At 62.8% G+C, this 56,063-nt stretch carries 56 protein-coding genes and 2 tRNA genes (2 of these 58 running past the window's edge); 19 read left to right on the top strand and 39 right to left on the bottom strand.

Annotated features, from left to right (window positions below; all coding sequences use genetic code 11):
- The 3 genes from WG900_RS02395 to WG900_RS02385 form a co-directional block, all read right to left on the bottom strand.
- Window positions 1–1,112, bottom strand: the start of a protein-coding gene (locus tag WG900_RS02395; protein WP_339964380.1) for a type IV secretion system DNA-binding domain-containing protein. Its footprint begins 1,297 nt before the window's first position; the window shows 1,112 of its 2,409 coding nt (coding positions 1–1,112); it begins with the start codon at window positions 1,110–1,112; its stop codon lies beyond the left edge, outside the window.
- On the bottom strand, window positions 1,109–1,435 hold the full coding sequence (locus WG900_RS02390) for a hypothetical protein (protein WP_339964379.1): 327 nt from the start codon (window positions 1,433–1,435) through the stop codon (window positions 1,109–1,111). The genes WG900_RS02395 and WG900_RS02390 overlap by 4 nt, the downstream gene beginning before the upstream one ends.
- Window positions 1,436–1,877: 442 nt before the next feature.
- A complete protein-coding gene (locus WG900_RS02385) occupies window positions 1,878–2,114 on the bottom strand; it encodes a hypothetical protein (RefSeq protein ID WP_339964377.1) in 237 nt (78 codons plus the stop codon).
- 326 nt (window positions 2,115–2,440) lie between these two features.
- On the opposite strand from WG900_RS02385, the gene WG900_RS02380 reads away from it, so the two are divergent.
- Entirely contained in the window at window positions 2,441–2,683 is a 243-nt protein-coding gene (locus WG900_RS02380; protein WP_339964376.1) for a DUF6437 family protein, read from the top strand.
- 108 nt (window positions 2,684–2,791) lie between these two features.
- Here the strand turns inward: WG900_RS02380 and WG900_RS02375 are convergent, their stop codons facing one another.
- Window positions 2,792–3,190, bottom strand: coding sequence for a single-stranded DNA-binding protein (locus WG900_RS02375; RefSeq protein WP_339964375.1), 399 nt, complete (start codon window positions 3,188–3,190; stop codon window positions 2,792–2,794).
- Between the two features lie 490 nt (window positions 3,191–3,680).
- On the opposite strand from WG900_RS02375, the gene WG900_RS02370 reads away from it, so the two are divergent.
- Entirely contained in the window at window positions 3,681–4,265 is a 585-nt protein-coding gene (locus WG900_RS02370) for a YdeI/OmpD-associated family protein (RefSeq protein WP_339964374.1), read from the top strand.
- A 14-nt stretch (window positions 4,266–4,279) separates the two neighbouring features.
- On the opposite strand, the gene WG900_RS02365 is transcribed toward WG900_RS02370, so the two are convergent.
- The 8 genes from WG900_RS02365 to WG900_RS02330 all read right to left on the bottom strand — a co-directional run bounded on the left by WG900_RS02365 (window position 4,280) and on the right by WG900_RS02330 (window position 15,738).
- Window positions 4,280–5,230: a DUF2493 domain-containing protein gene (locus WG900_RS02365; RefSeq protein ID WP_339964373.1), complete on the bottom strand. Its 951-nt coding sequence runs from the start codon at window positions 5,228–5,230 to the stop codon at window positions 4,280–4,282.
- Between the two features lie 301 nt (window positions 5,231–5,531).
- A complete protein-coding gene (locus tag WG900_RS02360; RefSeq protein ID WP_339964372.1) occupies window positions 5,532–6,254 on the bottom strand; it encodes an RES family NAD+ phosphorylase in 723 nt (240 codons plus the stop codon).
- Window positions 6,226–6,603 (bottom strand): antitoxin Xre/MbcA/ParS toxin-binding domain-containing protein, encoded by a 378-nt coding sequence (locus WG900_RS02355; RefSeq protein ID WP_339964371.1) that lies wholly within the window; start codon window positions 6,601–6,603, stop codon window positions 6,226–6,228. Before WG900_RS02355 ends, WG900_RS02360 begins: the two co-directional genes overlap by 29 nt.
- Before the next feature lie 59 nt (window positions 6,604–6,662).
- Window positions 6,663–7,088, bottom strand: coding sequence for a hypothetical protein (locus WG900_RS02350; protein WP_339964370.1), 426 nt, complete (start codon window positions 7,086–7,088; stop codon window positions 6,663–6,665).
- A gap of 11 nt (window positions 7,089–7,099) precedes the next feature.
- Window positions 7,100–8,038: an ArdC family protein gene (locus tag WG900_RS02345; RefSeq protein ID WP_339964369.1), complete on the bottom strand. Its 939-nt coding sequence runs from the start codon at window positions 8,036–8,038 to the stop codon at window positions 7,100–7,102.
- A gap of 155 nt (window positions 8,039–8,193) precedes the next feature.
- Window positions 8,194–10,203 carry a ParB/RepB/Spo0J family partition protein gene (locus tag WG900_RS02340; RefSeq protein ID WP_339964368.1) on the bottom strand — a complete coding sequence of 670 codons (2,010 nt, stop codon included), beginning with the start codon at window positions 10,201–10,203 and terminating at the stop codon, window positions 8,194–8,196.
- 330 nt (window positions 10,204–10,533) lie between these two features.
- Window positions 10,534–14,766, bottom strand: coding sequence for a bifunctional class I SAM-dependent methyltransferase/DEAD/DEAH box helicase (locus WG900_RS02335; protein ID WP_339964367.1), 4,233 nt, complete (start codon window positions 14,764–14,766; stop codon window positions 10,534–10,536).
- A 75-nt stretch (window positions 14,767–14,841) separates the two neighbouring features.
- Window positions 14,842–15,738 carry a DUF7146 domain-containing protein gene (locus WG900_RS02330; protein WP_339964366.1) on the bottom strand — a complete coding sequence of 299 codons (897 nt, stop codon included), beginning with the start codon at window positions 15,736–15,738 and terminating at the stop codon, window positions 14,842–14,844.
- Between the two features lie 125 nt (window positions 15,739–15,863).
- Between WG900_RS02330 and WG900_RS02325 the strand changes: the two genes are divergently transcribed.
- Together WG900_RS02325 and WG900_RS02320 are read left to right on the top strand one after the other, a co-directional pair.
- Window positions 15,864–16,526 carry a lytic transglycosylase domain-containing protein gene (locus WG900_RS02325; protein ID WP_339964365.1) on the top strand — a complete coding sequence of 221 codons (663 nt, stop codon included), beginning with the start codon at window positions 15,864–15,866 and terminating at the stop codon, window positions 16,524–16,526.
- Window positions 16,523–16,741, top strand: a complete 219-nt coding sequence (locus tag WG900_RS02320; RefSeq protein ID WP_339964364.1) for a DUF5818 domain-containing protein — start codon at window positions 16,523–16,525, stop codon at window positions 16,739–16,741. The genes WG900_RS02325 and WG900_RS02320 overlap by 4 nt, the downstream gene beginning before the upstream one ends.
- Before the next feature lie 3 nt (window positions 16,742–16,744).
- Here WG900_RS02320 and WG900_RS02315 read toward each other — a convergent pair whose 3' ends face one another.
- From WG900_RS02315 to aspS, 8 genes are all read right to left on the bottom strand, one after another.
- Window positions 16,745–17,998 carry a tyrosine-type recombinase/integrase gene (locus WG900_RS02315; protein ID WP_339964363.1) on the bottom strand — a complete coding sequence of 418 codons (1,254 nt, stop codon included), beginning with the start codon at window positions 17,996–17,998 and terminating at the stop codon, window positions 16,745–16,747.
- Window positions 17,999–18,177: 179 nt separating this feature from the next.
- Window positions 18,178–18,254: transfer RNA gene (locus tag WG900_RS02310), tRNA-Met, on the bottom strand.
- A gap of 89 nt (window positions 18,255–18,343) precedes the next feature.
- A complete protein-coding gene (locus WG900_RS02305; RefSeq protein WP_339964362.1) occupies window positions 18,344–18,853 on the bottom strand; it encodes a 2'-5' RNA ligase family protein in 510 nt (169 codons plus the stop codon).
- 82 nt (window positions 18,854–18,935) lie between these two features.
- Window positions 18,936–19,481: a peroxiredoxin gene (locus tag WG900_RS02300; protein ID WP_339964361.1), complete on the bottom strand. Its 546-nt coding sequence runs from the start codon at window positions 19,479–19,481 to the stop codon at window positions 18,936–18,938.
- Between the two features lie 95 nt (window positions 19,482–19,576).
- On the bottom strand, window positions 19,577–20,551 hold the full coding sequence (gene mltG, locus WG900_RS02295; protein WP_339964360.1) for an endolytic transglycosylase MltG: 975 nt from the start codon (window positions 20,549–20,551) through the stop codon (window positions 19,577–19,579).
- A gap of 4 nt (window positions 20,552–20,555) precedes the next feature.
- Window positions 20,556–21,815, bottom strand: a complete 1,260-nt coding sequence (gene fabF / locus WG900_RS02290; RefSeq protein WP_339964359.1) for a beta-ketoacyl-ACP synthase II — start codon at window positions 21,813–21,815, stop codon at window positions 20,556–20,558.
- Between the two features lie 124 nt (window positions 21,816–21,939).
- Entirely contained in the window at window positions 21,940–22,176 is a 237-nt protein-coding gene (locus tag WG900_RS02285; protein ID WP_264416307.1) for an acyl carrier protein, read from the bottom strand.
- Between the two features lie 93 nt (window positions 22,177–22,269).
- A complete protein-coding gene (aspS, locus tag WG900_RS02280) occupies window positions 22,270–24,051 on the bottom strand; it encodes an aspartate--tRNA ligase (RefSeq protein WP_339964358.1) in 1,782 nt (593 codons plus the stop codon).
- A gap of 116 nt (window positions 24,052–24,167) precedes the next feature.
- On the opposite strand from aspS, the gene rnd reads away from it, so the two are divergent.
- The 3 genes from rnd to WG900_RS02265 all read left to right on the top strand — a co-directional run bounded on the left by rnd (window position 24,168) and on the right by WG900_RS02265 (window position 27,482).
- Entirely contained in the window at window positions 24,168–25,466 is a 1,299-nt protein-coding gene (rnd, locus tag WG900_RS02275) for a ribonuclease D (RefSeq protein WP_339964356.1), read from the top strand.
- Window positions 25,467–25,722: 256 nt separating this feature from the next.
- The gene (locus tag WG900_RS02270) at window positions 25,723–26,619 is read left to right on the top strand and encodes a hydrogen peroxide-inducible genes activator (protein WP_339964355.1); all 897 of its coding nucleotides are present in this window, start codon (window positions 25,723–25,725) and stop codon (window positions 26,617–26,619) included.
- 35 nt (window positions 26,620–26,654) lie between these two features.
- Window positions 26,655–27,482 (top strand): hypothetical protein, encoded by an 828-nt coding sequence (locus WG900_RS02265; protein WP_339964354.1) that lies wholly within the window; start codon window positions 26,655–26,657, stop codon window positions 27,480–27,482.
- An 18-nt stretch (window positions 27,483–27,500) separates the two neighbouring features.
- Here the strand turns inward: WG900_RS02265 and pgsA are convergent, their stop codons facing one another.
- Window positions 27,501–28,073, bottom strand: coding sequence for a CDP-diacylglycerol--glycerol-3-phosphate 3-phosphatidyltransferase (pgsA, locus tag WG900_RS02260; RefSeq protein ID WP_339964353.1), 573 nt, complete (start codon window positions 28,071–28,073; stop codon window positions 27,501–27,503).
- Window positions 28,074–28,218: 145 nt separating this feature from the next.
- Between pgsA and WG900_RS02255 the strand changes: the two genes are divergently transcribed.
- The gene (locus WG900_RS02255) at window positions 28,219–29,526 is read left to right on the top strand and encodes an MFS transporter (RefSeq protein ID WP_339964352.1); all 1,308 of its coding nucleotides are present in this window, start codon (window positions 28,219–28,221) and stop codon (window positions 29,524–29,526) included.
- Window positions 29,527–29,533: 7 nt separating this feature from the next.
- Here WG900_RS02255 and WG900_RS02250 read toward each other — a convergent pair whose 3' ends face one another.
- Both WG900_RS02250 and WG900_RS02245 read right to left on the bottom strand, forming a co-directional pair.
- Entirely contained in the window at window positions 29,534–29,725 is a 192-nt protein-coding gene (locus WG900_RS02250; protein WP_339964351.1) for a hypothetical protein, read from the bottom strand.
- A 122-nt stretch (window positions 29,726–29,847) separates the two neighbouring features.
- A complete protein-coding gene (locus tag WG900_RS02245) occupies window positions 29,848–30,273 on the bottom strand; it encodes an EVE domain-containing protein (RefSeq protein ID WP_339964349.1) in 426 nt (141 codons plus the stop codon).
- 59 nt (window positions 30,274–30,332) lie between these two features.
- Here WG900_RS02245 and WG900_RS02240 point away from each other — a divergent pair, with 59 nt between their 5' ends.
- From WG900_RS02240 to WG900_RS02210, 7 genes are all read left to right on the top strand, one after another.
- Complete coding sequence (locus tag WG900_RS02240; RefSeq protein WP_339964348.1) at window positions 30,333–31,277, top strand: isopenicillin N synthase family dioxygenase; 945 nt, start codon at window positions 30,333–30,335, stop codon at window positions 31,275–31,277.
- An 84-nt stretch (window positions 31,278–31,361) separates the two neighbouring features.
- Window positions 31,362–33,017 carry a putative bifunctional diguanylate cyclase/phosphodiesterase gene (locus WG900_RS02235; RefSeq protein WP_339964347.1) on the top strand — a complete coding sequence of 552 codons (1,656 nt, stop codon included), beginning with the start codon at window positions 31,362–31,364 and terminating at the stop codon, window positions 33,015–33,017.
- Between the two features lie 39 nt (window positions 33,018–33,056).
- The gene (dapF, locus tag WG900_RS02230; RefSeq protein ID WP_339964346.1) at window positions 33,057–33,875 is read left to right on the top strand and encodes a diaminopimelate epimerase; all 819 of its coding nucleotides are present in this window, start codon (window positions 33,057–33,059) and stop codon (window positions 33,873–33,875) included.
- Entirely contained in the window at window positions 33,872–35,047 is a 1,176-nt protein-coding gene (locus WG900_RS02225) for a MiaB/RimO family radical SAM methylthiotransferase (protein ID WP_339964345.1), read from the top strand. Before dapF ends, WG900_RS02225 begins: the two co-directional genes overlap by 4 nt.
- Entirely contained in the window at window positions 35,044–35,967 is a 924-nt protein-coding gene (gene ftsY, locus WG900_RS02220; protein ID WP_339964344.1) for a signal recognition particle-docking protein FtsY, read from the top strand. The genes WG900_RS02225 and ftsY overlap by 4 nt, the downstream gene beginning before the upstream one ends.
- Window positions 35,967–36,647, top strand: a complete 681-nt coding sequence (locus tag WG900_RS02215) for an inner membrane-spanning protein YciB (RefSeq protein WP_339964343.1) — start codon at window positions 35,967–35,969, stop codon at window positions 36,645–36,647. The genes ftsY and WG900_RS02215 overlap by 1 nt, the downstream gene beginning before the upstream one ends.
- A gap of 132 nt (window positions 36,648–36,779) precedes the next feature.
- On the top strand, window positions 36,780–37,355 hold the full coding sequence (locus WG900_RS02210) for a urate hydroxylase PuuD (protein WP_339964342.1): 576 nt from the start codon (window positions 36,780–36,782) through the stop codon (window positions 37,353–37,355).
- 54 nt (window positions 37,356–37,409) lie between these two features.
- On the opposite strand, the gene WG900_RS02205 is transcribed toward WG900_RS02210, so the two are convergent.
- The 11 genes from WG900_RS02205 to WG900_RS02155 form a co-directional block, all read right to left on the bottom strand.
- Window positions 37,410–37,970, bottom strand: coding sequence for a hypothetical protein (locus WG900_RS02205; RefSeq protein WP_339964340.1), 561 nt, complete (start codon window positions 37,968–37,970; stop codon window positions 37,410–37,412).
- A 166-nt stretch (window positions 37,971–38,136) separates the two neighbouring features.
- Window positions 38,137–40,095: a potassium transporter Kup gene (locus WG900_RS02200; RefSeq protein ID WP_339964339.1), complete on the bottom strand. Its 1,959-nt coding sequence runs from the start codon at window positions 40,093–40,095 to the stop codon at window positions 38,137–38,139.
- Window positions 40,096–40,182: 87 nt separating this feature from the next.
- A complete protein-coding gene (locus WG900_RS02195; RefSeq protein WP_339964338.1) occupies window positions 40,183–40,827 on the bottom strand; it encodes a tetratricopeptide repeat protein in 645 nt (214 codons plus the stop codon).
- Window positions 40,827–41,171, bottom strand: coding sequence for a cytochrome c-type biogenesis protein (locus WG900_RS02190; RefSeq protein WP_339965306.1), 345 nt, complete (start codon window positions 41,169–41,171; stop codon window positions 40,827–40,829). Before WG900_RS02190 ends, WG900_RS02195 begins: the two co-directional genes overlap by 1 nt.
- Before the next feature lie 158 nt (window positions 41,172–41,329).
- Complete coding sequence (locus tag WG900_RS02185) at window positions 41,330–41,887, bottom strand: redoxin family protein (protein ID WP_339964337.1); 558 nt, start codon at window positions 41,885–41,887, stop codon at window positions 41,330–41,332.
- Window positions 41,884–43,827: a heme lyase CcmF/NrfE family subunit gene (locus WG900_RS02180; protein ID WP_339964334.1), complete on the bottom strand. Its 1,944-nt coding sequence runs from the start codon at window positions 43,825–43,827 to the stop codon at window positions 41,884–41,886. The genes WG900_RS02185 and WG900_RS02180 overlap by 4 nt, the downstream gene beginning before the upstream one ends.
- Window positions 43,824–44,282, bottom strand: coding sequence for a cytochrome c maturation protein CcmE (gene ccmE, locus WG900_RS02175; RefSeq protein WP_339964333.1), 459 nt, complete (start codon window positions 44,280–44,282; stop codon window positions 43,824–43,826). The genes WG900_RS02180 and ccmE overlap by 4 nt, the downstream gene beginning before the upstream one ends.
- A complete protein-coding gene (locus WG900_RS02170) occupies window positions 44,279–44,419 on the bottom strand; it encodes a heme exporter protein CcmD (RefSeq protein ID WP_339964332.1) in 141 nt (46 codons plus the stop codon). The genes ccmE and WG900_RS02170 overlap by 4 nt, the downstream gene beginning before the upstream one ends.
- A complete protein-coding gene (gene ccmC, locus WG900_RS02165) occupies window positions 44,419–45,144 on the bottom strand; it encodes a heme ABC transporter permease CcmC (RefSeq protein WP_339964331.1) in 726 nt (241 codons plus the stop codon). Before ccmC ends, WG900_RS02170 begins: the two co-directional genes overlap by 1 nt.
- A gap of 77 nt (window positions 45,145–45,221) precedes the next feature.
- Window positions 45,222–46,286, bottom strand: a complete 1,065-nt coding sequence (locus WG900_RS02160) for a Leu/Phe/Val dehydrogenase (RefSeq protein ID WP_339964329.1) — start codon at window positions 46,284–46,286, stop codon at window positions 45,222–45,224.
- Window positions 46,287–46,331: 45 nt separating this feature from the next.
- A tRNA-His gene (locus tag WG900_RS02155) sits at window positions 46,332–46,408 on the bottom strand.
- A 282-nt stretch (window positions 46,409–46,690) separates the two neighbouring features.
- On the opposite strand from WG900_RS02155, the gene WG900_RS02150 reads away from it, so the two are divergent.
- From WG900_RS02150 to WG900_RS02135, 4 genes are read left to right on the top strand one after another with little or no spacing between them, the layout of a single operon-like run.
- The gene (locus WG900_RS02150) at window positions 46,691–48,121 is read left to right on the top strand and encodes a circularly permuted type 2 ATP-grasp protein (protein ID WP_339964327.1); all 1,431 of its coding nucleotides are present in this window, start codon (window positions 46,691–46,693) and stop codon (window positions 48,119–48,121) included.
- 3 nt (window positions 48,122–48,124) lie between these two features.
- Window positions 48,125–49,069: an alpha-E domain-containing protein gene (locus WG900_RS02145; RefSeq protein WP_339964325.1), complete on the top strand. Its 945-nt coding sequence runs from the start codon at window positions 48,125–48,127 to the stop codon at window positions 49,067–49,069.
- Window positions 49,069–49,884, top strand: a complete 816-nt coding sequence (locus WG900_RS02140; RefSeq protein ID WP_339964323.1) for a transglutaminase family protein — start codon at window positions 49,069–49,071, stop codon at window positions 49,882–49,884. The genes WG900_RS02145 and WG900_RS02140 overlap by 1 nt, the downstream gene beginning before the upstream one ends.
- Window positions 49,885–49,910: 26 nt before the next feature.
- Complete coding sequence (locus WG900_RS02135; protein ID WP_339964321.1) at window positions 49,911–50,672, top strand: proteasome-type protease; 762 nt, start codon at window positions 49,911–49,913, stop codon at window positions 50,670–50,672.
- 70 nt (window positions 50,673–50,742) lie between these two features.
- Here the strand turns inward: WG900_RS02135 and rpmE are convergent, their stop codons facing one another.
- From rpmE to rseP, 5 genes are all read right to left on the bottom strand, one after another.
- Window positions 50,743–50,967, bottom strand: coding sequence for a 50S ribosomal protein L31 (rpmE, locus tag WG900_RS02130; RefSeq protein WP_310533661.1), 225 nt, complete (start codon window positions 50,965–50,967; stop codon window positions 50,743–50,745).
- A 100-nt stretch (window positions 50,968–51,067) separates the two neighbouring features.
- Entirely contained in the window at window positions 51,068–51,538 is a 471-nt protein-coding gene (gene fabZ / locus WG900_RS02125) for a 3-hydroxyacyl-ACP dehydratase FabZ (RefSeq protein ID WP_339964320.1), read from the bottom strand.
- A gap of 35 nt (window positions 51,539–51,573) precedes the next feature.
- Window positions 51,574–52,299, bottom strand: coding sequence for an OmpH family outer membrane protein (locus WG900_RS02120; protein WP_339964319.1), 726 nt, complete (start codon window positions 52,297–52,299; stop codon window positions 51,574–51,576).
- On the bottom strand, window positions 52,299–55,190 hold the full coding sequence (gene bamA / locus WG900_RS02115; protein ID WP_339964318.1) for an outer membrane protein assembly factor BamA: 2,892 nt from the start codon (window positions 55,188–55,190) through the stop codon (window positions 52,299–52,301). The genes WG900_RS02120 and bamA overlap by 1 nt, the downstream gene beginning before the upstream one ends.
- Before the next feature lie 184 nt (window positions 55,191–55,374).
- A protein-coding gene (gene rseP / locus WG900_RS02110; protein WP_339964317.1) for an RIP metalloprotease RseP crosses the window boundary here: on the bottom strand, window positions 55,375–56,063 show its final stretch. It continues 694 nt past the right edge of the window; 689 of the gene's 1,383 nt are visible here — the last part of the coding sequence; the start codon falls outside the window, past its right edge — the gene reads right to left on this strand; its stop codon occupies window positions 55,375–55,377.

Genomic DNA, 56,063 nt, shown 5'->3' with positions numbered 1-56,063 from the left:
AACACCGCGCGGATCGATTCCGCCATACGCGCGGCCTCCGGCGCAGTAAGCGGATCGGCGATCGTGCCGCGCATCAAGCGGTGCACGGCGGCAAGATCGGCAGTCATCAATTCCGCCGCCAGGGCTTCATTGGTCGCCTGGCCGCGCGCTCTGAGCTTCAAGCACATTTCGACGAACAAGAGCCGCGCGGCGAGCACCCAGAACTGCTCGGCTCCGCCCCCGTCATGGGGCACCAGTGCCTCGGCCGCAGCCGTGAACTCGGCCTCGTCGCGGCACTCATCGAACACGCTCCACATCGGGCAGCGCGCGTCGAGTGGGTTGAGAATCACGTCGCGGCTGCTGTCGTAAAAATGCTCGATGAAAGCGCCGGTCAGATCGAAGATAACCGCACGCTGGCCGCGCGCCCTTGCCTCCTCGATCATCTCGGACAAAGCGACGGTCTTGCCCATGCCGGTTGTGCCGATGAGCATCGCGTGGCTCTGCTCGAGCCGCCAAGGATAGGTCACCTTGGCAAGACGCGAGGGCCGATAGGGAAAGACTTCGGCGAGCTCCGTCTGGCTGCACAGTCGGTAACGCCAGCCCAGCACCGCAGTGAGCTCTTTGGACTTTTCGGCATTGTTGTGAACGCGGATTTCCTCGACCAGTTCAGGAAGCGTGGAGAGCATCGCTCCGCGCTCGTGTTTGCGTTCCTTGGACTTGGCGCCGAACCGCGAGGCGAACCAGTAAAACAGCGCAAAGGCAGGTACGAGCAGCAGCGCCGAATAGGTCAGAGCACGCCCCAGGATCGAGACCATATGGTCCCAGGCGCGCACCACAGGTGGGAAGCCTTCGACATAGGTAATAGGAAATTTGACCGTACCCCCGAAGGCGGTTTCGAGCGCAATCTCCTTGTGCGGATCGAATTCCATGAAGCCGTAAGCGGCAGCGTAGAACTTCATCCAGACGAGGTAACTTTCGTGGTCGCTGAGCCCGGTCGAGAGCATCCACCACGACATCCACGAGATGATGAGCGCGGCGATGATGAGCGGCCCTTTGAGCCCGGCGGCAAACATGAAACTGAAGTGGCCAAGGAGCTGGCTGCCGCGGGTGAAGTCGACGAGGTTCTTCTTCATTTTGCGCCTCCCTTGGTCGGGGCAGCGGCCATGCCGGCTTCTTTGCAGCGAGCCTTCCACGCGGTGTGCGCACGCTCGCGCAAGGTGTGGTCGGGGTGCCCCGAAAGGAGCGCATCGAGCCCGACGAAAGCGAACAACGACTGACGGTAGAGTTTGTCGAGCAGACCCCGGTCGGTTGCACCAGCAGGTGCACCTGCGAGGGCCTTCTTAAGCTGCGAGCGCAGCCATTCGCTGACCGCGAGGCCATCGGCTTCTGCGGCAGCCCGAACCTGCTGGGCAAGCTCGGGCGAGACATAGACTTGGAGGGATATTGGTCTTGGCATTGTCAGGATCCTTCGATCTTGGATCCTGGTTTGCGCTCGCAAGGCAGTGTTGGAGCTACATTACACAAAAGAACATGTCAAGAACGAATACGTCGCGTAATTCCGCCACCTCCACGCGTTCACAACGTAGCCTGATTTGCTTTTTACCATGTAAATCAATCTGATTGCGAAGTGACGAGAGGTAAATTCTAGCTTGTGAATGGCCGATTTCTGCGCAATTCGAACCTGCCAGACCTGGCGTAGGGTGTGCCCCCTGTTCCCTACTTCGAAGTGCGGTACCAGTGATCAGGTTTGAACCGGAATATACGGGCTTGAACAAAAGTCCGGTAGGACCACCGCCGCAGCGGAAAATTCGTTTGCCAGACGGGATCAAAGCAAAACGAAAGGGGAAGCCCGGATGCCCGGACTCCCCCTTCAGAGCTGTTGAGCTCTAGCCTGCGGTCTAGTCTTCGTCGCAAAGTTTGCTGGGTACGGTTTCCACGATCCGGTCGTAAAGGCGCGGTGCCAGTGCCCCGTAATCTCCCTCGTCGACCGCGATGAACCCCGCTTCGTCGTCGGTCAGAACGTACTGGTTGAAGTAGCTGTGATAGGACCGGGCGTGCGCTCGATCCAACGCGGCAAGGTAAGCAGTCTGGTCAAAGTCCAGCGGCGTGGCGGTAAGGACAGCAGATACAATCATGGCAAACCTCCTGATGTTCGATGCTTCGCATCAGGGGCCCCTCGAGATGGGGGCGACGGGACGGGTCAGGGACCGTGCGAAGCACGGCCGCGCAGCGGCGATGGGGGTCACGATTTTATGGAAGGGCCTTGGCCCTGGAGCAAAATGGTGGGGCCCCGTCGTCCTTGACGCGGCCCCAAAGCCGCCATCATCCTCGTAGTTCTCGCGAGAGAGCCCTCCCCCTCTCGCGGACAAGCCAAGCTCTCCAAAAAGCCATTTTCCTACAGAGCTCCGACCTGCGACATGACCTGCCAGGAGGGGACCAACGGCCAGCGAAAGGAATTCAGATGGCCAGGTCCAAAGTGAGCGCACGCGATGCGCTCTTGAAAGTGCAACGCCAGCGCGAGGAGCTCGCTGCCGAAGAGACAAAGCTGCGCGAAGGCGTCGCGACTGAGCTTGGCCAAGTCCTGCTCGAATGCGGCGCCGAAATACTCGAACCAGCACAGCTGAGACAGCTGATCCGGCAGTCGATGGCAATCGGCATCGACGAGAGTCTCAAACGCCTCGCCTCCACGCCCAAGCCTGCATGAAGCGGCGGCGCGGGGTTCGATGCCCCGCGCCGCCGCCTTTGCCCTCAAGCAAGACAAAGGCCCCGGTGGCTCGCGCCGCCGGGGCCTGTTGCTGGTCGAAGCTGCGCCTCAATCCTCGATGTCGGGGGCGCCTTCGTTGTCGCCATCACTGCCGTTCTGGCGGCCCTTGGTGAGAAAATCGACCTTGTCGGCGATGATCTCGCAGCCGTAGCGCTTGGTGCCGCTCTGGTCTTCCCACTGGGTGTAGTGAATGCGCCCTTCGACCGTCACGAGCTGACCCTTGGTGCAGTATTTGGCGACGTTCTCGCCCAGGCCGTTGAAGCAGGTGATGCGGTGGAATTCGCTGTCCTTGGCGGTGTAGCCGTTTTCGTCCTTGTAGGTCTTGCCCTCCTTGCGAGCGGGCCGGTCGGTCACCACCGAGATCGAAGTGATGCTCGTGCCGCCCTGAGTAGTGCGGGTTTCGGGATCGCGGGCGATGCGGCCGACGAGAACTACGAGATTGGTCATGATACTTCTCCTGATCGAGCATCCGGGACCATCCCGGCTGCGAACACGAGTGAAGAAGCGGCCAACGGCGATACGCACCGAAGGGGAACCCCGACCAGTTCGGGTGGTGCGGGCAGCCGTCCCAAAGGGGCGGCAACACGGCCGGACAGGTTCGCGGGTTGCGTCTCGTCCGGGGGCTGATTCAAGGGACGGTTCGCAAGAAAGACGGGTTGTCCTGGATGGTTGGGCTGGATGTCCTGGCCTCGATCCCAAGTGTCGTTGCCGCCTTGCGAGGTTCTCACCCGCCCCGACGGACGCCTCCCTGATTTAGAGTTCTGACGACTTGCAATCACGCACAGGCAGAACCATGGTCGGAAACAGCTGCGCCAGGTTGAATTCGGCGTCGCATCGCTGACAGCAGGCATGGACGTGCCGGTGTGCCACCACAATCCGGGGGCGGCCTTCGGGCAAGCAGGCTTCACATTCCAGTGGCTCAACCTAAGCTGCACCCATGACCGAAATGCGATCAGGGCTCCCGATCTTGCTGTTCGAAACCGGGCAAGCGCTCGGCGAATGGCTGGGAGCACAGCCCCCTGACGCTGCTGGCGTGTGGCTGCGGTTCGCCAAGAAAGGTGCTCACCTTTCAAGCCTGACCAAGGCCGAAGCGATCGATCAGGCCCTATGTCATGGCTGGATCGACGGCCAGCTCGACAAATACGATGCGGCAAGCTGGCTAATCCGGTTTACGCCGCGCAAGGCGCGCAGCAAATGGTCAGAAGTGAACCGCAACCGTGCGATGGAACTGATAATTGATGGCCGAATGACAAAGCGCGGTCTGGCCGAAATCGAAGCCGCTAAGGCCGATGGTCGGTGCGACTCCGCTTATGCCCCTGCCAGCACTGCTACCGTTCCGCCCGACCTCCAGGAAGCGTTCGACCATAGCCCCAAAGCAGCGGCCTTCTTTGCCACACTGACTGGAGCCAATCGCTACGCGATCCTGTACCGGATTGCAGCGGTGAAGCGCGCCGAGACACGCGCCCGCAAGATTGCGCAATTTGTCGCAATGCTGGAACGCGCGGAGACAATTCACGGGTGACGGTCGCCATTGGGTCACGAGGACCCTGTGTTCGACTTCGGGCTGGTTCCCAGCGGACCACGACGATCGACAACCGTGATCCGACGCGACTTGGCCTCGATAACCAGACGCTCCAGGACGCCATTACCAGGAAACGCCACAACATAACGCGGATCGAGCGAGAGCATCCGCTCATTGCGCTTGAAGCCCGCACGGGCGCCAAGTCGCATGTCGAGCGAGAAGGTCACTTGCGGGATATTGCGACGCTCGGCCCAGCTCGATGCCAAGCGGTCGACGCCCTTGGTGTCACCGCCGTGAATCAACACCATGTTCGGGACCCGGTCGCGGACCTTGTCGAGAGTAGCCCAGACGTTGTTGGCGAAAGTCAGGGCATCGGCTTCATTGGGGTGGCGGATCCGCCCCCCAGCGAACACGACCGGCGTACCTTCCGGCATCGCCGCGCGGCGCTTGGACTCAGCCCGGGCGCGCAGGAAATCCCGCCCTTCGACCAGCGCTGAAGTTAGCATCGCGCTGTGGTTGAAGCGCGAACTCGAAGCCGGCTTCCAGGAAGAACTGAATTCATTGAGGTAGAGGCTGGCAGCGATCTCGCGCATTTCTTCGAGAGCCAGCATGCTGGCCTCGGCGCATTGCGCCCGCTCGACCTGAGTCTCAAGTTCGTGGGTGTGAATCTCGGAACCATCGGCCGTCGCGACGAGCGCCCGGACCTCGTCCGTGGCGCGGTCGAGCGCGGACGACTTTCGCTCGGCAGAACGATGGAAGAGATTGACGAAGGCCCAGCCCAGATCCTCGGCATCTGCCTCGAGAGCGGTCCCGGAGATGAGTGCAAAAAGATCGGACCAGACCGCCTCGAGCGTCTGGACGACGGCTTCGCGAACCGGAAAATCGGTTGTCGAAACCGGAGCAGGACCAATCGAAAAGCTGGCGAGATCAAGACCGGCGAGCTGGTCGTAAAAACTGGTGTGCATGGGTGTATCCTCCTGACTGGTGTGAGGCTGACGTGCCGCTTGGTGGCTGCGCCAGCGAGAGCCCGTCAGGGCCAGTCATGGGTGGACCCGCGCACCGCAGGGGAACCCGCTTGGGCAGGCTGGCGCGGGCCGGCCGAGTCCCCATGAGGGACCGGCCAACACGGGCTTGGCCAAGCCGGGTTGCGCGGTTTCGCCGGCTGGCCCAGGGCCTCTCTCGCGAGTGACGCAGGCAACAGCACGCACTGGCGTCACCAATCAGGCATACGCCGTGCCGCACCTTTCCAGCTTGCGTCTGCGCGCCTCAAGCGAGGTTGAAATCAGCCCCGGTAAAGACAAAGCGGTCTTCGGAAGGGAAAGCAGCAAGCGCAGTGAGGCGGCCACCCTCGAAGCGCAAGTGCCAGGTCCGGCGGATCGTTGGCTGCGCTGCGGCAAAGGCTTCGGGCGTGAGGACGACCACGTTGTGACCGAGCGCCGGATCGCGCGTCGAGCGGGTGCGGATTATCAGGGCCCCGGCCTCTCGTGCGGCGTGTCCGAGATCCTGGCACGCGGTATAGTCGTCCGGATCGGTCCAGAGTGCAGCGTCGGCCGCAAAGGCACCGTGGGTCAGGTCGATTGCCCGGCTTGTCGAAACCTTGACTGTGAAGCTGGTGTGCTCGGTCGTTGCAGAGGGCGGCACAAAACCGGGAGAACGCAGATAGAAGCGTAGACGCCAATAGGCGGTCTCGGCAATCGCAGTGCCCTCGGCTTCGCTGGCGTAAAATATACCGGGACGTTCATCAGCGCGGCGGAACCGGCTGGCCGTGCCGTGACCGTAGCGAAACGGCGAAGCGAGTAGATAGTGAAGGCCCTGCGCGGCCTTGGGGAGATCGGGCTTGGCCGCTTCGGCGAGTGCTTCGAGCCGGGCCTGATCAGCCAGGCTGTCGGCAAGTCGGTTGGTCGAGATCCGGTGCTGGGCCTCGACCACGCGCCAGACCGCGCCGCGATAGGAGCCAAGCTCAGACGCGAGCGCGGTGGGCGTCCACATAATCGCACACGGTGATGAGGCCCTTGAAGCTATCGATGAGGTCGAGCGGACGTGCGTCCAGATCGAGATTGGGTGTTTCCAACCAGCGGCGCGACGCGGCATCGTCGCTACCCATCAGCGCATCGAGCCCGCGGAACAGGCGCAGCAGGAACTGTCCGGCCTCGAATGACTTCGAGGCCGGGTCGAGCAGGGTCTTGCCGCCCTTGAGTCGCGAGACCGTCGCCGGGGATAGCCCGAGTATTGACCCAAGCTTGGGATTGGAAAAGCCCCAGAAATCGGCAATCCTTGCGATTGCCGAAGTGAGAACTTGTCCGTCAGAGTGCTGGGGCCGGGTTGCCAAAGTTGCCATCACCTGTCCTTTCAAATGATGGATATAGCCATATATCGTTCACATGAACAGATGTTGAATCACGCCGCTGCGCGTTTTCGGTAGACGCCCTCCCCGTTCGACATGTGCCCGAGGCAATCGTAATCACCGAACAGTGCATCAAAGCGTGCGGCAATCTGTCGGAGCCAGTGTTGTGCCCGGGGGCTGCGCGCGTAGCGCCATTCGGTATCCCAATAGGCGCCGTCATCGCGTTCAGCGATCCAGACGGCAACCAGGCCGCCGTAGGCCGAGACGCCGAAGTCCGCGAAAGCATTGCGCAGAAGTATCCGGTCCTCGCGGCCGCGCCAGCCTTCGTGATGACCAAGCGAAGGAAAAGCTGCGCCAGCGCGGATCCTGAGATCCTCACGCAGCCATTCGTATTCAAAATCCCAGTCATCATCGTCCTCGACCTCAAGCACGGTGAACGCGACGACAGCGCCGCTGGGATAGCTGACCGATCGGCCCATGATGTCCTCCTTCAGGCTGCCAGAGCCACATCGCCAGGTTCGGCCTCGCCGTCTGCGAGCATCCTTCCCCCGAGCCTCAGGAGCAGCCTTGCGGCCTCTTCGGCTTTGGCTGCGGCGGTAAGGATTGCGCGGTCGTCATCACGCAGCAGTTTCAGCCAATGCTCGATGTAGCTCGCGTGGCTGTCGAGATGGGTTACAGGCAGGCCGAGCTCAGCTCCCAGAATCGCGCTCGAGAGCTCGGCGACAAGTTCTTCGGCGGCATAGGCCGAAGTTCCGAAACGGTTCTTGAGATTGCGGCTTAAGCGGCTGGGATGGCCGGTCCAGTGCGACAACTCGTGCGCGAGCGTAGCGTAGTAATGATCGAAGGCAGCGAAGAGGTGTGCGGGCGGCATGGTCACACGGTCGGGCGTTGGCTCGTAGTAGGCTTCAGCCCCATGGTGTCGCAGGTTGGCTGGGATGCCTGCGAAGAATGAGTCGAGCTCGGCCGCGCGGCCTTCAGGTTCGACCAGATCGAGTGAGGCGGCGGGATGGAAGCGCTCAGGCAGTCCTACAACCTGGTCGGCATTGAACACTGGGTAAGCCTTCAGCACCCGGCGCGCCTCGTCGGACCTTTCGCCGGTGTCGGGAGCCTCAACCTCCTTGGTGTAGCTTTTATAGAAGATCGCGATCGTCGACTTCTCGTGCCTACGGACCTGCGCCCCAAGGTCTTTGGCCTGATTGTAGGTCATCCAGTAGGGGGAGGCGTAGCCGCACATGTCTGCGACCATCCACAGCCAGAACACGTTCATGCCGCGATAGGGAATGCCGCAGGCGCGCAAGGGCCGGGACACCGGCACGCCGCGCCAGGGCTGGACCCATGGCTTGGTCCCGGCTTCGAGGCGGGCAATGATTTCCTGGGTAATGCGGGAGGCGGGCGACGGTCCGCCGGACGAACTCTTGCGATAGGACATGAGAGGTCTCCTGATCCGGTCCGCCAGCACGACCGCTGGTCAGATCCGGTGAGACAACAAGCTCCCTCTGCTCTTCTCCCAAAAAGGAAGCGGCCCCTTGGGCAAAGCCAAGGGACCGCTTCAGGGGTACGAGTGGCCTGCCTGTCAGGAGGAGGTCAGGCAGCCAGCTCGCGGGGGGGCTGAACATCGTCGTTGGCGCCTTCGGAGGCAGCGGTGCTTTCGCCGGGCTCGGCGAGCGGCGGTTCGTCCTTCTCGGCCTCGACTGGCTCGGCACCGGCAAAACGCATCACCTCGGGCACCCAGGCGAGCGCGCGGTCACGCACCTCGACCTCGGTTATGTAGGTCCCAGCGAAGACGCGCTCGGCGCTCATCGCCAGATCGCCCTTCTTGACCGAAGCGAACCGGCTCGCGAGATCGGGTCCGCCGACGGCGGAGAGCGCGTCGAGTATCACCGCTTTCGAAACTCGGTCGAAGTAGTTTGCCGCGGTTGGGCGCCACCACGTTGCCATGTCGATCCCGATCAAACTCCCGAGGTGATCATGGAACTCAATCCGGCGCTCACCCGCCATGTTCAGGCTCGCCTCGAGCGTCCTGCCGACCACATGCCCGAGCCAGGCGGCACGGGCTTCGTCGGACAGCGCGCGGAACTGTTCGAACCGCTCCGATGCGCTTGCACAGCCACGCCAGTTCTCATCGAGACCCGACCTGAACTCGGCGAGCGAGGCACTCGCCGACGTGTCCTTGGCCTCGAACCCGGTGATCGGCCCGGCAGGCACACCACCCCGCAAGGTCGTTGCGGAGCGCGCGCGGTAGTCGAGCGTATCGGCGTCGGCTAGCGTGAAGACCATGAAGTCGAGCGCAAGGCCGGGATCCGAGGCGACGTGAAGCGCGAGCACGTCGCGACGCTGCATCGCAAGTTCGTCGACAAGACGCTTCGACAAGGCCGAGCGGCGCGGACTTTCACCACCTTCGCTGGTGACCACCTCGATTCCATCGTCATCGCCTGCCACTTCGGCCTGCCGCTGCCCATAGAACACCGGCTGGAGCACCGGGATCCCGTCGCGCGACAGCACCAGGATCATGCCAGCTTCTGCCTTGAGCTCGGGCGCAAGCACGGGCGGCCTGGCCCGAATGTCCTGGCATTCGCGCTCGATCGCTTCGATCGCGGCCTCGGCAGCGGCAATCGCATCTTCGGCGCTGTCCTCGTCTTCAAGCACGGCAGCATGCTCATCATAGGACGCATCGAGCGCATCGAGCCGGGCGAGTTCCGCTTCGGTCAGCGGTGCCGGCTCGGCGGGGAGCCGGACCAGACCCTCGACGAGGTCGTGGCTCGCGTAAGGGTCGAGGGTCGGCTTGACCCAGGCAAGGCCCTGCTCGACAGCGAGCGCCTTCGCCTGCTCGGCCATCTTCGCGGCCGCGAGCTGTTCGAGTAGCGCGACATCGGCCCAGGATTCGCTGTCCTCGTCATCGAACAGCTCCCGCTCGATCCGGCCACCAGCGGCAAAGTATGCGTCACGCCCGACGAGACGGGCGCGCGGATCGCTGCCCCGGACCGTACCCGAGAGTACCATGCGGCGGATCGAGTCCGGGTTCGGCGCGTAGTAGCCGGTCGAGACCTGCTCGAAGACCCTGGCCTGGATCGCCTGATCGGATGTGGCGCCATAGGCCTTGGCCAAATCGAGAGTGATCTCGCCAGATGCCAGCGCCTCGAACACTTGCGGAGCAAGCCCGGCAAGGCGCAACCGACCTTCGACGAAACGGATCGTCAGACCGAACCGGCGCGCAACATCCTCGACCGAAGCCCCGCCATCGATCAGCGACGCAAAGGCCTGGGCCTCGTCTGCCGGGTTCATTGCGAGGCGGTGGAAGTTCTCGGCAAGACTGGTTTCGATTGCGCTTTCGGCGCTGTCTTCGAGCACCAGACAGGTCACTTCGTGGTCCTTGGGCAGGACTTTTTCTTCGGCGAGGCTTGCCATCGCCTTGCGGCGACGCTCACCCGCCTCGACGTCGAACTTGCCCTTGGCGCCGGGCCGGACGATGAGGTTCTGCAGCAGGCCGCGCGCGGCAATACTGGCCTTTAGTTCTGCATCGGCAATGGCATCGGAATAACGGCGAACATTGCGCGGTGAGGGAACGAGCTTGCTCAGAGGAATTGTCTTGATCATGGCACTTACTCCTGAATTCGAGCCTGATGCATCGACCGTCGACGCCCAATTGGCCCATCCGGGTGAAAGCTCCCTCCCCTCTGTCGTTCTTGGTTAGGCCAGTGCGGCACGCGCGCGAGCGATAACCAGGACCGGCAATGACTTCGAGAACGCTAGAGTGCGCACGCTGCCGATTCTGGTCGCGGGTTTCCGACGATGACGGGCACGAACTCGGCCAATGCCGCCGCTTTCTTCCGAGTTACGAAGGGTGGGTAATGGCGTTCAGCCACGACTGGTGCGGTGAATTCGCGGCAAGCGAAGTGCTCGCCGCGAACTAAACAGGTACATGTTTCAGGCGCTGATCCGCGCGAGCACCGCTGCGGCGCTTGTCGTCGGTACGAACAGCCGCGTCTGGTAGCGGATGATCTCGGTGAAGCACCCTTGTGCCTTGTACCAGTCGAGCCGAGCCGCCGACCACCCTGCAAGTTCGAACCGCTGCGCCCCATTGACGAGACTGCGCTTGAGGGTGAGCGACTCGCGGGCATTGATCGGCATCGGACGCCCTGACGCCAACACGGCAATAGCAATCTGCTCGGCCGAGAAGGCCTGATCGCTCTCGAGCCCAAGAGCCTGGAAGAGTTCCGGAACACAGTGAAGCGGCACTTCGCGTCCCAGCAGCGATCGACCGTCACGCGCCGAAATCCGGCTGACACGAACAAAATCGGAAGGGAGCTTGTCCCAGACGGGCAGCAGGAGCCCGGTGGCAAGGTGCAGCCTTTCGCGCTTGTGGCTCGCAGCGGCCTCGTCGACCTCTTCATTCCACAGACGCCGAAATTCCTTTGCGCCAACCGGCTCCCAACTGCTCTCATCCAGCTGCTCGGCAGTCAGATGCCCGCGTTTCAGCGGACGCACGAGTTCGAAGCGCGCGACCCGCGTGCCGTCGTCAGCCATCAGGCTGCGCGCCGGGACCAGCATCCCGATCCGCCCCGAACGCTTGTTGAGCAAGAATTGCTGGCGCTCCCCGGCAAGTCCGTAGAGTTCCTCAAGGCGGCCTAACGTCAGCGGCTTCAACGCGCGGGCGATCTCCAGCTCGAGCAGGTGCGTGGTTGCGCCCGAGCGCCCATCGGTGCGCAGTAAGGTGTCGGAGATTACCTCGAAATGCTCGACCGCAATGGTCTCGACCCCGAGATCGAGCGTGCCGGCTTGCCGGGCGGCATCGATCCGAGCTTCGACTAACCCCAGAAATTCGTCGAAGATGCCGTTCTGCAGCGCGATCGGTAGTGCAAGGATGCGGTTGAGCCAGCGCTGGATCGTTGGGAGATCGTCGACCATGGTGCCGTCGGGACCTTCGATGCTGAGTCCGGTCAGTTCCTCGAAGCGCGCTAGGCTCACGGCTTCAAGCTTGCCGGTGAACAAGAGGCCAAACCACCGGTGGAGCGCTTCCTTGGCATAAGTGCTTTCAAGATTGTCAGCCGGATCGAACAGGTTCTGTCCGCCGGTCTGGCGCTGTCCACGTGTCAAGGCACCAAGGCTGTCGAGGCGCCGCGCGATCGTCGAAATGAACCTTCGCTCGCCGCGCACGTCGGTGGTTACTGGCCGAAACAGCGGAGCCGAGGCCTGGTTGGTGCGGTTAGTCCGCCCGAGCCCTTGGATCGCAGCATCAGCCCGCCAGCCCGGTTCAAGCAGGAAATGCACACGCCGCGCCTGGTTCTTGACGGCTAGATCGGCATGGTAGCTGCGACCGGTCCCGCCAGCATCGGAGAAGACCAGGATGCGCTTTGCTCCGTCCATGAATGCCTGAGTTTCCGCGACATTGGCGCGCGGGCTGCGCGACTGAAGCTTCTGGCAGCCATCACGCCCAATGATCAGGCGGCGAGTGCGTCCGGTGACTTCGGCGACAGTATCAACTCCAAACCGCTCGATGATCGCATCGAGCGCGGTCGCAATCGGCGGGAGCGCGCAGAGCTGTTCAATCATGCGGTCACGGGCGGCAAGTGCCGAACGGCAGAGCACTGGCGCCCCGCTATCGTCGTTCATCGGCTCGGAGCGTGCCTTGCCGTTCTCGTCGGTGAACACTGCCATGAGCCGGACCGGAAAGCTCTTGGAGAGATAGTCGATCACGTATTCGCGGGGAGAGAGGTCGATCTCGAGCATTTCACGTTCGGCATCCGACAGTTCGGCAAGGCGGCGGCTGAGCATCGCTTCTGCGGTCGAAACGAGCTGGACTACCACCGCATTACCATTGGCGAGCGCGGTCTCGACCGCAGGAAGCAGGCTCGGGAGTTTCATCGAGAGCAACAGCTGCGCGAAGAAGCGCTGCTTGGTGCCCTCGAAAATCGAAAGTGCCGCCGCCTTGGCACTCGAGTTGAGGGTGTCGCCGCTGTCCTGATCGACGATCCGGGTCGCTTCGAGCGCCTCGCGCAGGTTGGCGTGGATGATCGCCCAGGCATCGGCATAGGCATCGTAGACCCCGATCTGGTCGGCAGTCAGGCAATGCTCGAGGATCTCGTATTCGACCCCGGCGAAAGACAATGCCCGCGCGGTGTAGAGCCCGAGCGACTTGAGGTCTCGCGCAACCAATTCCATCGCCGCGATCCCGCCATCACGAATGTCTGCGACGAAGGCCTCACGGTTGGCAAAGGCGGTTTCCGGCCCCCACAGGCCAAGCCTGGTAGCATAGGCGAGATTGTTGACGTCTGAGGCACCGGTGGCCGACGCATAGAGTACGCGGGCGCGCGGCAGCAGGTTTTGCAGGCGCACTCCGGCGACACCCTGCTCCGATCCCTTGACCTTGCCGCGCGAACCTTCGCCGCCCGCAGCATTGGCCATCGCGTGGGCTTCATCGAAGACAATTAGCCCGTCGAAGTCTTCGCCGGCCCAGTCGAGGATCTGCTCGAGCCGCGTCGCATCGCTGCGGCCCGAACGCAGGGTCGGATAGGTCACAAACAGGATCCCCTCACGTATCCCGACCGAAGAGCCAAGTTTCCATTGCCCGAGCGGCTGGATGTCGATCGGAAGGCCGCCCAGCGCCGACCAGTCGCGGCGTGCATCCTCGAGCAGCGCCTCGTTCTTCGAGATCCAGACATGGCGGCGTTCGCCCCTCACCCAGCGGTCAAGAATGACCGATGCAACCTGGCGTCCTTTCCCGGCACCTGTCCCGTCACCGAGGAAGTAGCCCATACGGTAGGCAGAGCCCTCTGCGCTCGCCTTCAGGGCACAGCCCTTGTTCTCGGGCTCGTAGCGGCCAGGAAGATCACGGGCGTGGGCGCTGGCGGCGTAGATCAGCGTCTCGGCTTGCGCCACCGAGAGCACGCCCTTGGCGATCAAGTCCGCAGGCAGTTGGGGCACTGCTTCCGGGACCGGCGCGGTGATCGAGCCCATCGCGACGGATTCGACCAACGGTGTCGGATGTTCGACCGCCCCTGCAATAGCGATCCGGCTGGGTCGGTAAGGCAAATAATGCCCAACCTGTTCTGAAATCGGTGCGGGCTCTGCGAGCGCTTGGTAGGCAAGCGGCTGAATTGCCTGCGCCGCGACAACTGGCCGCGTCGCCAGCGGGACCGGTTTCCGGCCCTTCGCGACGAGGCGAAGCGTCGTGAACGACTTCGCACGCACCACCGGCTCGTCAACAGGCAACCCGCGCTTCGGCAGGGTGTCGACCAGGAAGCAGAGCTCAGCGAAGCTGGTCGGTTTGGCAATGACCGGGTAATCTCCGCCTTCGGCCTTATCGAGCACGAGGAGCCGCGTGGTGATCGAGGTGCCTTGCTTGACGAAGCCCCGCTCGATCGCTGCGTTGAGCCGAAGCGATGCCGGGCCGGCAAAGCCCTGAAGGAACCGCGGCAGATCGAACCATTCCGGCATAACCGCGACGAGACGTCCGCCGGGAAGCAGCCGCTTCCAAGCCGAGCGAAGATGCCGCGCACCGGTGCGACCATCATGGCCGCGTTCGATCCCATGCGAATAGGGCGGGTTCATCAGCACCACGCTCGGTGCCGCATCGGCCCCGAGAAGTTCATTGATCAGTTCGCCATCGTGGCCTGTCACGGGTGCTGCTGGAAACAAGGCTTCCAGGCATTCACGGCGCAGCGGCGAGATTTCGTTCAGCACAAGGCGGGCACCCGCCTTCGCTGCCCAGACAGCAAGCATGCCAGTCCCGGCAGAAGGTTCGAGCACCTGCTCATCTGCGGTGAGTGCGCAGGCCCGCGCTGCGATCCAGGCAATCCGAGGCGGCGTTGCAAACTGCTGCCACTCGATCTGTTCGTCGCTGCGGGTAGTTTGGCTGGGCACCTGGGCCTCAAGGCGGGCAAAGGCGCGATCCGCCTGATCGTCGGAAATTGAGCCTGTAAACGTCGCTGTCTCGTGCAGGAACAGCACCTGGGCCAGCTCGAGCGCAGCGTGTGCATCGCGAACCGACCAGCGGCCAGCAGCGTCATTGCCGCCGAAGTGCTTGCTCAGGACTTCACCCAGCACGTTGCGCGAAATGATCTGACATGCGCTTATCCGTGCGGCGAGGTCGCGGGCTGCGGTGAGCACCAGCGGTTCGGCAGGAACAGAAAACGCCAAAGCGGGAGAAAAATGGGACATCGGGAACCTCCTGAAGAGGCCCAAGTCCGTCCAGGGCCTCATTAGGCCCCAAGCCCTCTTTCCTCTCTTCGTTGCTCAAGCTGCTCCGCGAAGACGCCGAATGAGCTCATCGTTCCAATCGTCGCCGAGCCGCGCCGGCGGCCGGGAGATAATTCGGCGGCCTTCGCGAGAATGGGCTTCAAGCGCCCGCTCTTCGGCCAGCCGCCCTCCGGCATCGTTATCGACAAACAGGTGGAGCTCGCGGACCGATTCCGGAATTGTCGCGAGGCCAAAGCGCTCGTTGCCCAGGGTCGCCCAGCAGGGGATGCCGAACAGCTGCATTGCCGAGAGCGCAGATTCGCCACCTTCGGCAAGGCCAAGCCGGCCACCACGCGGGAACGCGAGGCGCACGGCGCCGCAGCCGAGACGTCCCAGCGCGCGCTTGGGTTGGTCGAACTGGGCAAGGCGGTTGCTGTCTGGATCCAGAAACGTGCGATGGAGCGCCAGAATACCGGCATCGTTGCGCACGGCGGCAACCAGCGCTGGCAAGAACCGCACCGCGCCCCTCGGTCCGAGCGGCATGCGCGGATGGAAGCGCAGATCGGGCGATGAGGTCATGATGCCCCGCCCTGTGAGGTAACGCTCGGCGGGCGTTCCTGAAAGGGTTGAGGCTTCGCGCCAAAGCCGCAGCGCATTGCGGTCAGCCAATTCCTCGCGCGGCTCGGACGTGACCACTCCGCCCGCACCATCAAACAGGTCTGAAATACGGACACCGAGCCGCGCCATGCCCTGGATAACCGCTTCGTTGCTGCAGCCGGCAAAGCAATGGACCAGGATCGCGCGGCTGCCGAGCGTGATGCTGAGCGACGGGGTTCGATCGGCATGGGCGGGACAGCAGCACATGCCCTTCGAGCGCGACCAGGCTCCGCCCAGAGCTTCGACAATCTTGCGGGCACGAGCCTCGAGCGCATCGCGACCTTGAACCTTCGACATGGGGCATCTCCACAGTGACATGCCTCCACCCGCGCAGCCTCCGCTCTGCGCCGCAGACAATCGGTTTCCTACAACATTTGTTCCATATATGTTCCGTTCCGATTCGGCCAGAGAAGGAATTGCACATGGCGCAGAAAACGATCGGAACATTGCTAACAGCCGCGGCGCTGTTGTTGGGAAACCCTGCCCTCGCGCAGGAGGCTAACCTAACTGACCTAGCGGCCAACAGCGAAACGGCAGGATATCGCATTGATGGATCAGCGACGGAGTTTCAGCTCGTGACCCACGGCGTCTGGCGTGCACAAGTGCTGTCGACTCAGCCAGCCCAACCTTTAGTTGGGCCGGCCATCCTACGACCTTCGATTCCGCGCAGGACCAGGAAAGTCTCTAACCTAGAGCCTAGTTTTCGGCGGGCAGCTTACCTGCCCCATGTCTATGCCGCCGAGGTTCAGTACGGACTTCCCAGCGGCCTACTCGACGCGTTGATCTGGACAGAGTCGCGCTACAATCCGTTTGCGGTTAGCGGCGCAGGTGCAGCAGGCCTTGGGCAATTGATGCCGAAGACGGCCCGCGAACTCGGCGTTGCAAATCGGTTCGATCCCCGCTCGAACCTGTGGGCTGCCGCGCGGTACTTGCGCCAGATGCTGGACAAGTTCGGAGTCGTCCATCTAGCGGTGGCAGCCTACAATGCAGGGCCTGGTGCGGTAGAGCGCGCTGGCGGCATTCCGCTCAACGGTGAAACTCCGTCCTATGTGCGGAACGTTCTTGCGTTCTGGGGGACCAAATGAGTTCGACCTACGGAAATGGCAGCAGTCGGCGCAAGCGGGTGAGCGGAGTGCTCAACCTGGGTGGCCGTGGCTTGAATATCCTAACTGATGCAGGCGACCTCTGGGTTATCGATCGAGAGGATGTCGACCCAGATCTTCTCGGACGCCGGGTAACAGCCGAGGGGACACAGGCTGGTTACGACAGACTCAATATCGAGTGGATCGGTGAGGTCTGAACGCTAAGCGGCTCGGCGCTTACCTTTCGAGATATTCACGACTTTGCCTCCGCTGAGAAAGTCAGCCCAATCTTGCATCATATGCCGACGTGGAGCGAGATACTCGGCTGCATTGTAGGCACCCCGAACTTCGTTGCTTTCAGAGTGTGCCAGTTGCAGCTCGACCCAATCCTCGTGGTATTTGCGAATCCACGAGACCGGCTTTCCTACCTCGACGAGCTGCTCGTTTGCCCAGGTGCTGGCCAATCCCCGGAATCCGTGAACCGTCTGACGTGTGTGGTATCCGAGCCGATAAAGCGCATAAATCATGGTATTCTCTGAGATCGGCTTTTCAGGTGTTTTGCCGGGGAACAGGAACTCGTGCTTGCTGCTCTGAATCATGCGTTTGGCAATTGCCGCTGCAGCAAAGGACAGTGGAACCAAGTGCTCGCGGCCCATCTTCATTCGATGCGCCGGAATGCGCCATAAGGGATTATTGCCGTCCAGATCCTCGAACTCGGGCTTAACAGCGAAACGCAATTCCTTGGTCCGAACCCAAGTCAGTAGCGCGAACATCACCGCGTCTCGCGTTATCGCCGATCTCCGCTCTCCTTCGGCCTCGTAACCTTCTAGTTTCTCTATGAGCGAGGGGACCTCGCTCAATGGAATGCGACTCATATGCTTGACGCGAGGACGCGGCTTCAGCGCACCACGCAGATGCGCGGTCGGATCTGATCCGGCCAGCCCGCAGGCAATGGCGAACTGGAACACCTGGCCTACGCCCTGCTTAGCTCTCCGGCTAATATCCAGTGCGCCGCGAGCTTCAATCTTACGCACCATTTCAAGAACATCTGGCGGCGTGATCTCCTGAATTGGTTTCTCGCCAAAGAATGGAAGAACGTCACGCTCAAGACGCGACCAGACGCGCTCGGCATGTGCAGGGTTGAGCGCTGACTTTCGATTCTCGTGCCAGCGTTCTGCGATCACGCGAAAAGTTTCGGCACCGCTGGCTGAGGCCTGCGCCTTGTTCTTCATTGGATCACAACCCTCGGAAAGCTGGACCTTCGCAGCATTCCTCTTGTCTCGGGCAGCGGCCACACCAACGTCAGGATAGGCACCGAAGGAAAGCAGCTTTTCCTTGCCATCAAATCGATACTTCAAGCGCCAGAGCTTACTTCCGTTTGGCTGCACGAGCAGAAACAATCCGCCCCCATCGGAAAGCTTGAAGGCTTGCTCACGAGGCTTGGCATTTTTGGCTGCGGTTTCTGTTAGAGGCATTGGGGGTATCGCTCCTTTTGGACACCCCTCGAGAATACCCCCAAAATACCCCCACACCAAATCCGGCTGCAAGCGGAAGCATGCGGACCCAAGCGGACGCGAATCACGCTTAAGTGCATTGATTTAGTGTGATTTTTCGGAATTATGCGGACGTTTGCGGATGTATCCGGAAACGAGAATGGTAGCGGAGGAGGGACTCGAACCCCCGACACGCGGATTATGATTCCGCTGCTCTAACCAGCTGAGCTACTCCGCCCCAAGGGGCAAATCCGGCGCTTTCGCGCTGGACAGGCGGCGCACATAGGGTGCGCGGCGGCGCGGGTCAACACCTCTGTTGCGGTCAATTCACCGGCGGAAGGACCAGCGCCCCAGCGGCTCCCACGGGCCGCCCTTGTAGAGGTGCAAACCGATGCCGGTGAAGCGGAATTGGCGCTCGATCGGCTGGGCGGCAAGCTCCCCTTGAAGCGCGATTGCGGCGGCGCGATCGACCTTGTTCTGGACGGTTACGTGCAGGCGCTTGGGGTGATTGTCCTGCGCGGTCAGGGTGCCGTGGAAATGCTCGGCAATGTCTTCGCAGAGCGCCGACATGGCGGGGCTCTCGATCCGCAGGGCGGTGCCGCCGCCCAGGTCCATGAGGCCGGTAATCCGCGCCTCTGGTGCCGCATATTCACCCACAACGCGCGGGAGATAGCGCAGAACTTCCTCCCGCAACGAAGGCGCCAGCGCGTGGAACAGCGTGACGTGGGCGGAGAGATGGTTGCGTTCCGGCGGGAAATGCGCGCGGCGCAGGCCGTCTGCCCAGGAGAAGATCTCTCTGGGCAGTTCGGCGGTCACGATGAAAGGTTCGAAGGCCATATCGGGCCTGTGTAGGTGTGCGGGCGGCGGCAGGGAAGAGCGGGGGATGCCGCCGCCCGCAAGCCGAAGCGTGATTGGGGGATCAGGCCGCTTCGGCAGTTTCGTTGGTAAGGGCTGCGATCAGCTTTTCCGGGGCGCTTTCGCCATAGGGATCGCCGCCTTCGCCGTGATCGTTGATGCCCGGTTCTTCGAACCAGTGCGTGATCTTGTTGTCATCGACGATCATCGCATAGCGCCAAGAACGCATGCCGAAGCCGACGTGATCCTTGTTGATCAACATGCCCATGCGGCGAGTGAATTCACCCGAACCGTCCGGCAGAAGCTTCACGTTCTTGAGACCTAGGTTCTGGCCCCACTGGTACATGACGAAAGCGTCGTTGACCGAGATGCAATAGACATCGTCCACGCCCAGCGCCTGGAAGGCGTCATAAAGGCGGTCATAGTTGGGGCACTGCTCGTTCGAGCAGGTCGGCGTGAAAGCGCCGGGAAGTGAAAACACCACGACCTTCTTGCCGGCGAATTCCTCGCGGACCTTCAGGTTCTGCCAGCGGAACGGGTTGGGTCCGTCGACGGTTTCGTCGCGGACGCGGGTCTTCAGGGTAACGTCGGGGATTTCACGATTGAACAAAGCTGCCTCCTGTGCGGTTGTTTGAACGCGCAGCTAGGCGGATCGGTTTCATTCGTAAAACCGATTATTGCAAATATTGTAATCGCAAAAACAGATCAGAAGTCGCCGCGCGCCTTGCGCAGGGTGTACCACTTTTCGACGTTGGCATTGTGCTCGGCCAGAGTCGCGGCAAAGGCGTGACCGCCGGTGCCATCGGCCACCATGTACAGAGCATCGGTCTTCGCCGGGTTGAGCACGGCTTCGATCGAGGCGCGGCCCGGATTGGTGATCGGACCCTTGGGCAGCCCGACCATCGAATAGGTATTGTACTCGTTGATCGCCTGAATTTCCGACTGCTTGATGCGGCGGCCGAGCGGCTTGCCCTTGGTGATCGGATAGATGATCGTGGGGTCAGCCTGGAGCATGATGCCCTGACGCACGCGGTTGGAATAGAGGCCCGCGACCAGCTTGCGCTCGCTCGGCTTGCCGGTTTCCTTCTCGACGATGGAAGCGAGGATCACGGCTTCCTGCGGAGTTTTCGCCACTGTGTCGGGCGAGCGCTTTTCCCACAGTTCGGCGAGTGTGCGCTGCATCGCGGTCTGCATCCGCAGCACGACCGCCTGCCGGCTTTCCCCGCGTTCGAAATCGTAGGTATCGGGCAGCACCGAGCCTTCCGGCGGCGGCGAGATCGTGCCTTCGAGCAGCGTCTGGCTGTTCAGCCGTTCATAGACGAGGATCGAGGGCATGCCTTCGGGCACAGTGACAAAGCGGCGCACCGCATCACCGCCTTGCAGGATGCCGAGCACTTTCGAAGGGCTGGCGCCAGCGGGCAGGCTGAATTCGCCGGCCTTGATCGATCCGCCCGCACCAAAGATGCGCGCGCGCAGGCGGAAGCCCGAGGCCGAGGAGATCACCCCTTCCCGCTCTAGCTTGCCGGCGACCGACGACAGGCTTGCCCCGTCGGGCACGATGAACGCGGCGTCCTTTTGCAGCGGACCGCCCATGTACCAGCCGCCGAGCAGCCATGTCAGGCTGCCGAGCGCCAGCACTATGGCGGCGATGATGCCGAGCAGGCAGCCGCGGCGCATCATGGGGTCAGTCGATCGCCTTGATGATCACGCTGGCATTGGTGCCGCCAAAGCCGAACGAATTGTTCAGCGCCGCGCGAACCGTCCGCTTGCGGGCAACCTTGGGGACAAGATCGACGCCCTCTGTGCCCTCGTCCGGATTGTCGAGATTGAGCGTGGGGGGCACGATCTGGTCACGGATGGCGAGGATGCAGAAGATCGCCTCAACCGCGCCCGCGCCGCCAAGCAAGTGGCCGATTGCCGACTTGGTGCTGCTCATCGAAGCGCCCGACAGGTCATCGCCAAGCACGCGCTTGACCGCTGCCAGTTCGATCGTGTCGGCCATGGTCGAAGTGCCGTGGGCGTTGACGTAGTCGATGTCGCCCGGGCCCATTCCGGCCTTGCGCAGCGCCATGCGCATCGCCAGTTCCGCGCCCTTGCCTTCGGGATGCGGAGCAGTGACGTGGTAGGCATCGCCCGACAGGCCATAACCGACGACTTCGGCATAGATCTTTGCGCCGCGCGCCTTGGCGTGTTCGTATTCTTCCAGCACCAGCACGCCGGCGCCTTCACCCATAACGAAACCGTCGCGGTCCTTGTCATAGGGGCGGCTCGCCTCGGTCGGGCGGTCGTTATAGCTGCAGTTGAGCGCGCGGGCCTGGGCGAAACCGGCGATGCCGATCGGGCAGACCGTGCCTTCCGCGCCGCCGGCCAGCATGATGTCGGCATCATCGTCGCGGATCATCCGCGCGGCATCGCCGATCGAGTGCGCGCCGGTGGAGCAAGCCGTGACGACAGCATGATTCGGACCCATCAGGCCGTACTTGATCGACACCTGGCCCGAGATCAGGTTGATCAGGCGGCCGTGGACGAAGTGCGGCGAAACGCGGCCCGGGCCCTTTTCGGCGAGAACCAGCGATTCGCTTTCGATCCCCGGCAGGCCGCCGATGCCCGATCCGATCGAGCAACCGGCGCGTTCCTTTTGCGCATCAGTCAGGTCGAGCAGGCCGGCATCTTCCATCGCCTGTCCGGCAGCATCGATGCCATAAATGATGAACGGATCGACCTGGCGCTGGACCTTGTGGTCAACGCGCTTGTTCGGATCGAAGCCATATTCATGATCGGCCGGCTTTACCTCGCAGGCGATCAGGCACTTGTGATCAGTGGTATCGAACCGCGTGATCGGACCCGCGCCGGACTTGCCGGCAATGAGATTTGCCCAGGTGGTTTCGACGTCCGCGCCAAGCGGAGTGACAAGACCAAGACCGGTTACGACAACACGACGCATGCAGTGCTCCGAAAATACGACAGGCCCAGACCCGCTGAGGGACTGAGCCTGTCTTCAGATTGCTTCAACGAACCTCCCGCCATTCCATCCCAGACAGGCCCGGGACGGGGCAGGACGAGGCCTTTCAGCCCTTGTTTTCGTCGATGTACTTGATCGCGTCGGTGACGGTGCTGATCTTCTCGGCAGCGTCATCGGGGATCTCGACACCGAATTCTTCTTCGAAGGCCATGACCAGCTCGACGATGTCGAGCGAATCGGCACCCAGATCGTCGATGAAGCTCGCGTCTTCGGTGACCTTGTCGGCCTCAACGCCGAGATGCTCGACGACAATCTTCTTAACGCGGTCTGCGGTGTCGCTCATGGGGTAGTCCTTTTGTGAACGATAGATGAAAAGCTCAGCCCCGCCCCTAGAGAACGGCGGCGGCGCTGGCAAGAGGGGGCCCTTCGGTTTGCCTCACCCCTTTTGGGGTTCGACCACCCGCAAGTAAAGCTCGCGAAGCTGCTTGTGTTCTGCCGGTGAAGGCGCGCCCATCAGCAGGTCTTCGGCACGCTGGTTCATCGGGAACAGTGTGATTTCGCGCAGGTTCTGCACACCGCAGAGCAGCATGACCATGCGGTCGACGCCCGCCGCCATGCCGCCGTGCGGCGGAGCGCCGTACTGGAAGGCGCGGTACATGCCGCCGAAGCGTTCCTCGACGTCGGCCTGCGTCAGGCCAGTGAGTTCGAACGCCTTGACCATCAGGTCCGGATGCTGGTTGCGGATCGAGCCCGAGGCGAGCTCATAGCCGTTGCACACCATGTCATACTGGAAGGCCTTGATCATCAGCGGATCCTGCGTTTCCAGCGCCTCCAACCCACCCTGCGGCATCGAGAACGGGTTGTGCGCGAAGTCGACCTTCTTGTTCTCCTCGTCCCATTCGTAGAACGGGAAGTCGATGATCCAGCAGAAGCGGAAGGCGTCCTTTTCGACGATGCCCAGCGTTTCACCCACGCGGGTGCGCGCCGCGCCGGCGAGCTTGGCTGCCTGATCTTCCTTGCCGGCGGCAAAGAACGCGCCGTCGTTGGGGCCAAGGCCAAGGCTGTCCCACAGCGCGGCCATCTTGTCCTCGCCGTGGTTCTTAGCGATCGGGCCGCCAAACACGCCGTCCTTGCGGGTGGCGTAGCCAAGCCCGGCATGGCCTTCCGAGCGGGCCCATTCGTTCATCTCGTCGAAGAACTTGCGTGACAGGCCGGCGGTTTCCGGCGCCGGGATCAGGCGAACCTTGCCGCCGCCGACGACGATCTTTTCGAACAGGCCAAAGCCCGACTGTTCGAACTCGGCCGTGACGTCACGGATGATCAGCGGGTTGCGCAGGTCGGGCTTGTCGGTGCCGTAGTCGAGCATCGCCTTGGCATAGGGAATGCGCGGAAAAGTGCCGGCGGGGGTCACGGCCTTGCCATCAGCGAAGGTCTCGAAGATCCCGGCCATGACCGGCTCCATCGTTTCCCACACTTCTTCCTGAGTGACGAAGCTCATCTCGAGGTCGAGCTGGTAGAATTCGCCCGGCAGACGGTCAGCGCGCGGGTCTTCGTCGCGGAAGCACGGCGCGATCTGGAAATAACGGTCGAATCCGGCGACCATCAACAGTTGCTTGTACTGCTGCGGTGCCTGCGGCAGCGCGAAGAACTTGCCGGGATGAATGCGGCTCGGCACGAGGAAGTCGCGCGCGCCTTCGGGGCTGGAAGCCGTAAGGATAGGCGTGGAAAACTCAGTGAAGCCGATGTCCTCCATGCGCTTACGGGTCTCGCGGATCACCGCGGTGCGCGTCATAATATTGGCGTGCAGCGTTTCGCGGCGCAGGTCGAGGAAGCGGTACTTGAGGCGGATTTCCTCGGGATATTCCTGCTCTCCTGCCACCGGCATCGGCAGTTCCTCGGCCTTGCTCAGCACGGTCACGCCGCGGGCAAAAACCTCGATCTCGCCGGTCGAAAGGTTGGCGTTGACAGTGCCGGCGCCGCGCGCCTTGACCTCGCCGTCGATGGTGACAACGCTTTCGACGCGCAGGCCTTCGAGCACCGGCAGCGCCGGGCTGTCAGCATCGGCGACGATCTGCGTCATGCCGTAATGATCGCGCAGGTCGACGAAGAGCACTCCGCCGTGGTCACGCTTGCGGTGGATCCAGCCCGAAAGCCTGACCGACTGGCCAACCTCGGCAGCGGACAAGGCGCCGCAGGTATGCGAACGATAAATATGCATCGAAACTCTTTCCAATCGGCCCACATTGTTGCAGGGGCGAAAGCGCGGGCTAACAGGCGAAACCCGCATTTTTGTCAAGCCGCGAGCCCGCATGGGCTCACTTACAGATAAGAAACATGAAAATACACAAACTCATTTCCGACTCAGAAACTCTCGCAGCCCTGTGCAAGCGACTGTCCCAAGCTGATTTCGTCTGCGTTGACACCGAATTCATGCGGGAAAACACCTATTGGCCCGAACTCTGCCTGATCCAGATCGCCGATAGCGAGGAAGCGGCAGCAATCGATCCCATGGCCCCCGGCATCGACATGACCCCGCTGATGGACCTGCTGGTAGATAATGAAGACGTGCTGAAGGTCTTCCACGCCGGCGGGCAGGATGTGGAAATCATCTACAACATCACCGGCCGCACCCCGCACCCGATCTTTGACACGCAGATTGCCATGATGGCGGTCAGCCAGAGCGAGCAGATCGGCTATTCGAACCTCTGCGAATCGTGGCTGGGCATCACGGTGGACAAGGGCGCGCGCTTTACCGACTGGTCGCGCCGGCCGCTGGATGCCCGCCAGATCGACTATGCCATTGGCGACGTCACCCACTTGTCGAAGATTTTCCCGAAGCTGCTCAACCGCCTGATCAAGACCGGTCGCGGCGTCTGGCTTAATGCCGAAATGGAAAAGCTCGCCGATCCGGACAATTACAAGAACGATCCCGAACAGGCCTGGCAGCGTATCCGCGCCGCTGGCCGCAACCCGGCGATGCTCGGCCGGCTGAAGGCGATCGCCCGCTGGCGCGAGATCGAGGCGCAGGACAAGAACATCCCGCGCGGCCGCATTGCGCGCGACGAAACACTGGCCGACATCGCCAGCCACCCGCCCCGCCAGCAGTCCGACCTTGCCAAGGTGCGCGGGCTTTCGCCGGCGTGGAAGGAAAACGAGATCGGCCGCCGCCTCGTCGCCGCGATCGAAGCATCGAAGCCGCTGACCGACGCGGAACTGCCCCCGCGCACCCCGCGCGGCGCACCGCTGGGCAAGGAAGGCGCACTGGTTGCCGACCTGCTCAAGCTGCTGCTCAAGATACGCAGCCGCGAAATCGACGTCGCCTCCCGCCTGCTGGCGCGCAGCGATGACCTCGAACTCCTCGCCGCCGGGGTTCGCAAGAACCTGCCGCTGCTCGAAGGCTGGCGCTATGACGTCTTCGGCAAGGACGCGCTTGATCTGGTCGAAGGCAAGATGGCCTTCGCCGTGGTCAACGGGAAGCTGAAGATGACTCACGTCGACGATATCGTCGAGGATGAAGATCAGGCACCGCCAGAAGCCGAGGCCGAGGCCGACGCCGGACCAGAAGCTGACGCCGAGACAGGTTTCGCGGCCGAGACGGATTCGGACCAGTACCCCGCACCGGACGGCGTCTAGGTCCGCCCCTGCCCTACAGGGCCAGTTCCTGCGATGATCCCGCGCTTTGCTGAGCGCATCATTCGACAGGATCAGGACGTGATAACCGCAATGGATTTCCCGGCTTACTCTGCGAACCTTCGACGGCAATGGCGCTCGCGCTCGGCAAAGTGACACTTTCGCCAGCCAAGGTGACACTGCCCCTTTGGACCATGCCCAGTGTGTCCAGTCGATGCGTCACCTTGTGCGCGCGGACCGCTGCGCTAGAACCCCTGCCATGACCGTCTATCACCCCACCCTGAAACAGCTCCAGTACCTCGTGTCCTTGCACGAGCATGGCCATTTCGGCCGCGCGGCGGAGGCGTGTTTTGTCAGCCAGTCGACGCTTTCGGCGGGCCTGCGCGATCTTGAGACGCTGCTCGGCGTGGTGCTGGTCGAGCGGACCAAGCGCGCGGTGCGCTTCACCCCGCTGGGCAATGCCGTGGTGGCCAAAGCGCACCGGTTGTTGCGCGAGGCCGAGGAGCTGTCCGACATGGTGCAAAGCGCCGGCCAGCCGCTTTCGGGCGAAGTGCGGATGAGCGTTATCCCGACGATTGCGCCGTTCCTGCTGCCCCGGATGCTGCCGCGCCTGCGCCGCGAGCGCCCGGCGCTCAAGCTCTATCTGCGCGAGGAAACCAGCGCGGCGGCCATCGAATCGCTCCATCATGGCCGGGCGGACTGCGTGCTGCTGGCGCTCCCCTACCCCACGGGCGATGTCGAAAAGGAGACGATCGAGCTCGATGCGCTCTATGTCGCCTTCCCCAAGGACGATCCGCGCGACCCGCCGAGCGAAGTTTCGCCAGAGTCGATTGACGAGGGCCGGCTGCTCCTGCTTGAGGATGGCCATTGCCTCAAGGATCACGCGCTGGCCGCCTGCAACCGCCCGGAACTGCGCGCTTCGGCCACGATGATCGGCACATCGCTGCACACGCTGGTGCAGATGGTCGACAATGGCCTTGGCCTGACCATGCTGCCGGAAATGGCGATTGACGCAGGCATTCTCAACGGCACGAACGTGGTGGCGCGGCCGTTAATGTCGAAGACTGCGAACCGCGAAATTGCGCTGGTCTGGCGGCGAAACAGTCCGCGATCGGAAGAGTTTCGCCTGCTTGCCGAAGAACTGCGCGCCGGGTGAGGATTTAACGATTGTTGCATGTCACGGCCCGTGGCATGATCGACCTTACAGGTATGGGGATTCTCGGCATGAAATTGCAGCGCAAAGCACTCATTCGCAACGCGGTCATCGCCATGATTGTCGCCGATGGCGTTGGCGTCTATTTCCTTCAGGACCGCCTGACGAACCCGCTGCAAGACAGCGCCGCAGCCTATGAGCAAGAGGCACTTGCCCTTGCCGCCAGCGAAGCCGCCAATCCGCAAGTTTCGCCGGCGCAGCAGCCGGCGCTGGCCAGCCGCGCGCTGCCCAAGCCGTCATTCGGCATGGACGCTCCGGTCAAGGCTGAAACGGCCAAGGCTGAGCCTGTAATGTTTGAGCCTGTAAAAGCCGCTGCGCCGCAGGCCGCACCCGCGCCGGCTCTCGCCAAGGCACCTGCCGCCCGTTCGGTCGCGGCACCAGTTGCCAAGCCGGTGGCAAAGGTCGCTCCGGTCTCCACTCTCGTGGCCAAGCGCACCATCACCTCGCCGCGCGCCATTGCTGCGGCCAGCACCAAGGCGCCGGTTACCCTGTCGGTCACGCCGTCATCGAAGGTCGCCAAGGCCAAGGCTTCCGGGCCCAAGCGCACCTCGTTCACCAAGGCATTCGCTGGCATCTCGCGGTCGGCACCAACGCTGGCCATGCACACGGCAAGCGGTTCGCTGCAACACTCCGGTCCGACGATCACGGTAGACTTTGCCCCCGATTCGACTGTGCCGCAGGTGGAAACCATGGAAACGGTGCCCCTCGCCATGGCGAGCCAGCCAGAAATGCTGACCGATCAGGCGCCGTCCTTTTCGGCCCCGGCAGAATCGGCATCGGTGGAACTGCCCGCAACCGGCGAATAATTCGCCAGATCGCGCGCCTCAATCCATGTGCTTGAGGCCGATCCGCAGGTAATCCCAGCCGGTAATCACCGTCAGCACGGCGGCGCCCCACAGCGTCACCAGGCCGACGACTTGCGGCAGGTTGAGCGTGGTCCCGGGGATCAGCCAGCCCGGCAGTCCCCCGGCAAGGATCAGCGAGCCGAGCGAGACGATCTGCAGGGTCGTCTTCCATTTGGCCAGCTGCGAAACCGGCACCGACACGCGCAGGCCGCCAAGGAATTCGCGCAGGCCGGATACGGCAATCTCGCGCAGCAGGATGACCAGTGCGGCGATAACGTGGACCCCCGCGACATCATGGTTGGCCACCAGCACCACGATCACCGCGGCGATCATGATCTTGTCGGCAATCGGATCGAGAAACTGGCCCAGCTTGCTCACCATGCCGCGTGACCGGGCGAGGTAACCGTCGAAATAATCGGTAATGCCCATCAGCGAATAGACCACCCAGGCCGCCAGATAGCCAGCGGCCCAGCCCGGCCACCACATCAGGGCGACAAGCAGTGGCACCGCGAAAATCCGCGACAAGGTCAGGATGTTAGGCAGAGTCAGCATGGTCAGACCGTTACCACCCTGTAATATTTGCCGTCCATAACCACCCCTGTCCACAACCCTGCGCCGGTATCCTGCACTTCGGGGTTGTTCCTAGCACATCGCCCGCTAGGGTCTGCCGCCAAACGGGGGAGCTTTCAAGCAGCGCATGACCACTTCCACACATCTGGTGCGCCAGCGGCGCTTCCTTCCCCTGTTCATCACGCAGTTGCTCGGTGCCTTCAACGACAACCTGTTCAAGAACGCGATGGTGCTGTTCGTCGTCTATTCGGTCTACAATTCCGAGGCGGCGGAAGGCAAATTCTCGGCCATTGCCTCGACCGTGTTCATCATTCCGTTCTTCCTGCTCTCGTCGCTTGCCGGGCAACTGGCTGACATGCGAGACAAGGCGAAGATCATCCGCATCGTCAAATTCTGCGAGATCCTGATCATGCTGGTTGGCGGCGCCGGCCTGTTCCTCGCGTGGAAGGGTTACGAGACAACGGCGATCGCCATCCCGCTGATGCTGGTCGCGCTGTTCGCCATGGGCGTGCATTCCACCTTCTTCGGCCCGATCAAGTACGCCATCCTGCCGCAGCATCTGAAGAGCGAGGAAGTGCTGGCCGGCACCGGCATGGTCGAGGCAGGAACCTATATCGCCATCCTGACCGGCACGATTCTGGCCGGCTGGATCGATGTCGAATGGGCAGCGCTCGGCGTCGTACTGACTGCGATCATCGGCTATATTGCCGGACGGCAGGTTCCCCCTGCCCCGCCGCAGTCCGAGCCCGAACCGCTCGATTACAATTTCGTGCGCAGTTCGTTCCACCTGATCAGGCAAACGACGAGCGACGCCCGCGTGTTCGAAGCAATCATGGCGATCAGTTTTTTCTGGGCGGTCGGCACGGTGCTGTTCATCCAGTTCCCGCCGCTCGCCAAGAATGTGCTTCACGCCAGCAAGGAAGTGGCGAGCCTGTTCCTCGTGATCTTCTCGGTCGGGATCGCCATCGGCTCGGTATCGATCAACGCCTTGCTCAAGGGCACGGTTTCGGCCCGCTGGTCGGCACCGTCGGTGATCATGATGGGCGTGTTCGTGGTGGCCTTCTACCTCGTCTGCCGGGCCTGGCCGCCGATGGAGGATGGCCTGCTCGACGTATCGGCCTTCATCGTGCGCCCGCTGGCGGTTCCGCTGCTGCTTTCGCTGCTCGGTATTGCGATTGCCGGCGGCATGTTCGTCGTGCCGCTTTATGCCTTCCTGACGACCTTCGTGGAAAAGTCGCAGACCGCGCGGACGATCGCGGCGAACAACATCGTCAATTCCGGCGCAATGGTGATCGGCTCGCTGGTGGCGATGGCGCTCAGCGCCTTTGGTTTGCCGCTGCAGGAACAGGTACTGCTCAGCGCGGCGATGTGCGTGATTTCGGCCCTGCTCGGCGCGCAGCTTTACCGTAGCGAGCGCGCGGCGCGGGGCGAATAGGACGCGATCAGCCGATCCAGGTCGTCACCGCCAGCAGGCAGGCGCTGTAGGCCATCAGGAACATCTTGAGGTCCTGCATGGTGAAACGCCATGACGAACGCGCCGGAACGGCTGCGGAGGTGCGGCAGACGTGCGGCGGCAAGTGCATCCTGAAGGGATGACGTGCAGATTCATCGGTAACTACCAGGGCTCTTCTCACCGGGGCATTCTCCTTGCGACAGGCCCCGGATTAAGAACTCCTTCACCATCGCACCACCCGGAAAATCGCGGTTAACCGCGTGCATCCCGTTTCGGCACATTAAGGTTGTTGAGTCTTTCCCGTCACTTGGCGAGATTGAGGATGTGCTCCCACTCGCTTTCACGCACTTCTGATACCGAAAGCCGGAACTTGGTCAGCAGCTCCATATCGGCCAGCGCCGGATCGGCCTTGATTTCCTTGAGCGTCACCGGCCGCTTCAGCTTTTTCACCGGCTTGACCTTCACCGAGGTCCAGCGCCCGGTTTCGTCAGTTGGGTCCGGGAACGGCCCCTTGCTCACCTTCGCGATGCCGACGATTTCGACGCCGATGTTCGAGTGATAAAAGAACACGCCGTCGCCCACTGACATGGCCCGCAGGTTGAGCCGCGCGGTGTAATTGCGCACGCCGTCCCAAGTGCCTTCACCCTCGGCGATCAGGTCATCCCAGCCGTAAACGTCGGGTTCGCTTTTCATCAGCCAGTAGCGTTTGGGCGGTTTGATTTTCGTCATGAACTTGTCCGTCAAAAGGTCTATGGCGCGCCATTACGCAAATTTGCTGGATAGACCATATGCCCCTTAACACCCTGCCGGTTTTGTCGCTTGCCGACGACCCGGCCAAGTTCGCCAAGTCCATCGGCGACAGCTTCAAGACCTTCGGTTTCGCCATGGTCAAAGACCACGGCATCGATGCGGACCTGATCGACCGCGCCTGGAAGCTGACCGCCGAGTTCTTCGCCCTGCCCGAGATGGAAAAGCTTAGCTATCACAACCCGGCCATCGCCGGCGCGCGCGGCTATACGCCGTTCGGCACCGAAATCGCCAAGGACGCCAAGGCGCATGACCTCAAGGAATTCTGGCATGTCGGGCGAGATCTGCCCGAAGGCAGCCCGCTTGCCGATGCCTCGATGCCGCCCAATGTTTGGCCGGCGCGGCCCGAAGGCTTCAAGGACCTGTTCGAGGAACTGTACCGCCAGTTCGACGAAACCGGCGCGACAATCCTCAGCCGCATTGCGGTCTACCTCGGGCTTGACGAACACTGGTTCGATCCGGCGATCGGGGACGGCAATTCGGTGATGCGCCTGCTGCATTACCCGCCAATCGAAGGCCTGGACGGCGAAGCGATCCGAGCCGGGGCTCATGGTGACATCAACCTCATCACCCTGCTGCTCGGCGCCGAGGAGGCCGGTCTTGAACTGCTCTATAAAGGCGAGGAATGGATTTCGGCATCCCCACCTCCCGGCGCGCTGGTGATCAACGTGGGCGATATGCTTGAGCGGCTGACCAACCACGTCTTGCCATCGACCATTCACCGCGTGCGCAATCCCGATCCCGAACGCGCGCGGTTCAGCCGCTATTCGATGCCGTTCTTCCTGCACCTGCGCAGCGACTTTGCGATCCGGACCCTGCCTCAGTGCATTTCGCCGGAAAACCCGGACCGCTATCCCGAAGCGATCCTTGCCGATGACTTCCTGCAGCAGCGGCTGGTTGAAATCGGACTAAAGAAGAAGAGCTGATCCGAAGCCTGCGATACTTAACGATTATTTCATCGCACCCCGGCATATTCCCCGCACTGCCTGCCAACAGGGGTGCGGGGATCTATGCGCGCAGACGGCGAAAGCCGCCAAAATCATGCCAAGGGGCAACTCGAGAGAGTGGGCAAGGACATTATCGTCCTGGCCGTTTCCTTTGGTGCGCTCATCCTCTTCGTTGGCAATGGCAGCACAGTCCTGCCGCAAGTCATCCGCTATCTTCAGGGCATCGGCCTGCCGCCCGACCGGCTGCTGAGCAATGCCATGCTGCTCAATATCGCGCTGATCGTCTTCGGCTGGCGCCGCTATCGCGACTTGTCCGATCAGGTCGTGGAACGCAGCGCGGCCGAGGAACGCGCCCGCCAGCTGGCCGAAACCGATCCGCTCACCGGCTGCCTCAACCGGCGCGCCATGGTGCCCGCCACGGAACACCTGCGTGAGCAGAGCGTCCGCCACGGCGAGCAGGTTGCCCTGCTCGTGCTTGATCTCGACAACTTCAAACGACTGAACGACACCAATGGCCATGCCGCCGGCGACGCCGTGCTCAGCGAATCCGCGCGGCGGATGCGGGCTGTCCTGCCCACCGGCGCGCTGCTGGCGAGGCTGGGCGGCGACGAATTTGCCTGTGCCGTTCCATTCGATCCGGCGCGTCCGGAATTCGTCGACCGTATCGCCTCACAGCTGATCGAATCGCTGTGCGCGCCGATCGTCAGTTCCGGCCTGACACTCGAAGGCATCTCGATCTCGCTGGGCATTTCCCGGTCGGACATTCCGGCTGGCAAGTCGCTTTCCGCGCAGGACCTGCTGCACATGGCCGACATTGCCATGTATCACGCCAAGAAGGGCGGCAAGAACCGCTACTACTGGTTCGAGCCGCAGATGGAGAGCGAACTGCGCTTTCGCAGCGAGCTGGAAAACGGCATCCGCCGCGGCGTTGGCAATGGCGAATTCGTGCCGTTCTACGAACCGCAGGTTTGCCTGCAGACCGGCAGGATCACCGGCTTCGAAATGCTGGCGCGCTGGCAATCGCCCGAACTTGGCCTTGTCGGCCCGGACCTGTTCATCCCCATCGCCGAGGAAATCGGCGTCATCGCCGATCTATCGGAAAGCGTGATCCGGCAGGCCCTGCAGGATGCCAAGGAGTGGCACCCCGAACTTGGCCTGTCGGTGAATATTTCCCCCGTCCAGATGCGCGATCCGTGGTTCGCCCAGAAGCTGCTCAAGATGCTGGTCGAGGCCAATTTCCCGCCCAGCCGGCTGGAAATCGAAATCACCGAGAGCTGCCTGCACGAAAATCTCGGCCTGGTCCGTTCGCTGATCGCCAGCCTGAAGAACCAGGGCATCCGCATCAGCCTTGACGATTTCGGCACCGGCTACAGCTCGCTGGCGCAACTGCGTTCCTTGCCCTTCGACCGCATCAAGATCGACCGCAGCTTTATTTCAACGCTGGCCAGCAACAGCGATTCGATGACCATCGTTCAGGCCATCGCCTCGCTGGGCAGCGGCCTCGGCCTGCCGATCACCGCCGAGGGCGTCGAAGAACCCGAAGTGGTCGACGAGTTGCGCAAGATGGGCGAATTCAAGGCGCAAGGCTACCTCTATGGCCGCCCGGCCGCCGCGCAGGACGTTGAAAAGCGGCTGGCCGAGCTGGGCCTGCTGCGCCGCGCGCCGCACCTTTCGGTGATTGATAACGACGACACAGCCCCGCGCGTAGCCACGGCTTAACACTGGACCTGGCAGCGCGGCATGCCTATCTGCTGGGTCATGCAGGTTCCATTCGTCAAGATGCACGGTCTGGGTAACGACTTCGTCGTGCTCGACGCGCGCGTGGGCGACGTTCCTGAGATGACGGCCCGGCTGGCTGCCGCGCTGGCTGACCGCAAGACCGGCATTGGATGCGACCAGCTCATCCTGATCGAGCCGTCAGACAGCGCCACATTCCGAATGCGGATCTTCAACGCAGATGGCGGCGAGGTCGAGGCTTGCGGCAATGCCACCCGCGCGGTCGGCCTGCTCCACGGCGCACCGGCGACGATCGAAACGCTGGGAGGCCTGTTGTCCTCGAACCCGGCAGACGGCGGCGTTGCGGTGGACATGGGCGAGCCGCGCTTTGACTGGAACGCCATTCCGCTGGCCTATGCGATGGACACGCTCTCCATACCGGTCGGCTGGGAAGACCTTGACGCGCCTTCCGCCGTCAATGTCGGCAACCCGCATGTCGTGTTTTTCGTTCCCGATTACGCGGCGGTTGAAATCGAGCGGCTTGGCCCGCTGATCGAACATGATCCGCTCTTCCCGGCGCGGATCAACGTCAATTTTGCAACGGTGACTTCGCGCGATGCCATCCGCCTGCGGGTGTGGGAACGCGGCGTCGGCGAAACGCGCGCTTGCGGCACCGGGGCCTGCGCCACGGCCATTGCCGCGATGCGCCGTGGGCTGACCGACCGCAAGGTCACCGTCTCGCTCGAAGGCGGCGACCTGACGATTGAATGGGGCGCGGGCAATCGCATCCTGATGACCGGCCCGGCGGTCGAATCGTTCCGAGGCACGTTCGATCCCGCCGCTTACGGAGTGGCCGGGTGACGCTGCACGTCGTGTCGCTGGGCTGCCGGCTGAACCTGTCCGAAAGCGAGGCGATGCGCGCCATGCTTGGCGATGCGGGCGACATGGTCGTGATCAATTCCTGCGCGGTCACCAGCCAGGCCGTGCGCCAGACCCGGCAGGCCATCCGCCGCGCCCGCCGCGCACACCCCGATGCGCGCCTGATCGTTACCGGCTGCGCGGCCGAGATCGAGCGCGAGGCGATTGCCGCCATGCCCGAGGTCGATGGGCTGGTGGCCAATGTTGCAAAACTCGATCCGCGCGCGTGGAACGTTCCAGCGACCGTGCCCACCCTGCCCTCCGCCGCCTATACCCGCGCCTATGTTGCCGTGCAGAATGGCTGCGACCACGCCTGCACCTTCTGCGTCATCCCGCAAGGGCGCGGGGCGAGCCGGTCGCTGCCCGTCGATGCCGTGTGCCGCGAGATCAAGGGCCATCTTGGCAAGGGCGTGCGCGAGGTTGTTCTGACCGGGGTCGACCTCACCTCATGGGGCCATGACCTGCCGGGCTCGCCCGGGCTTGGCCTGCTGGTAGAGGCGATCCTGCTGGCCGCCCCCGCGCTCGAACGGCTGCGCCTGTCCTCGCTCGACGGGATCGAGATCGACGAACGCCTGTTTGGCCTGATCACCGGCGAGGCGCGCTTGATGCCGCACGTTCACCTCTCGCTCCAGCACGGGCATGACCTGATCCTCAAGCGGATGAAGCGCCGCCATAGCCGCGGCGATGCCGTGCGTCTGGTCGAACGCCTGCGCGCGCGCCGTCCGGAGATCGCCATCGGCGCCGACCTGATCGCGGGCTTCCCGACCGAGGGCGAGGCCGAGCACGCCGCCAACCGCGCGATCATCGCCGAACTGGGCGTCGTCCACGGCCATGTCTTTCCCTACTCCCCCCGCCCCGGCACTCCCGCTGCACGGATGCCGCAAGTCGATACCGCCCCGATCAAGGCACGCGCTGCCGACCTGCGCGCCGAGGTTGCCCGCACCCGCGCCGCATGGCTTGCCTCGCTGGTCGGCGCTCCGCTCAAGGTGCTTGCCGAACGCGACGGGACCGGCCATGCGGAAAACTTCGCCAGGGTGCAACTCGCACCCGGAACCGAGCCTGGAACCATAGTGCATATCGTCCCTGACCGCGTGATCGAAGGCCTGCTGGCATGAGCGAAGAGACCTGGACTGCCCGCGTGTTCGGCGGCTTCCGCAAGACATCAGAGCGCCTGACCGAGAACCTCTCCGGCATTGTCAGCAAGACCCGGCTGGACGAGGCGCAGCTCGACGATCTTGAGGATGCGCTGATCCTCTCCGACCTCGGCCCCCGCGCCGCGCGCCGCATCCGCGACAAGCTGGCCGGCGAACGCTTTGAACGCGGCGCTGACGAACAATCGATCCGCGAGGCGATGGCCGAGGAAATCGCCGCGATCCTGCGCCCGGTGGCCAAGCCGCTCGACATCGTCGCCTTCCCGCGCCCGCAGGTGATCCTGGTGATCGGCGTCAATGGATCGGGCAAGACCACGACCATCGCCAAGCTGGGGCACCTGTTTCAGGAACTCGATTACGGCGTGCTGTTCGCGGCCGGCGACACCTTCCGCGCGGCTGCCATCGAGCAGCTTGCCGTCTGGGCTGACCGCATCGGCGTGGAAGTCGTGCGCGGCCCCGAGGGGGGCGATCCGGCAAGCATCGTGTTCGACGCGGTGAAGCTGGCGACGGACAAGGGCACCGACGCGCTGATCGTCGATACTGCCGGCCGTCTGCAGAACAAGCGCGAGCTGATGGAGGAACTTGCCAAGATCCGCCGCGTTCTGGGGCGTATCAATCCCGAAGCACCGCACGATGTCGTGCTGGTGCTCGATGCGACCAACGGGCAGAATGCGCTCCAGCAGATCGAGGTGTTCAAGGAAGTGGCAGGCGTGACCGGACTGATCATGACCAAACTCGACGGCACCGCGCGCGGCGGCGTGCTCGTCGCGGCGGCGGAGCAATACGGGCTGCCGATCCATGCCATCGGCGTGGGCGAAAAGATCGATGACCTGCGCCCGTTCGATCCCGATCTGGTCGCCCGCGTGATTGCAGGAGTGGCGTGATGAGCGATACGGCAACCTCCGTCCCCGCCCCGGCCCCGGCACCCGAGAAGCACAAGCCCGGCTGGCTGGGCGTGGTCACCGACTACGGCCCGATCGTGCTGTTCTTCGCGGTCTACAAATATTACTCGCCCGAGGACCGCACGAGCATGGTCGGCGAAATCGCTGCCGTCGTGAAGGGCACCATCGCCTTCATGATCGGGGCGGTCGCTGCCTTCGGCATCAGCCTGGTCAAGTTCAAGCGCGTATCGCCGATGCTGTGGCTGACCACGGCGATGATCCTGTTCTTCGGTGGGCTGACCGTGTGGACGCAGGACCCGGCGTGGATCAGCCACAAGCCCACCGTCGTCTATGTGTTCGGCGCGGCTATGCTCCTGGGCGGCTACTTGCGCGGCAAGGCTCTGCTCAAGGTCCTGCTCGGTGCAGCGTTCGAAGGGCTCGACGACGACGGCTGGATGAAGCTGTCGCGCAACTGGGGACTGTTTTTCATCGCGCTGGCCGTGATCAACGAAGTGCTCGCCAACCGCGACTGGTTCACTTTCGATCAGTGGCTCAAGGCCAAGCTGTGGCTGTTTCTGCCGCTGTCGTTCGCCTTCACCTTTGCCCATATGCCGATGCTGCTGCGCCACGGCCTTGCCAGCGAGGACAAGGACGAGGCCGAAGCGATCACGCCGCACGAGTGATCAGGGAGCCCTGGCAAGAGATCAGGCTGGGGATTTGCGCCGAAACCCGGTGACAATCGTTCGCAATTGGAGCAAATAGAGTGCGAAGCCGGTTGTTCCGGCTCGCAGATTTGAAATAATTAGGGGGAAGCTATGGCCAAGTTTTTTGGAAACCTGCACCTGGTGCTGCTCGTGGGCCTCGCGGCCGCGATTGGCGTCATGTATTGCTACAATGCCGACATTCCGGTGACGACCAATTCGGTGCTCCACTGGGTGCACAGCTTCATGGGCGTCCTGTGGATCGGCCTGCTTTATTACCTGAACTTCGTCCAGGTGCCGACCATGCCGAAGGTCCCGGCTGAGCTGAAGAAGGGCGTCACCGGCTACATCGCACCCAAGGTGTTCTTCTTCTTCCGCTACGCCGCACTTCTGACGGTGATTACGGGCCTGTGGATCTCGATCGACCAGGGCTACGGCCACCGCGCCCTGACCTTTGCCGGCGCGACCCGCGCTGAAAACATGATCGGCCTTGGCATGTGGCTCGGCCTGATCATGGCGTTCAATGTGTGGTTCCTGATCTGGCCCGCCCAGAAGAAGATCCTCGGCATTGTCGAAGCTTCGGATGAAGCCAAGGCCAAGGCCGCGCCGCTCGCACTGGCCGCCAGTCGCACCAACCTGCTGCTGTCGCTGCCGATGCTCTACTGCATGGTCACCGCCAACCTCAGCTAAGACGGAACACCAGTTCCACCGAGACGGCGCTCCTTCGGGAGCGCCGTTTTCGTTTCAGAGCATGGATAGGAGCGGCTGCAGGCTTACGTGGGCCGCGACATGCCCAACCAACGCGGCCATCCAGCCGTGTCGCCAGCAGAGCCAGCCCCACAGCACACCGGCGGCACCATGCAGCGTCAGTTCGCGCAGCGCCGTCAGAACGGACCATTCCAGTCCCGCGAAATAGCCGTACGCTATGATCGGATAGGCAGCAAACGCGGTCAGCAGGACCGCCAGCCAATGCAGCCAGTCCCCGCGTCTACCAGTCGCCGCCATCGCTGCCCACGTGATCAACGGCAGCGCAATCAATCGCAGTTGCACCTCATCAAACAGCGCCCCGCGCGCGAACCAGGCGATGCGCGCCAAAGGACCAGCCTCGGCCTCCATGTCATGCTGAACCTGCGGGACGACGCTGGCGAATACCGTTGTGTCGGCAAAGGCCATCCACGCGCCGAATGCCAGCCCCGCCCCCGCCGCTATGCCGAGTGAACGCAGGCCTTGGCGCGGCAGCAGCGAGTAATTGATGTCAGTCAGGCTCGGCAGTGAACTCGGAATGGCCTTGCTCCCCCCAAGCATCGTCACCCTGAACTTGTTTCAGGGTCCATCATGCCTCAAGCCCAAACCGCCAGCTCGTTCGCAACGGTGCCGTTGCGCGTTGTTGAGCAAGTCAGGACTTTGGGCACGATGGATGCTGAAACAAGTTAAGCATTACGGCAAGTGTGATGGCAGGATATCTAGGCTCTTAGATCTCTACCTGGCTGCCCAGTTCGACCACGCGGTTCGTCGGCAAGCGGAAGAATTCCATCGCGCTGGCTGCATTGCGCAGCATCCACGCGAACAGCTTTTCGCGCCAGATCGCCATACCCGGCCGCGAAGAGGCGATCAGGGTCTGGCGTGAGAGGAAGAAGCTGGTCTTCATCATGGTGAACGGCTCGCCGCAAACATTCGCTTCCTTCAGCGCAGCGGGAACGTCGGTTTCCTCAAGGAAGCCATAGCGCAGCGTCAGGCGGTAGAAGCCTTCGCCGAACTGCTTGCACTCCACCCGGCTTTCCGAAACCACTACCGGCACATCCTGAATGGAAACGGTCAGGATCACCACGCGTTCGTGCAGCACCTTGTTGTGCTTGATGTTGTGCAGCAGCGCAGACGGCACGCCGGCGCTGTTCGATGCCATGAACACCGCCGTGCCGGGCACGCGCTGGGCGCTGGAATGGGCGCTCTTGGCGAAGACCTCGAACGGGATCGTGCCTTCGGCCATGGCGGCGCGCATCAGGGTGCGGCCCTTTGACCAGGTGGTGAGCAGGGTGAAGATGAACAGGCCAATCGCCAGCGGCACCCAGCCGCCCTGCGGCACCTTGATCAGGTTCGCGCCGAAATAGGCGATGTCGACCACGATGAACACGCCGATCAGCGGCACGGCCTTCCACAGCGGCCAGCGCCACAGCGTGATCAACACGGCCGCCAGCAGCATGGTATCGATGAACATCGCGCCGGTCACCGCGATGCCGTAAGCGGCGGCAAGGGCGGACGACGAACCGAAGAACAGCACCAGCACCAGCACCATGACCATCAGTCCCCAGTTGACCACGGGGATGTAGATCTGTCCGGCGGCAGCCGCGCTGGTATGCTTGATCTGCATACGCGGCATGAAGCCGAGCTGGATGGCCTGATGCGTCAGGCTGAACGCGCCCGAGATCACCGCCTGGCTGGCGATAATCGTCGCCAGCAGGGCCAGCACGATCACCGGGATGCGCACCGGATCGGGGATCATCAGGAAGAACGGATCCTTGATCAGCGCGGCGGCCGAAGCAGCATCGGGCTGCGACAGGACCATCGCGCCCTGCCCCATGTAATTGAGCATCAAGCACGGCAGGACAAAGGCCATCCAGCTGATCCCGATCGGGCTGCGGCCAAAATGCCCCATATCGGCATAGAGGGCCTCGGCCCCGGTTACTGCCAGCACGACCGAACCGAGCGCGACAAAGGCGCGGAAGCCGTCAGTCATGAAGAAGTTCACCGCGTTCAGGGGGTTGATGGCCTCCAGGATGATTGAGGGCATCGCGGTGATGTGCATCACGCCCATCACCGCGAGCGTGATGAAATAGACCAGCATGATCGGCCCGAACAGCCTGCCGACCTTCTCGGTCCCGCGCGACTGGATCGCGAAGAGGCCAAACAGGATCGCCACGGCCAGTGGCACGATGAACTGCTTGAAGCCGGGATGGACGTATTGCAGGCCTTCGGTCGCGGAAAGCACCGACATGGCCGGGGTAATCATCGAATCGCCATAGAACAATGCGGTGGCAAAGACCCCAAGCAGGATGAATGGCGCGGTCCACTTGGCATTTTCGGACTTGCGATTGATCAGCGCGAGCAAGGCCAGGCTGCCGCCCTCACCCTTGTTATCCGCCTTCATGATGGTGAGGACGTATTTGAAGGTCACGACGATCATCATCGACCAGAACACTAGGCTCAGCACGCCGTGGATGTGGACGGGATCGACCGAGATGCCGGGGGCGCCGTGGTGCGAGGCAAACGTCTCGCGAAACGCATAAAGCGGGCTGGTACCGATGTCGCCAAAGACAACGCCGATCGCGCCGATCGCCAGCTTTGCAAGACCGCCGTGATGGGCACCCGGATGATGGCTGGAGGCGTTGGCGTCTGCGGGTGCAGTTCCGCCGGAAGTGTGCGATTCAGACATGCTTACGCGCGCCCCTGTTTATGCCGGCGACTCGGCTGCGCGCGCCTAGCATTGGCGCAAGGTGCCTGCAACGCAATGCGTGTTTGGCTATTGCCCGCTGGCGGCCTTGCTGCGGGCGATGAAGGCATCGAGATCGGCCAGCCGCGCGGTCAGTTCCCCGCGCCACGGCGCGTCAGCCGGACTGCGGGCCAGCAATTCTGCCCAGACAGCACGGCCTTCTTCTGTCCGGCCAGACTGCGCCAGGGCAAGGCCAAGGAAGAACGGCGGCCCCGGATGATCGGGCGCGGCGCGCTCGGCATTGCGGTAGGCAAGCACGGAGGCGGGTGAAAGGTTGCCCTCGGCATGGCCGACCAGCGCATTGGCCATGGCCAGCCAGGCCTCGCCATTGTTCGGCTGTTCAGCCACCGCGCCGCGCAGCAGTTCAGCGGCGTCACCATATTGGCCGTGGCGTGCCAAGGCATCGGCGGGGGTCATGTACTTGTCGGTCACGGTAGAACCATTGCCCATCGCCTTGCGCGCCTTGACCGCCTCAGCGGCTTCGGCCCCGGCGACCTTTTCCTTGGGCGCGGTCGGCGATCCGGCCATCGACGGGTTGCCTTGCAGGGCATAGCCGGCAAGACCGAGAATCAGCGCTGCGGCGCTGACCTCCCACGTGCGGCGCGGCAGCTTCAGCAACAGCGCCATGGCGAGGAAACAGGTGAGCGCCAGAATGCCTGCGATCAGCCAACCCATCACTTGCCTCCCTTGATAAACCGGCGGCGCAGCAACAAGGCAGCGATCAGCAGCAACAGCGCCGGCAGCACGAACAGCGGCCAAGTCAGCGCCGTGACCTGCGGGCTATAGCTGATATAGTCCCCATAGCGCGCGACCAGCCACTTGCGGATGGCCTCCGGCTCTTCCCCGGCAGCAATACGCGTGCGGATCTGGTTACGCAGGTCGCCGGCCATCGAGGCATCGGAATCGGCGATCGACTGGCTCTGGCAGGTCAGACAGCGGATCGTCAGCATCAGTTCGTGGGCCTTGGCTTCAAGCCGGGGATCGTCAAGCTGGCGATTGGCGAGCGGTGCCTGAGGCATGGTGTCGTCAGCGAAGGCCGGGGCTGCGAAAAAGAGAGCAAGCAGGGCGATCAACAAGGTCGTCCCGGACTTGATCCGGGACCGCTGGAGACCGGACGCAAGCTCGCGTCGACGAGGCCAGCGATCCCGGCCTTCGCCGGGACGACGGATTACCGCAATCACTGCCCCGCCTCCCGCAGTTTGGTGAGCAGCCTGGGCACGTCATCGGCGGTGATCACTCCGATGTGCTGATGGCGGATCACACCTTTGCCATCGATCACGAAGGACTCCGGCACGCCCGCCGAGCCAATGCCGACCTGCACCACGCTGAGGTTATCCGCGCCGATCCGAGCGAACGGATTGCCGTTGCGCGCCAGAAACGCGGCGAGTTCCGGCTTGTGATCGCGCACCGCAACGCCGTGAATTTCCACGCCCGCATCCTTGAGCGCGGCCAACTGCGGCGCCTCGACCGCGCAAGGCACGCACCATGAAGCAAAGACATTCAGCAGCCGCGGCTTGCCGATAAAATCAGCGCGGGCCAGCCCGGGGCGATCGTCGCTCGCCGCTGCAAGGTTGAATTCGGGGAGCGGCTGGCCGACAAACCGGCTGACCACGTTCTTGTTCGCCGGCCAGAACAGCCCGGCGAGGACGAGCGCGATGAAGGCCGTGAAAAAGCCGAGCGGCAACCACAGCGCCCAGCGCGGACCGTTTGCCGGAGCGGCTTCGGGCGCGCTCATCGTCCCTGCCTTTGCCGGCGATAGGCAATCTTGCCTCGCGCGCTGATCCGGCGCAGGTCACTCGCCACACGGCCAATGAGGGCAAGCAGTCCGCCAAGCGCGACGAGGATGCCGCCAAACCAGATCATCGGCACAAATGGCTTCCACCACAGGCGAAGCTGCCAGCGGCCGTCTTCAGCTTCTTCGCCCAGTACGGCATAGAGCTGCCCGTTCCAGCGGGTGACGAGCGCGGATTCGTTAGTTTGCTGCGGCGGCGTCCAGAACGAACGCGACTGCGGATGAAGCAGGATCGGTGCAGAGCCGTTGTAGCTGGCTTGCAAACCAGCCTCAATCGCGGTCCAGTTCGGCCCGGCGACTGGATCGATTGCCTTGAGTTCGATCTCCCAGGGACCGACCGCGACCTTGTCACCCACGTTCACCGCAACCAGTTTTTCGGTGGTAAATGCGCTGTCACTCGCCATGCCGAACAGCGAAACCGCGATGCCGAAGTGGGCGAAAACCATGCCCCAGAGCGGCAGCTTGACCTGCCTGAGCTTGCGCGCCCGCAGTGGCAGCAGGCTGGCAATTCCGATCGCCGGAGCCAGAGCCAGGCCGATGATCGGCAGCACGTGCGACGGCGCGAGAACTATCGCGACGACAAGACCGGCAAGCCCCAGAAGCAAAGGGATAATCAGTGCCTTGCGCACTCGCCCAAACGAATCCCTCCGCCAGCGGAGCAAGGGTCCGACTGCCATGACGATCAGCATCGGCACCACGAAAATGGCGGTAAACGGATTGAAATAGGGCGGCCCGATCGAGACCTGCTGCCCCAGCGATTCCGCCAGCAATGGATAGAGCGTGCCAACCAGCACGATGCCGAGAATGCACGACAGCATGACGTTATTGAACACCAGCGCAGACTCGCGGCTGACAACCGAGAACCGCTCGCCCTCGCTCACGGTCGAGGCGCGCAAGCCAAATAGAAGCAGCGCTCCGCCGATGTAGATCGCCAGCAAAACGAGGATGAAAGCACCCCGCTTGGGATCCACGGCAAATGCATGGACCGAGGTCAGAATGCCAGAGCGGACGAGGAACGTCCCGACCATCGACATCGAAAATGCCACCACGCCCAGCATCACCGTCCACGCGCGCAAGGCATTGCGCGATGCAAGGACCGAGCAGGAATGAAGCAGCGCCGTTGCAGCGAGCCACGGCATCAGCGAGGCATTCTCAACCGGGTCCCAGAACCACCAGCCGCCCCAGCCAAGCTCGTAATAGGCCCAGTACGATCCGGCGGTGATGCCCAGCGTCAGGAATATCCAAGCCGCCAGCACCCACGGCCGCATAGCGCGGGCAAATGCGGGCGAGACCTCACGGGTGATCAACGCGCCGATGGCGAAGGAAAAGGCGATCGAGAGCCCGACATAGCCGATGTAAAGCGTTGGCGGATGGAACGCGAGACCTGGGTCCTGCAGCAGAGGATTGAGGCCCTTGCCCTCCGCTTCCGGCACCATGCGGGTAAACGGGTTCGAGGCAAACAGCAGGAAGACATAAAAGCCAAGGCTGACAAATGCTTGTCCAGCAAGAGTCGCCAGCATAGTGCGTTCGGGCAGGCGCCGCTCCACCAGCGCGACAACGGCCCCGGCGAGGCCCATCACCGTCACCCACAGCAGCATCGAGCCTTCGTGGTTGCCCCATGCGCCGGCGATCTTGAACATCATCGGCTTGGCGGAGTGCGAATTGGCATAGACCAGCTTCACCGACAGGTCGGTCTGCGCGAAGACGATCAGCAGCGCGGCGAAGGATGCGAGGCCCAGCACGCCCTGCACCACCGCCACCGGACGGACGACGCCGCCCATAGCCTCACCCTTGCGGGTGAGCGCCATGCCGCCGGCGAACAGTTGCAGCGCAGCCAGCGCAGCGGCGAGCCACAGCGCGGCAAGGCCGGATTCTGCTGTCACTTGGTTTCTTCCACCGTCTTGCGCGCCTGCGCCTCGGTCATGGCCTTCATCTCACGCGGCACATATTTCTCGTCATGCTTGGCGAGCAGATTGTCGGCCACGAAAGTACCGTCCTCGCCCAGCTTGCCTTCAGCCACGACGCCCGATCCTTCCTTGAACAGGTCAGGCACGATGCCTCTGAACCGCACGGGGACGCGGGCCTTTGTATCGCCCACCACGAAGGCGATGGTCACGCCGTCGGCCTCGCGCTTGTAGCTTCCCGTCTCGACCATGCCGCCCAGTCGCACGGCCTGATCGGGAGTGGGCGGCTTGGCGGCGATGTCTGCCGGCAGGTAGAAATAGGAGGCATTGCTCCGCAGGCCCCAGATCGCCAGCAGCGCTGCGCCGATCAACGCGACCATGGCCAGCACAACGAGGACCAGCCGCTGGTGCTTGGGCTTGAGGGCAGCGGTCATCGGTCACGGCTCCGGTCGCGGCGGGCCTCGGCGGCGCGCATGGTCAGCCAGGCCCAGGCGGTCAGGCCAAGGACGCCCGCCACGCCAACTGCGTAGGAAGCGATAACGAAGGTCCAGTGATCGAGGTTTTCCTGCATTATCCGTCCACCATCGCCTTGCGCCGCAGCCGCGCCTGCGCCTGCATATCGGCCAGCAGCGCCCGCATCCGGGCCAGCACCACACCGCCGAACAACAGCGAAAAGCCCAGCGTGGCGATCATCAGCGGCACGAGAAAATCGCTCGCCATGGCCGACTTGCCCATCGAAATGCTCGGCGGCTGGTGCAGGCTGTTCCACCACAGCACCGAATAGTGAATCACTGGAATGTTGACCGCACCGATCAGCCCGAAGATCGCCGGAATGCGCGACTGGCCATTGCCGTCCTGCGCGGCGGCCGAGGATAGCGCGATGTAGCCGAGATAGAGGAACAGCAGCACCAGCATCGAGGTCAGCCGCCCGTCCCACACCCACCAGGCACCCCATGCGGGACGGCCCCAGAGCGAGCCAGTGACAAGACAAAGCGCGGCGAAGACTGCTCCCGGCGCCGCGGTTGCACGAGCTGCGATTCCCGCGAGCGGGTGGCGCCAGACGATCTCGACCAGACTGGCAATCGCAATCGCCGTCCAGCCGCCCATGCCGAGCCATGCCGTGGGAACATGCAGGTAAAGAATGCGGACCGAATCGCCTTGCAGCGCATCGGCCGGACCGACGAAAACACCCCAGGCCATCGCACCGAAGGCCAGCACCAGTCCGGTCACCAGCAACAGCGGCGTCAGCCACCGGGCAAGGCGCAGGAAACGGGCGGGATTCGCAAAGCCGTGCATAACAATGCGGCCATTTGGCAGGGTGATTGCTCGCCCGCAAGCGATAGCTTGCAGCGGATTGTATCAGACCTGAAAGATCAGCGCCCGATCAGCCTTTGCGCCATCGCATCGGCCACCTGATCGGCTGGCTGGCCGCACGCATCGCTCTCACGCCAGATGGCTTCGAGCCGCAGCGGAATCTCTTCGAGGCGCTCCATTACCTCGGCCCGCGTACACGGTTGGCCCTTTTCGCGCGCAAGATATTCGAGGGTTACGGCAATGATGCCGCCGCCATTGATCACATAGTCGGGCGCATAGAGGATGCCGCGGTCGTGGAGCATCGGACCGTGCTTTGGCCGGGCGAGCTGGTTGTTCGCCCCGCCAGCAACGATCGGCGCCTTGATCCTCGCAATGCCGCCGTCGTCAAGGATCGCGCCGAGCGCGTTGGGGCTGAAGACATCGCATTCGACGTCCATGATCGCCCCGGCATTGACCGCCGTGCCACCAAGTTCCGCAGCGAGTGCGGCGACGCGGTCGACATTGACGTCCGCCAGCGTGAGCTTCGCCCCTTCAGCGGCAAGTAGCCGGGCAAGTCCGCCGCCGACGCTGCCAGTGCCCTGCACCGCAACATGAACGCCCGACAGATCATCGCGGCCCAGCTTGTGGCGCACCGCCGCCTTCACACCATAGAAAATACCGCGTGAGGTAAACGGCCCCGGATCGCCGCCGGCAAGATCGGGATCGGTGGCCGGCAGGCCGCAGACGTGGCGCGTGCGCTGGTGGATCGCCACCATGTCCGCTTCTGACATGCCGACATCTTCAGCCGTGACATAACGCCCATTCAGCGCAGCGATGGCGTCGCCAAATGCAGCGATCATTTCGGGCGTCTTGGTGCGGTTTTCGTCAGCCAGAATCACCGCCTTGCCGCCGCCCATCGGCAGACCGGCCATGGCGTTCTTGTAGCTCATCCCGCGCGACAGGCGCAGCGCATCGCGAAGCGCGCCCGCGCCGTCAGCATAGTGCCAAAACCGCGTACCGCCGGCGCCCGGCCCCAGATGCGTGGAATGAAGAGCGATGATCGCCGTCAGGCCTGAAGCGCGATCACGCACCACCTGGACCAGTTCGTGATCGTCGAAGTCAGGTTCTTCCCAGAATGCAGGCACGCGCTATCTCCCTGTGCAAGGGGACACGTGCCTGGCTGGGGAAAATGGGGCGACCGATGGGGTTCGAACCCACGACCTCCGGTACCACAAACCGGCGCTCTAACCAACTGAGCTACGATCGCCATAAAGCCGCCAGCGCGTGCCTTGCGGCGGCGCTGTTAGGCATGACCGGAGCCGCTCGCAAGCAGTATCCGGCGCAGGCGCGGCCTCTTGCACAGGCAGGCCGGATTGGGAAGTGAAATCTTCGCAGCAAGCTCGTTCGCGCAACATAATTACGTGAGCGAATTTGACCGGCCTGCCGATGCGCCCTCGCGAATCTGTCTTGGGATATTTCGCAAGTGCAGCATCAAAGGCATTGGCAATCGCGTTTCATTCATGCATCACTTCGGTGACAGGGAGCAGCCATGCCGCCATCGGGGTCTGTGAATTTCGACGAAATGCTGGACGAAGGCGGCGCGATTCGTCCTGCCTACGCGGACTTCTGCAACTGGTTCAATCAACAGGACCCGTCCTGGCTCAAACGCCAGAATGTTGAGGCGGAGCGCTTCTTCCGCCGCACCGGGATTACCTTCAACGTTTATGGCGAGGCTGCCGGCGAAGAGCGGCTGATCCCGTTCGACATGATCCCGCGGATCATCACCGCCGGCGAATGGCGGCAGCTGTCCAAAGGCATCGAGCAGCGGGTTCGCGCGCTCAACGCCTTTCTGCACGACCTCTATCACCGCCGCGAGATCATCCGCGCCGGCAAGTTCCCTTCCCGCCTGATCGAGCGCAACAGCGCCTTCCTGCCCGAGATGGTCGGCTTCACCCCGCCCGGCGGCATCTATACCCATATCGTCGGGATTGACCTGATCCGCACCGGCCCCGGCGAATTCATGGTGCTGGAAGACAATGCCCGCACGCCCAGCGGCGTTTCCTACATGCTGGAAAACCGCGAGACGATGATGGCAATGTTCCCCGAACTGTTCACGCAGGTTCGGGTGCGTCCGGTGTCGGACTATCCGCGGAGGCTGGCGCGCAGCCTTGCCGCCTGCACCCCCCGCCGGGCGAGCGACCGGCCAGTGGTCGCCGTGCTGACGCCGGGGATCTACAATTCCGCCTATTTTGAACACGCGTTCCTTGCCGACCAGATGGGTGCCGAACTGGTCGAAGGCAGCGACCTGCGCGTTGTCGATGGTCGCATCGCCATGCGCACCACCTGCGGATACGAACCGATCGACGTGCTCTATCGCCGCGTCGACGACGAGTTCCTCGATCCGATGACCTTCAACCCGAACAGCGTGCTTGGCGTGCCCGGAATCATGGACGTCTACCGCGCCGGCGGCATCACTATCGCCAATGCGCCCGGCACCGGCATTTCCGACGACAAGGCGATCTATTCGTTCATGCCTGAGATCGTCGAATTCTATACCGGCGAGAAGCCGATCCTGCAGAATGTACCGACCTGGCGCTGCGCGGAGAAGGATTCTCTGGCCTATGTGCTCGACAATCTGGCCGATCTGGTGATCAAGGAAGTCCACGGCTCGGGCGGCTATGGCATGCTGATCGGGCCGACCGCGACCAAGGCCGAGATTGCCACTTTCGCCAAGAAGTTGCGCGCCCGGCCGGACAATTTCATCGCACAGCCCACACTGGCTCTGTCGACAGTGCCGATCTTCACCAAGGCCGGGCTCGCCCCGCGCCATGTCGACCTGCGCCCCTTCGTGCTGATGTCGCCGGAGGGGATCGACATCACGCCTGGCGGCCTGACCCGCGTGGCGCTCAAGAAGGGTTCGCTGGTGGTGAATTCGTCGCAAGGCGGTGGCACCAAAGACTCCTGGGTTCTGGAGGACTGACGGGTGCTGGGACGGACCGCAGATGGCGTATCGTGGATGTTCCGCCTGCTTGAGCGGGCAGAGAATACCGCGCGCTTGCTCGAAACCGGCTTCCGCCTCGCGCTGACCCGCGGGCAAGGCGCGGCGCGCAGCGAATGGCAATCGGTGCTCGTCACCATCGGCCAGTTGGAGACTTACCGCGCGGCGCATGGCGAAGTGACCGGTCCGCACGCGACCGACTGGATCCTGCGCGGGCGCGACAATCCGGGTTCGGTGCTGCGCATGGTCGAACAGGCACGGTCGAACGCACGTGCAGTGCGCACCGCCCTCACCCGAGAGGTCTGGGAAGCGACGAACGAGGCATGGATGGTGCTCAGCGAAATGCTGGCGCGTCCGGTGAAGCCCAACTCTCTGGGCGATGTCCTCGCCGCGATTCGCCGGCAGTCGACTTTGGTGCGCGGGTCGATGGACGGCACCATGCTGCGCAACGATATCTTCAACTTCGCTCGCATCGGCACGTTCATCGAACGGGCGGACAACACGGCGCGTATCCTCGACGTAAAGTATTACGTTCTCTTGCCCTCGGTCTCGCTGGTGGGATCAAGCTTTGACAATGCCCAGTGGGACACGGTGCTGCGTTCGGTATCGGCAGAGCGGGCCTATCGCTGGCTTAACGCGGGCGAGATCGATCCTCGCGGCATCGCCGATTTCCTCATCCTCGACAGCCGTTTCCCGCGCAGTCTGGCATCCTGCTACACCAAGCTGGAAAGCAACATTGCCGGACTCGCGCGGCAGTACGGAACGCACGTCGGCTGCCATGATCTGGTGGCCGATCAGGTCCGCAAGCTGCAGACGGCAACCATCGAGTCGATCATCGACTTCGGCTTGCACGAATTCATCGGCCAGTTCCTGGCGAGCAACCGGCGCGTGGGCAATGCCATCGCCGCCGACTACAGGTTTACTGACTGATGCGCCTCTCCGTCCGCCATTCCACCCGCTATACCTATGACGAGCCGGTCGCCCACGGCCTGATCCGCCTGCGGATGCGGCCCAAGCCGACGCATGGTCAGCACGTGGTCGAATGGACCATGAACCTCGACGGCGCCCGGATGGAAACCGAATTCGACGACCATCACAGCACCCACGTCGCGTTGGTTTCGATCGTTCCGGGTGTGCCGGTGCTTGAAATCACCTGTTCGGGCATAGTCGAGACAGCTGACCGCTCTGGTATTGTCGGTCCGCACATCGGTTGCATGCCGCTGTGGGCCTTCGCGCGGCAGACGACCATTACCCGGCCCGGGCCGCAAATGAAGGCAATTATCGCTGCCTGCCAGCCCCAGCACGATGACCGGCTTGCCATGCTGCACACGCTTTCGCAGACAACATTGGCGGAAGCGGTCTATGAAACCGGGCACACAAGCGTCGGCACCACTGCCGAGGAGGCGCTGTCCGCCGGCCGCGGTGTCTGTCAGGATCACGCGCACATCTTCATCGGCTGTGCCCGCGCGCTGGGCGTGCCGGCACGTTATGTCAGCGGCTACCTGATGATGGACGACCGGATCGATCAGGAAGCGACTCACGGCTGGGCCGAGGCCCATATCGATGGCCTCGGCTGGGTCGGCTTCGACGTATCGAACGGCATTTCCCCCGATGCACGCTATGTCCGAGTTGCCACCGGATTCGATTACCGCGATGCCGCTCCCGTCACCGGACTGTCATGGGGTGGAGGAAAAGCCGCCTTGGCGGTCACCCTCGCGGTTGAACATCAAGCCGCCCAGCAGTAACGGTCAGGCAAAGAGGGGTTTGGGCCGTGACCTATTGCGTTGGAATGCTGATCGACAGCGGTATCGTCATGATGAGCGATACGCGCACCAATGCGGGCGTCGATAACGTTTCCACTTTCCGCAAGATGTTCCACTGGTCGGTCGAGGATGACCGCGTGATCACCCTGCTGACCGCCGGCAATCTGGCGACGACGCAGTCGGTGCTGAGTCAGCTTGAAGAGCGCAACAAGGCCCCGGCCGAACGGCACAATTCGCTACTGGAAGCGCCGACCATGTTTCAGGTCGCCACCCAGGTCGGCAAGCTGCTCAACGATACGATCGCGGCGCAGCGGGCGGAGCATGGTCAGGAAGGCTCGGACAAGATGTTCCAGGCCTCGATCATCGTTGCTGGCCAGATCAAGGGCATGGAGCCGCGTCTGTTCCTCGTCTACCCGGAAGGCAACTTCATCGAGGCGAGCTTCGATACGCCTTATTTCCAGATCGGCGAGACCAAGTACGGCCGCCCGATTCTGGTGCGCGGCTATTCGCGCGACATGAGCTTCGAGGACGCAATCAAACTGGTGCTGGTCAGCTTCGATTCGACGATAAAGGCCAACCTCAGCGTTGGCCCGCCGCTCGACCTGCTGGTGATGGAGCGCGACAATTTCTTGCCAGTCCACCGCCGCCGGATCGGGGCCGACGATCCCTATTTCCGGGCGGTTTCGGTCGGCTGGGGCGAGGCGCTGCGGCGCGCGTTCCATGACTTGCCGGACTATGAAATGGCCGACGAACACGCCCCCGTTCCCTAGCCGAAAGCGACCTTTAAAACAAAAAGGGCGGCCAATGGCCGCCCTTTCGTATTCCGGATAAAGGAATAGCTTACTTCTTGAGCGTGAGCCCACCGAAGCGCTTGTTGAACTGTGCAACGCGGCCGCCGGTGTCGAGCTGGCGGGTGCCGCCCGTCCACGCCGGGTGCGAGGTGGGATCGATTTCGAGCACCAACGTGTCGCCTTCCTTGCCCCAGGTGGAACGAGTTTCGAACACGGTGCCGTCAGTCATCTGCACCTTGATCATGTGATAGTCGGGGTGGATATCGGCCTTCATCGTCTCACACTTTCGCTGTGGCCGGTTCCGACCGGCCTGAAATGGAAGGCGCGCGCATAACCATGCCGCGCCTGTTTGTCCAGCCTTGAAGCCGGAAAGCTCAGCTATCCGCGATCATCGCGGTGAAGTTGACCTCGCAGGTCACCTTGCCGTTGACCGAGGCCTTACCCCAGAACTTGCAGACGCGGCTGCGCTTCTGGATGAAGCCGGCTTCTAGGTCGAGCAGCACGCCGGGTTCGACCGGAGCGCGAAACTTCGCCTCTTCGATTGCCATGAAATAGACCAGCTTGCCGGTTCCGGCGAGGCCAAGCGTCTCGATCGCGAGAATGCCGGCAGCCTGAGCCAGCGCTTCGATCTGCAGCACGCCCGGCATGATCGGACGGCCCGGGAAGTGCCCCTGAAAAAAGCCTTCGTTGAAGCTGACCGCCTTGACCGCATGGATCTGGCCGTCGGCGACAAGGCTGACCACGCGGTCAACCAGCAGCATCGGGTAACGGTGCGGCAGCGCCGCGAGGATGCCGGTGATATCGAGCGACTTGCCCTCAACCGGCGTCGGTGTTTCCTCGCTCATGGCGCTGCCCCTACCCTTATCCTTGCCGAAAAGCCTTAGCGGCCCTTGGTCTTCTTACCGGTCGTCGGGGCCGGAGCCGGGGTGACGGCAGCAGCCGGAGCGCCGCCCTGCTGGGCAGCCTGCTGAGCCTTGGCTTCACGCACTTCGCGCGGTTCCCAGCCAGCCGGCGGCACCAGCTGCGCCGAAGGCAGCGCGGTGTTCAGCTCGGTCAGGATTGCCTGATTGAGGTTGTAGGCGTTGGTCGTGGCAACCACAGCCGATGGGTTGAGTAGCAGCGTGATGCGCTGCTTGGTCATCGCAGTGTTGATCGCGGCGTTCAGCTTTTCGCTAATCTGTTCCTGCACATAGGCTTCCGAATAGGACACCGGCTGGAGCAGACGCTGCAGTTCCTGCGTGCCGCTGGCTTCCATCGCCTGGATCGCCTGCGCCTGCTGCGCGAGCGCCTGCTGGTTGGCATTGGGGGCTGCACGATCGGCATTGAAACGGGTGATCATCGGCGTGATCTGATCGGTGATCGCCTTGCGACGTGCCTCGGCGGCGTCATAGGTCGCCTTGTAGGTGACGGGACGCTGGGTCTGGGCGGTCTTGAACGCGTTCGAATTGACGACGATCAGATCGATGTTGGCAATGCCGATGCCAGGCACAGTGATGCCGTTGTTGGCGGGTGCTGCAACGGGAGCGGCAGGGGTCTGCGCGATTGCCGGCTGGGCGATGGTCAGCGCCACGGCAGCGACGCTGGCGGCCTTGAGGAGGGTTTTCATCAGAATTGCGTTCCTACGTTGAAAGTGAATGACTTGGTATCGTCACCAGGCTGCTTGAGCAGCGTCTTGGCAAAATCGAGACGGAAAGGACCGAACGGCGAGTTCCAGTTGAACCCGATGCCGATGGCGACACGCGGCTTCCAGCTGTTGCCTAGGAAGAATTCCTTGAACGCAGTATTACCGCCCAGCGCCGAGTTTGCGGAGAGATTCACGCCAGTCGGGGTGCAAACAAACGAGGTGTTGGAGTTGGTCGCGTTCGTGGTCTGCGACACAGTAGCCACTTCGCAGGCGCCCGTGGTCGTGTTCACCACCGTCGTGTCGATCTGCGAATAGAGCGGCAGACCGGTCGACGGATCGCGGGTGGCGATGAACACCTGACCGCTGGGGTTGTCGATAACGCCATCGTTGTTGAGATCGGCGGTATCGATCAGCGACGGTGCCTTCACGCTCCATACAGCACCGGCATCGAGGAAGATCGACGGACGGATACCCATTTCGCGCGCGCCCGAACCCAGCGGAATTTCGAGCTCCATGCGGCCGAGGTAGTAGTAACGACCACCGATTGCGTCGTCCTGCCAGGTATCGCGGTCACCCGACACACCGCCGGCTTCGAGATAGGTCTGGCCCTCGGTGCAATCCTTGATCGACGCCGCAGCCGTGCGGATGGCAGCCGTGCCAGCAGTGGTCGTGGTGGCTGGAACCGCCGGGGTGAAGCAGTAATTACCGGTGCTGAATACGCCCGGCGTATCGACATAGGTCTTGCGCAGAACGCGCGGGCCGACGCCGCGGATGTCAAAGCCGCGGATCTGCGGTTCGCCAAGGTAGAAGCGGTCGGTCAGGCGCACGTCGCCGCCGTTGCTCAGCCCCTTGATGATGCCGCCTTCGCCCGAGATCGAGAAGATGAAGCCCTTGCCAAGCGGCCAGTACTTCGCCGCATTGATGGAGAGACGCGCGTATTTCACCGAACCGCCGAGGCCAGCAAATTCGCCAGTGACCGAGACGGTATGGCCGCGGCTCGGGCGCACGCGGTTATCGAGCGTGTCGTAGATCCAGGTCAGGCCGAAGCTGGACGTGGTACGCTTGCCGATCGCGTCGCACAGGTAGCGCCCGGCGAGCAGCGGATCGCAGGTGCCGCCCGAATAGAACTGGTTCTCGTCCAGCGTCACGTCGTCGATGTTGAACGTGTAGCGACCGACAAGGCTGGTATACTCGGTCAGCGGCAGGCCGGCGCGCATCTGGAAGCCGGTCGTGGTCTGGCCATAGAGCGTGTTGCGATCCTGGCCAGAGAAGTTAAAGTTGTTGTAATCGCGGCGATAAATGTCCGCGCCGAACGAGATATTGCGGTCGAACACGTAAGGTTCGGTGAAGCTGAGCTGGGCCGACTTCGAATAGCGCGAATAGCTGACGGAAGCGCCGACCGTCTGGCCGCGGCCACGGAAGTTGCGCTGCTGCACCGAGGCCTGAAGGATGAAGCTTTCGATCGACGAGAAGCCGGCCGAGAGCTGGAGTTCGCCGGTCGGCTTTTCCTCGATATCTGCCTTGAGCACGACACGGTCAGGCGCGGAGCCCTGCTCCTGCTTGATCTCGAACTTTTCCTGGAAATAGCCGAGCGACTTGATCCGGTTGGTCGAACGCTTGACCTGCAGCGAGTTGAACGCATCGCCTTCCGAGAGGCGGAATTCGCGGCGGATCACCTTGTCCTGGGTCAGCGTGTTGCCGTTGATCTCTACCTTCTCGACGTAGACGCGCGGCGCCTCCGCGATCTGGAAGTTGATCCCCATGGTGAGGTCTTCCTTATTGCGGTCGTAGTTGGGATTAACGTCCGCAAAGGCATAGCCGAACGCGCCGGCCGTCTGGTTCAGCTTGTCGATGGTATCTTCGACGAGCTTGGCGTTATACCAATCGCCCTTCGCCATCGGCAGCTGTTTGGCGAGCGCTTCGCCATCAAAGTCGCGCAGCTGGCTTTCGACCTTCACATCGCCGAACTTGTAGCGCTGGCCTTCTTCCACCACGTAAGTGATGATGAAGTCCTTCTTGTCCGGCGTCAGTTCGGCCACGGCCGAGATGACACGGAAATCGGCGTAACCCTGAGTCAGGTAGTACTGGCGCAGCTTCTGCTGGTCATAGGCCAGACGATCCGGATCGTAGCTGTCCTTCGACGAGAACAGGCGCCAGGTGCGGCTCTGCTTGGTCAGCATTTCGCCGCGCAGTTCGCCGTCGTTGAACTTGTCGTTGCCGATGATGTTGATCTGGCGAACCTTGGAGCGCGGACCTTCGCTGATTTCGAAGACGATATCGACGCGGTTCTGGTCAAGCATGACCATCTTCGGTTCGACCGTCGCGGCGAAGCGACCCTGACGCTTGTAGAGTTCGATGATGCGGGCAACGTCGGCACGCACCTTGGAACGGGTGAATATCTGGCGCGGGGCCAGCTTCACTTCCGGGGTCAACTTCTCTTCCTTGAGGCGCTTGTTGCCTTCGTAGATGATGCGGTTGATGACCGGGTTTTCCTTGACCTGCACGACCACGTTGCCGTTGCCGTCGCTGCGCACCTGAACGTCGGCGAACAGCTCGGTCGCGTAAAGGTCCTTCAGCGCCTGGTCGGCGGTGGCCTGTGTATAGGGCTGGTTCAGCCGCAGGCGGACGTAGGACAGGATCGTGTCACGCTCCAGCCTCTGGTTACCCGATACGTCGAGCGTGCGGATCAGCTGCGGCGCAGGGGCTTCAACCACTGGGGCTGCCGGGGCTGGCGCAGGAGCAGCAGCAGGGGCCGGCGCGGCCTGGGCAAAGGCCACGCCCGGAAGGCCGGCCAGCACAGTCGTCGCCAGCAGGGCAGCAAGCCTGCCCTTTTGAGTGTGCGCCGATTGGGGGAAATTCGTCTTAGAAGCCATAGTCCGTCCCATCATCGACACACCGTATTCCGATCAATTGTTGCTGCAGTCAGGCGCGGGGGGCGCAGACGCAAGCCGAGAAATTTCCACGCAGGCCCATTGCCCGATGAAATGCCGGTTATCAAGCAATCAGTCCCTTCCAGCCCCCGCTTTTCGGTCCCCACTTCTCTGCTTCTGCCTCGGGTTATTTGCCGATGGGCAGGAGCGAAGCGATATCGTTGACGGTCACGAACAGCATCAAGGCAAGCACGAAGGCCAACCCGGTGCGGAACGCCCATTCCTGGCCCTTGGCATCGACTGGCCGGCGGCGCACGGCCTCGGCTGCGTAGAATGCCAGGTGCCCACCATCGAGGGTCGGAATTGGCAAGAGGTTGATGAATGCCAAGTTAATCGAGATCAGCGCGATGAACCAGACGAAATTATCGAACCCGAGCGAGAGGTGCTCGCCCGAATATTTCGCAATTTTCAGCGGTCCGCCTAGCTCCTTGACCGAGCGTTCGCCGGTGACGATCTGGACAATGCCTGTGACCATCATCCGCATGATGCCATAGCACTGGCCGACCGACATCGTGGCCGCTTCGATCGGTCCGACCTTCTCGATCTTGCCGTAAGCAATGCCAATCTGGCCGTAGGTTGCCTTCACGCCCTTTTCATTGGTGCCGGGGACGCTGCCGACGGTCACGGGCAGCATCTTCTCGGTCTCGCCGCGCAGGACCGAAACGGTGATCTTCTCCCCCGGCCGCGTCATGATGAGGTCGCGCACCTGACGGAAGCTAGTGACCCGCGTATCGTTGATCGCGAGGATGCGGTCGTTCGCTTCGATACCGGCCTTTTCCGCCGGCGATCCGGGAACGACCAGCCGAACATTCGGGC

The organism is Novosphingobium aquae (genome assembly GCF_037572715.1).
Classification (GTDB): Bacteria; Pseudomonadota; Alphaproteobacteria; order Sphingomonadales; family Sphingomonadaceae; genus Novosphingobium; species Novosphingobium aquae.
The sequence above is the reverse complement of the archived record's forward strand: the minus strand, read 5'-3'. Positions and strand labels throughout refer to the sequence as shown.

Bases quoted from the DNA above. Each gene is read 5' to 3' on its own strand.
- WG900_RS02390 (WP_339964379.1), bottom strand. From the start codon at position 1,435: ATGCCAAGACCAATATCCCTCCAAGTCTATGTCTCGCCCGAGCTTGCC.
- WG900_RS02385 (WP_339964377.1), bottom strand. From the start codon at position 2,114: ATGATTGTATCTGCTGTCCTTACCGCCACGCCGCTGGACTTTGACCAG.
- WG900_RS02380 (WP_339964376.1), top strand. From the start codon at position 2,441: ATGGCCAGGTCCAAAGTGAGCGCACGCGATGCGCTCTTGAAAGTGCAA.
- WG900_RS02375 (WP_339964375.1), bottom strand. From the start codon at position 3,190: ATGACCAATCTCGTAGTTCTCGTCGGCCGCATCGCCCGCGATCCCGAA.
- WG900_RS02370 (WP_339964374.1), top strand. From the start codon at position 3,681: ATGACCGAAATGCGATCAGGGCTCCCGATCTTGCTGTTCGAAACCGGG.
- WG900_RS02365 (WP_339964373.1), bottom strand. From the start codon at position 5,230: ATGCACACCAGTTTTTACGACCAGCTCGCCGGTCTTGATCTCGCCAGC.
- WG900_RS02360 (WP_339964372.1), bottom strand. From the start codon at position 6,254: ATGTGGACGCCCACCGCGCTCGCGTCTGAGCTTGGCTCCTATCGCGGC.
- WG900_RS02355 (WP_339964371.1), bottom strand. From the start codon at position 6,603: ATGGCAACTTTGGCAACCCGGCCCCAGCACTCTGACGGACAAGTTCTC.
- WG900_RS02350 (WP_339964370.1), bottom strand. From the start codon at position 7,088: ATGGGCCGATCGGTCAGCTATCCCAGCGGCGCTGTCGTCGCGTTCACC.
- WG900_RS02345 (WP_339964369.1), bottom strand. From the start codon at position 8,038: ATGTCCTATCGCAAGAGTTCGTCCGGCGGACCGTCGCCCGCCTCCCGC.
- WG900_RS02340 (WP_339964368.1), bottom strand. From the start codon at position 10,203: ATGATCAAGACAATTCCTCTGAGCAAGCTCGTTCCCTCACCGCGCAAT.
- WG900_RS02335 (WP_339964367.1), bottom strand. From the start codon at position 14,766: ATGTCCCATTTTTCTCCCGCTTTGGCGTTTTCTGTTCCTGCCGAACCG.
- WG900_RS02330 (WP_339964366.1), bottom strand. From the start codon at position 15,738: ATGTCGAAGGTTCAAGGTCGCGATGCGCTCGAGGCTCGTGCCCGCAAG.
- WG900_RS02325 (WP_339964365.1), top strand. From the start codon at position 15,864: ATGGCGCAGAAAACGATCGGAACATTGCTAACAGCCGCGGCGCTGTTG.
- WG900_RS02320 (WP_339964364.1), top strand. From the start codon at position 16,523: ATGAGTTCGACCTACGGAAATGGCAGCAGTCGGCGCAAGCGGGTGAGC.
- WG900_RS02315 (WP_339964363.1), bottom strand. From the start codon at position 17,998: ATGCCTCTAACAGAAACCGCAGCCAAAAATGCCAAGCCTCGTGAGCAA.
- WG900_RS02305 (WP_339964362.1), bottom strand. From the start codon at position 18,853: ATGGCCTTCGAACCTTTCATCGTGACCGCCGAACTGCCCAGAGAGATC.
- mltG (WP_339964360.1), bottom strand. From the start codon at position 20,551: ATGATGCGCCGCGGCTGCCTGCTCGGCATCATCGCCGCCATAGTGCTG.
- fabF (WP_339964359.1), bottom strand. From the start codon at position 21,815: ATGCGTCGTGTTGTCGTAACCGGTCTTGGTCTTGTCACTCCGCTTGGC.
- WG900_RS02285 (WP_264416307.1), bottom strand. From the start codon at position 22,176: ATGAGCGACACCGCAGACCGCGTTAAGAAGATTGTCGTCGAGCATCTC.
- aspS (WP_339964358.1), bottom strand. From the start codon at position 24,051: ATGCATATTTATCGTTCGCATACCTGCGGCGCCTTGTCCGCTGCCGAG.
- rnd (WP_339964356.1), top strand. From the start codon at position 24,168: ATGAAAATACACAAACTCATTTCCGACTCAGAAACTCTCGCAGCCCTG.
- WG900_RS02270 (WP_339964355.1), top strand. From the start codon at position 25,723: ATGACCGTCTATCACCCCACCCTGAAACAGCTCCAGTACCTCGTGTCC.
- WG900_RS02265 (WP_339964354.1), top strand. From the start codon at position 26,655: ATGATCGACCTTACAGGTATGGGGATTCTCGGCATGAAATTGCAGCGC.
- pgsA (WP_339964353.1), bottom strand. From the start codon at position 28,073: ATGCTGACTCTGCCTAACATCCTGACCTTGTCGCGGATTTTCGCGGTG.
- WG900_RS02255 (WP_339964352.1), top strand. From the start codon at position 28,219: ATGACCACTTCCACACATCTGGTGCGCCAGCGGCGCTTCCTTCCCCTG.
- WG900_RS02245 (WP_339964349.1), bottom strand. From the start codon at position 30,273: ATGACGAAAATCAAACCGCCCAAACGCTACTGGCTGATGAAAAGCGAA.
- WG900_RS02240 (WP_339964348.1), top strand. From the start codon at position 30,333: ATGCCCCTTAACACCCTGCCGGTTTTGTCGCTTGCCGACGACCCGGCC.
- WG900_RS02235 (WP_339964347.1), top strand. From the start codon at position 31,362: ATGCGCGCAGACGGCGAAAGCCGCCAAAATCATGCCAAGGGGCAACTC.
- dapF (WP_339964346.1), top strand. From the start codon at position 33,057: ATGCAGGTTCCATTCGTCAAGATGCACGGTCTGGGTAACGACTTCGTC.
- ftsY (WP_339964344.1), top strand. From the start codon at position 35,044: ATGAGCGAAGAGACCTGGACTGCCCGCGTGTTCGGCGGCTTCCGCAAG.
- WG900_RS02215 (WP_339964343.1), top strand. From the start codon at position 35,967: ATGAGCGATACGGCAACCTCCGTCCCCGCCCCGGCCCCGGCACCCGAG.
- WG900_RS02210 (WP_339964342.1), top strand. From the start codon at position 36,780: ATGGCCAAGTTTTTTGGAAACCTGCACCTGGTGCTGCTCGTGGGCCTC.
- WG900_RS02205 (WP_339964340.1), bottom strand. From the start codon at position 37,970: ATGCTTGGGGGGAGCAAGGCCATTCCGAGTTCACTGCCGAGCCTGACT.
- WG900_RS02200 (WP_339964339.1), bottom strand. From the start codon at position 40,095: ATGTCTGAATCGCACACTTCCGGCGGAACTGCACCCGCAGACGCCAAC.
- WG900_RS02195 (WP_339964338.1), bottom strand. From the start codon at position 40,827: ATGGGTTGGCTGATCGCAGGCATTCTGGCGCTCACCTGTTTCCTCGCC.
- WG900_RS02190 (WP_339965306.1), bottom strand. From the start codon at position 41,171: ATGCCTCAGGCACCGCTCGCCAATCGCCAGCTTGACGATCCCCGGCTT.
- WG900_RS02185 (WP_339964337.1), bottom strand. From the start codon at position 41,887: ATGAGCGCGCCCGAAGCCGCTCCGGCAAACGGTCCGCGCTGGGCGCTG.
- ccmE (WP_339964333.1), bottom strand. From the start codon at position 44,282: ATGACCGCTGCCCTCAAGCCCAAGCACCAGCGGCTGGTCCTCGTTGTG.
- WG900_RS02170 (WP_339964332.1), bottom strand. From the start codon at position 44,419: ATGCAGGAAAACCTCGATCACTGGACCTTCGTTATCGCTTCCTACGCA.
- ccmC (WP_339964331.1), bottom strand. From the start codon at position 45,144: ATGCACGGCTTTGCGAATCCCGCCCGTTTCCTGCGCCTTGCCCGGTGG.
- WG900_RS02150 (WP_339964327.1), top strand. From the start codon at position 46,691: ATGCCGCCATCGGGGTCTGTGAATTTCGACGAAATGCTGGACGAAGGC.
- WG900_RS02140 (WP_339964323.1), top strand. From the start codon at position 49,069: ATGCGCCTCTCCGTCCGCCATTCCACCCGCTATACCTATGACGAGCCG.
- rpmE (WP_310533661.1), bottom strand. From the start codon at position 50,967: ATGAAGGCCGATATCCACCCCGACTATCACATGATCAAGGTGCAGATG.
- fabZ (WP_339964320.1), bottom strand. From the start codon at position 51,538: ATGAGCGAGGAAACACCGACGCCGGTTGAGGGCAAGTCGCTCGATATC.
- WG900_RS02120 (WP_339964319.1), bottom strand. From the start codon at position 52,299: ATGAAAACCCTCCTCAAGGCCGCCAGCGTCGCTGCCGTGGCGCTGACC.
- bamA (WP_339964318.1), bottom strand. From the start codon at position 55,190: ATGGCTTCTAAGACGAATTTCCCCCAATCGGCGCACACTCAAAAGGGC.